This window comes from Roseburia sp. AF15-21 (genome assembly GCF_003479505.1).
GTDB classification, from domain to species: Bacteria; Bacillota; Clostridia; order Lachnospirales; family Lachnospiraceae; genus Roseburia_C; species Roseburia_C amylophila.
The window spans coordinates 173,014-230,684 of record NZ_QUHG01000003.1; the positions used below are offsets into that span (position 1 = coordinate 173,014).

Annotated in this window: 45 protein-coding genes (2 of these 45 only partly in view); all 45 read left to right on the forward strand. The window is 36.6% G+C overall.

Translation table 11 applies throughout. The annotated features are described in order from the left end of the window. On the forward strand, positions 1–985 hold the 3' portion of the coding sequence (locus tag DWW33_RS06065; protein ID WP_022244511.1) for a hypothetical protein. Its footprint begins 17 nt before the window's first position; the window shows 985 of its 1,002 coding nt (coding positions 18–1,002); its start codon lies off the left edge, out of view; it ends in the stop codon at positions 983–985. A 21-nt stretch (positions 986–1,006) separates the two neighbouring features. Further along, a complete protein-coding gene (gene cdaA, locus DWW33_RS06070; RefSeq protein ID WP_330419808.1) occupies positions 1,007–1,918 on the forward strand; it encodes a diadenylate cyclase CdaA in 912 nt (303 codons plus the stop codon). Next, a complete protein-coding gene (locus DWW33_RS06075) occupies positions 1,884–3,266 on the forward strand; it encodes a CdaR family protein (RefSeq protein WP_118639072.1) in 1,383 nt (460 codons plus the stop codon). The genes cdaA and DWW33_RS06075 overlap by 35 nt, the downstream gene beginning before the upstream one ends. Positions 3,267–3,269: 3 nt before the next feature. Beyond that, positions 3,270–4,619: a phosphoglucosamine mutase gene (gene glmM / locus DWW33_RS06080; RefSeq protein ID WP_118639073.1), complete on the forward strand. Its 1,350-nt coding sequence runs from the start codon at positions 3,270–3,272 to the stop codon at positions 4,617–4,619. Positions 4,620–4,636: 17 nt separating this feature from the next. Continuing rightward, a complete protein-coding gene (locus DWW33_RS06085; RefSeq protein WP_022244507.1) occupies positions 4,637–4,900 on the forward strand; it encodes an HPr family phosphocarrier protein in 264 nt (87 codons plus the stop codon). Positions 4,901–4,903: 3 nt separating this feature from the next. Continuing rightward, entirely contained in the window at positions 4,904–5,779 is an 876-nt protein-coding gene (gene rfbD / locus DWW33_RS06090) for a dTDP-4-dehydrorhamnose reductase (protein WP_118639074.1), read from the forward strand. A gap of 11 nt (positions 5,780–5,790) precedes the next feature. Further along, positions 5,791–6,621: a glycosyltransferase family 2 protein gene (locus DWW33_RS06095; protein WP_118639075.1), complete on the forward strand. Its 831-nt coding sequence runs from the start codon at positions 5,791–5,793 to the stop codon at positions 6,619–6,621. Positions 6,622–6,637: 16 nt separating this feature from the next. Continuing rightward, the gene (locus DWW33_RS06100; RefSeq protein WP_118639076.1) at positions 6,638–7,579 is read left to right on the forward strand and encodes a glycosyltransferase family 2 protein; all 942 of its coding nucleotides are present in this window, start codon (positions 6,638–6,640) and stop codon (positions 7,577–7,579) included. 105 nt (positions 7,580–7,684) lie between these two features. Then, complete coding sequence (rfbB, locus tag DWW33_RS06105) at positions 7,685–8,770, forward strand: dTDP-glucose 4,6-dehydratase (RefSeq protein WP_022244503.1); 1,086 nt, start codon at positions 7,685–7,687, stop codon at positions 8,768–8,770. A 208-nt stretch (positions 8,771–8,978) separates the two neighbouring features. After that, complete coding sequence (gene rfbA, locus DWW33_RS06110) at positions 8,979–9,857, forward strand: glucose-1-phosphate thymidylyltransferase RfbA (RefSeq protein ID WP_118639077.1); 879 nt, start codon at positions 8,979–8,981, stop codon at positions 9,855–9,857. 42 nt (positions 9,858–9,899) lie between these two features. After that, on the forward strand, positions 9,900–10,490 hold the full coding sequence (gene rfbC, locus DWW33_RS06115) for a dTDP-4-dehydrorhamnose 3,5-epimerase (RefSeq protein ID WP_118639078.1): 591 nt from the start codon (positions 9,900–9,902) through the stop codon (positions 10,488–10,490). Positions 10,491–10,523: 33 nt separating this feature from the next. Further along, complete coding sequence (locus DWW33_RS06120) at positions 10,524–11,936, forward strand: ABC transporter permease (protein WP_243006045.1); 1,413 nt, start codon at positions 10,524–10,526, stop codon at positions 11,934–11,936. Between the two features lie 13 nt (positions 11,937–11,949). Beyond that, positions 11,950–13,260 (forward strand): ABC transporter ATP-binding protein, encoded by a 1,311-nt coding sequence (locus tag DWW33_RS06125; protein WP_117842159.1) that lies wholly within the window; start codon positions 11,950–11,952, stop codon positions 13,258–13,260. 24 nt (positions 13,261–13,284) lie between these two features. Beyond that, positions 13,285–14,208 carry a class I SAM-dependent methyltransferase gene (locus DWW33_RS06130; RefSeq protein WP_118639079.1) on the forward strand — a complete coding sequence of 308 codons (924 nt, stop codon included), beginning with the start codon at positions 13,285–13,287 and terminating at the stop codon, positions 14,206–14,208. A 1-nt stretch (position 14,209) separates the two neighbouring features. Continuing rightward, positions 14,210–15,628: a hypothetical protein gene (locus tag DWW33_RS06135; RefSeq protein ID WP_118088193.1), complete on the forward strand. Its 1,419-nt coding sequence runs from the start codon at positions 14,210–14,212 to the stop codon at positions 15,626–15,628. 19 nt (positions 15,629–15,647) lie between these two features. After that, positions 15,648–20,090, forward strand: a complete 4,443-nt coding sequence (locus tag DWW33_RS06140; RefSeq protein ID WP_118639080.1) for a glycosyltransferase — start codon at positions 15,648–15,650, stop codon at positions 20,088–20,090. A 7-nt stretch (positions 20,091–20,097) separates the two neighbouring features. Continuing rightward, positions 20,098–21,663: a glucosaminidase domain-containing protein gene (locus tag DWW33_RS16215; protein WP_117842163.1), complete on the forward strand. Its 1,566-nt coding sequence runs from the start codon at positions 20,098–20,100 to the stop codon at positions 21,661–21,663. 7 nt (positions 21,664–21,670) lie between these two features. Further along, positions 21,671–22,756, forward strand: coding sequence for a DUF6077 domain-containing protein (locus DWW33_RS06150; protein ID WP_117842164.1), 1,086 nt, complete (start codon positions 21,671–21,673; stop codon positions 22,754–22,756). Positions 22,757–22,767: 11 nt separating this feature from the next. Continuing rightward, positions 22,768–23,640 carry a hypothetical protein gene (locus DWW33_RS06155; protein WP_117842165.1) on the forward strand — a complete coding sequence of 291 codons (873 nt, stop codon included), beginning with the start codon at positions 22,768–22,770 and terminating at the stop codon, positions 23,638–23,640. Positions 23,641–23,664: 24 nt separating this feature from the next. Beyond that, complete coding sequence (locus DWW33_RS06160) at positions 23,665–25,038, forward strand: sugar transferase (protein WP_117842166.1); 1,374 nt, start codon at positions 23,665–23,667, stop codon at positions 25,036–25,038. A gap of 43 nt (positions 25,039–25,081) precedes the next feature. After that, positions 25,082–26,326, forward strand: a complete 1,245-nt coding sequence (locus DWW33_RS06165; RefSeq protein ID WP_117842167.1) for a glycosyltransferase — start codon at positions 25,082–25,084, stop codon at positions 26,324–26,326. A gap of 26 nt (positions 26,327–26,352) precedes the next feature. Continuing rightward, positions 26,353–27,669 (forward strand): nucleotide sugar dehydrogenase, encoded by a 1,317-nt coding sequence (locus tag DWW33_RS06170; RefSeq protein WP_117842168.1) that lies wholly within the window; start codon positions 26,353–26,355, stop codon positions 27,667–27,669. Then, on the forward strand, positions 27,670–28,395 hold the full coding sequence (locus tag DWW33_RS06175; protein ID WP_117842169.1) for a hypothetical protein: 726 nt from the start codon (positions 27,670–27,672) through the stop codon (positions 28,393–28,395). A gap of 13 nt (positions 28,396–28,408) precedes the next feature. Beyond that, the gene (locus DWW33_RS06180) at positions 28,409–29,098 is read left to right on the forward strand and encodes a WbqC family protein (protein ID WP_022244485.1); all 690 of its coding nucleotides are present in this window, start codon (positions 28,409–28,411) and stop codon (positions 29,096–29,098) included. Next, a complete protein-coding gene (locus DWW33_RS06185; protein ID WP_117842170.1) occupies positions 29,095–30,168 on the forward strand; it encodes a Gfo/Idh/MocA family protein in 1,074 nt (357 codons plus the stop codon). Before DWW33_RS06180 ends, DWW33_RS06185 begins: the two co-directional genes overlap by 4 nt. A gap of 1 nt (position 30,169) precedes the next feature. Further along, the gene (locus DWW33_RS06190) at positions 30,170–30,670 is read left to right on the forward strand and encodes an acyltransferase (RefSeq protein ID WP_022244483.1); all 501 of its coding nucleotides are present in this window, start codon (positions 30,170–30,172) and stop codon (positions 30,668–30,670) included. Positions 30,671–30,772: 102 nt separating this feature from the next. Then, a complete protein-coding gene (locus DWW33_RS06195; protein WP_117842171.1) occupies positions 30,773–32,029 on the forward strand; it encodes a hypothetical protein in 1,257 nt (418 codons plus the stop codon). A 9-nt stretch (positions 32,030–32,038) separates the two neighbouring features. Next, positions 32,039–33,691, forward strand: a complete 1,653-nt coding sequence (locus DWW33_RS06200) for a hypothetical protein (RefSeq protein ID WP_117842172.1) — start codon at positions 32,039–32,041, stop codon at positions 33,689–33,691. Positions 33,692–33,709: 18 nt separating this feature from the next. Next, a complete protein-coding gene (locus DWW33_RS06205) occupies positions 33,710–35,128 on the forward strand; it encodes an oligosaccharide flippase family protein (RefSeq protein WP_117842173.1) in 1,419 nt (472 codons plus the stop codon). 50 nt (positions 35,129–35,178) lie between these two features. After that, positions 35,179–36,312 carry a DegT/DnrJ/EryC1/StrS family aminotransferase gene (locus DWW33_RS06210; RefSeq protein WP_117842174.1) on the forward strand — a complete coding sequence of 378 codons (1,134 nt, stop codon included), beginning with the start codon at positions 35,179–35,181 and terminating at the stop codon, positions 36,310–36,312. Between the two features lie 59 nt (positions 36,313–36,371). Beyond that, positions 36,372–37,754 carry a hypothetical protein gene (locus tag DWW33_RS06215; RefSeq protein ID WP_118639081.1) on the forward strand — a complete coding sequence of 461 codons (1,383 nt, stop codon included), beginning with the start codon at positions 36,372–36,374 and terminating at the stop codon, positions 37,752–37,754. A 37-nt stretch (positions 37,755–37,791) separates the two neighbouring features. Next, positions 37,792–39,426, forward strand: coding sequence for a cytidylyltransferase domain-containing protein (locus DWW33_RS06220; RefSeq protein ID WP_118639082.1), 1,635 nt, complete (start codon positions 37,792–37,794; stop codon positions 39,424–39,426). A gap of 3 nt (positions 39,427–39,429) precedes the next feature. Then, positions 39,430–40,503, forward strand: a complete 1,074-nt coding sequence (locus tag DWW33_RS06225) for an N-acetylneuraminate synthase family protein (protein ID WP_118639083.1) — start codon at positions 39,430–39,432, stop codon at positions 40,501–40,503. A 27-nt stretch (positions 40,504–40,530) separates the two neighbouring features. After that, positions 40,531–42,285 carry a DUF6044 family protein gene (locus DWW33_RS06230; RefSeq protein ID WP_117840444.1) on the forward strand — a complete coding sequence of 585 codons (1,755 nt, stop codon included), beginning with the start codon at positions 40,531–40,533 and terminating at the stop codon, positions 42,283–42,285. A 23-nt stretch (positions 42,286–42,308) separates the two neighbouring features. Next, entirely contained in the window at positions 42,309–43,439 is a 1,131-nt protein-coding gene (locus DWW33_RS06235; protein WP_117840446.1) for an FAD-dependent oxidoreductase, read from the forward strand. Further along, positions 43,439–44,386: a glycosyltransferase gene (locus DWW33_RS06240; protein ID WP_117840448.1), complete on the forward strand. Its 948-nt coding sequence runs from the start codon at positions 43,439–43,441 to the stop codon at positions 44,384–44,386. Before DWW33_RS06235 ends, DWW33_RS06240 begins: the two co-directional genes overlap by 1 nt. Next, the gene (locus DWW33_RS06245; RefSeq protein ID WP_117840450.1) at positions 44,387–45,109 is read left to right on the forward strand and encodes a glycosyltransferase; all 723 of its coding nucleotides are present in this window, start codon (positions 44,387–44,389) and stop codon (positions 45,107–45,109) included. Beyond that, positions 45,102–46,040, forward strand: coding sequence for a sugar nucleotide-binding protein (locus DWW33_RS06250; protein ID WP_118639084.1), 939 nt, complete (start codon positions 45,102–45,104; stop codon positions 46,038–46,040). Before DWW33_RS06245 ends, DWW33_RS06250 begins: the two co-directional genes overlap by 8 nt. A gap of 185 nt (positions 46,041–46,225) precedes the next feature. Beyond that, positions 46,226–46,747, forward strand: coding sequence for a hypothetical protein (locus DWW33_RS06255; protein WP_147404704.1), 522 nt, complete (start codon positions 46,226–46,228; stop codon positions 46,745–46,747). A 193-nt stretch (positions 46,748–46,940) separates the two neighbouring features. Beyond that, positions 46,941–48,074, forward strand: a complete 1,134-nt coding sequence (locus tag DWW33_RS06260) for an AAA family ATPase (protein WP_243088557.1) — start codon at positions 46,941–46,943, stop codon at positions 48,072–48,074. Beyond that, positions 48,064–48,843, forward strand: coding sequence for a hypothetical protein (locus tag DWW33_RS06265; protein WP_118639086.1), 780 nt, complete (start codon positions 48,064–48,066; stop codon positions 48,841–48,843). The genes DWW33_RS06260 and DWW33_RS06265 overlap by 11 nt, the downstream gene beginning before the upstream one ends. 72 nt (positions 48,844–48,915) lie before the next feature. Continuing rightward, positions 48,916–51,168, forward strand: coding sequence for a transglutaminase domain-containing protein (locus DWW33_RS06270; protein WP_118639087.1), 2,253 nt, complete (start codon positions 48,916–48,918; stop codon positions 51,166–51,168). 185 nt (positions 51,169–51,353) lie between these two features. After that, positions 51,354–53,219: a hypothetical protein gene (locus DWW33_RS06275; RefSeq protein WP_118639088.1), complete on the forward strand. Its 1,866-nt coding sequence runs from the start codon at positions 51,354–51,356 to the stop codon at positions 53,217–53,219. 72 nt (positions 53,220–53,291) lie between these two features. After that, the gene (locus tag DWW33_RS06280; protein WP_118639089.1) at positions 53,292–56,501 is read left to right on the forward strand and encodes an N-acetylmuramoyl-L-alanine amidase family protein; all 3,210 of its coding nucleotides are present in this window, start codon (positions 53,292–53,294) and stop codon (positions 56,499–56,501) included. 104 nt (positions 56,502–56,605) lie between these two features. Beyond that, positions 56,606–57,671, forward strand: the start of a protein-coding gene (locus tag DWW33_RS06285) for a glycosyltransferase family 2 protein (RefSeq protein WP_243088560.1). The gene runs 1,373 nt beyond the window's last position; 1,066 of the gene's 2,439 nt are visible here — the first part of the coding sequence; the start codon lies at positions 56,606–56,608; its stop codon lies off the right edge, out of view.

The window sequence follows — 57,671 nt, forward strand, 5'->3', positions numbered from 1 at the left end:
ACTGAAGGAGCGGTTAATCCGCTTTTTTGGAAAAAATGAAATATATGTGGTGCCGGTACTTAAGTTTATTCTGGCAACAGTGGTATTTCTGCTGATCAATCAAAATATTGGCTATATGACCAGACTGGCCGGACTTCCGGTAACACTGGTACTGGCACTGTTATGTGCGGTTCTTCCGGTCAATGCTATCCTGTTGTTTGCGTTCATTCTGATTGCTGCACATTTATTTGCACTGTCTATGGATGTATGCGTGGTAGGACTGATTCTTATGCTGGTTATCGCACTGCTGTATTTACGGTTTTCACCAAAAGATGGTTATTATGCAGTGCTGACACCGATAACATTTGCATTACATACCCCATATATCATGCCGATTTCGGCAGGACTGTTACGTACACCGGCATCTGCCGCATCTATTGTGAGCGGAACTGTGATGTTTTATTTTCTGAAGGGAATAAAGGAAAATGAGGCAGTATTAAGTGCAGTGGAAGAGGACAGCAATGCGGCTTCTAAGATGGTGGTAGCAATCAACCAGCTGCTGGGAAATAAGGAAATGTATCTGGTACTGGCAACTTTTATTGTGATTTTACTGGTGGTTTATGTAGTGCGCCGCCTGTCCATAGATTATGCATGGACAGTGGCGTCACTGGCTGGTATTCTGATTGGACTTACTGTGCTGATCAGCGGTTTTGTAATGCTTGGAATCAAGGGACAAATCGTCTGGATTATTGTAGGAGGCGTAATTTCTACGGTGATTGCATTGATACAGCAGTTCCTGTTCTTTAACCTGGATTATAGCAGGACAGAACGGGTACAGTTTGAGGATGATGAATATTACTATTATGTAAAAGCGGTACCGAAGATTTATGTTACAACCAAGGAGAAAAAGGTAAAACGTATCGCAGCCAAGGATGAGGAAAAAGAACGTATTTCCCGCAAAGCATTGGCAGAGGAAATGGATATAGATGAAGATTTGCTGAAATAAGACAGAGAGGAAGTGGAACAGGTGCAGTCATTTTTGACAGTGTTGGAAAATTTTAAAGAAAATTATCTGGCGTGGGTAAGCGTTTTGAACATTACGATATCAAAGACTGATATTGTAGAAATGCTTATTATTGCGTTCCTGTTTTATCACGTCCTGAAATGGATTAAGGATACACGGGCATGGATGCTGTTAAAAGGAATTCTTGTGATTTTAGCGTTTGTACTTGTGGCAGCAATCTTCCAGATGAATACAATTCTCTGGATAGCAGAGAAGACGATTAATGTAGCAATTATTGCAATCGTTGTTATCTTCCAGCCGGAGCTCCGGAAAGCACTGGAAGAATTGGGACGAAAGAAGTTTATTTCATCCCTCTTTTCTTTTGATTTTGGGAAAAACGGAGTGGAACGTTTCAATGACCATACGATTGGAGAACTGGTAAAGGCAAGCTATGAGATGGGTAAGGTGAAGACCGGAGCCCTGATTGTAGTGGAAAATGAAATTATGCTGACAGAATACGAAAGAACCGGTATTGCGCTGGATTCCCTGGTATCAAGCCAGCTTCTGATTAATATATTTGAAAAGAATACTCCGTTACATGACGGAGCTATTATTGTACGTGGGGACAGGGTTGTCTCTGCAACCTGTTATCTGCCACTGTCTGACAGCCTGGAACTGAGCAAGGATCTGGGAACCAGACATCGTGCAGCAGTTGGAATTAGTGAAGTGAGTGATTCTCTTACAATTGTGGTATCAGAGGAAACCGGAAAGGTTTCTATTGCGATGGGTGGACAGCTGTACCGTAATGTGGATGCGGAGTTTCTGCGCAGCAAACTGAAATTTCTCCAGAGCAGCAATATCGAACCAAAGCGCTTCCAATTACTGAAGAGGAGGTTACGCAATGTTAAAAAAGCTGACAAAACTGGTGACGAATAATTTTGGACTGAAGGTTGCAGCATTATTCTTCTCTGTTGTGCTGTGGCTTGTTGTTGTCAACATTGATGATCCGACACAGGCGAAGAACTTTACCACGTCTATTACGATAACCAATTCGGATTATATGACACAGCAGGGCAAATACTTTGAAGCAAAGGACAGTAATCTGCAGGTAACCTTTAAGGTTTCTACTGTGCGTTCTGTTATGAAGAACTTGAGTAATACTGACTTCCGGGCAGTAGCAGATATGGAAAATGTTGAGCAGGTAGACGGTGTATACCGGGTACCGATTGAAATAACTGCAACACGATATGCGTCTGCGGTGAACTTCCAGGGCAAAACACAGTATATGGAAGTAAATGTAGAAGATCTGATGCTGTCACAGTTTTCTATTAAGGGAAAAACAGTAGGAGATGCAGCTGAGAATTATGCGGTGGGAGATGTGCGGGTATCTCCGAACATCTTAAAAGTAACCGGACCGGAATCGGTGGTGAATCAGATTGATCATGTAGAAGCAACCATTGATGTAACAGGTGCATCCGCAGACTTGACGGATAGTGTAGTCCCGGTTGTATATAATGCAAACGGTGAGGCGGTAGATACCTCAAAGCTGAATTTTAATATTGATAAAGTGACAATTTCGGCTACGATACTTAATATCCGTAACCTTTCAGTAGAAATTGAACCGAGTGGAACGGTTGCAGATGGATTTGTATGCACCGGAGTGACGATTAATCCGAATAAGATAGCGATAAAGGGAACACCGGAAGCACTGAACGCAGCCGGAAGTATTGTGATTCCGTCAGACCAGCTGGATATCAGCGATGCAACTGGCAATGTAGTGAAGACAATTAATATTTCTTCTTATCTGCCGGATGATGTAGAGGTGGTCGATGCTGACAATCTGAATGTTGAAGTAACCGCAGTGGTGGAGCAGATTGTGTCAGAATCTTATAGCGTACCGGTTGAAAACATTGCAATTCAGAATCTGAAAGAGGGTTATGAAGCAGTCTTTGCAGAGCGTACAGTTACAATAACCTTAAAGGGACTGCGGAATGATCTGGATAAACTTATGGCAGACAGCATTAAGGGAAATGTAAATGCAGCAGGACTGGCAGAAGGTAATCATACCGTAACAGTTACCCTGGAGCTGGATGACAGCTTATATTCCGTAAATGGAACACAGACTGCAGTGATAACCATAACAAAGAAATCAGAAGACACATCAGATACTACAAATACTGGAAATGACAATGGAACCCATACGGGTTCGAATGGTGGTACAGAAACGGGAACGGGCAGTACCAATGGAAATAATACGAATAATGGAAATTCGGAGGAAGATTAGAAAATGAGCAGAATGTTTGGAACAGATGGTGTAAGAGGTGTTGCAGGAGCGGAGCTTACCATTGAACTGGCAACAAAGCTTGGACAGGCAGGTGCCTATGTGCTGACGAAAGAGCAGGAACATCAGCCGACATTAATTGTAGGATGTGATACAAGAATTTCAGGTGGAATGCTTGCCAATGCACTGATGGCAGGAATCTGTTCTGTAGGAGCCAATGCAATCTATGCAGGGGTAATGCCGACACCGGCGATTGCCTATCTGACAAGAAAACATAAAGTAGATGCAGGCGTTGTGATTTCCGCATCCCATAATCCGATGGAATTTAACGGAATCAAATTCTTTAATGGAGACGGATATAAGCTTTCTGATGCGTTGGAGGATGAAATCGAAGAGCTGATTCGCAATAATATGAAAGATGTTGTACTGCCGATTGGATCCGGTGTGGGAAGAATCGACTATCGTTTTGATTTGCGTGATGAATATGTGAAATTCATGAAGAAATGTGTGCCGGTTGATTTGACCGGTATGAAGATTGTGATAGACTGTGCAGAGGGTGCATCCTACTATACATCGGTTAAGACATTAAAAGACCTGGGTGCAGATCTGGTTGCTATCCATACGAAGCCGGATGGAACCAATATCAATGCTAACTGCGGTTCCACCCATATGGAAGAACTTCAGGCAAGGGTTGTTTATGAAAAAGCAGACGTTGGCCTTGCATTTGATGGCGATGCTGACCGTATGCTTGCGGTAGATGAAAAAGGTAACATGGTGGATGGCGACCAGCTTATGGCAATCTGTGGATGCCATATGAAGAAAAAAGGAACTTTAAAGAAAAATACCATTGTAGTAACCGTTATGACCAATCTTGGCTTCAGTCTGATGGGAGAGCGGGAAGGCATCCATGTAGAGAAAACCAAGGTCGGAGACAGATATGTCCTTGAAAATATGCTGGAGAATGGCTATAATATCGGGGGTGAGCAGTCCGGACATATTATATTTTTAGATGATAATACAACCGGTGACGGACTTCTTTCCGGACTTCATTTATTACAGGTAATGAAGGAAACCGGCAGGAAATTATCTGAGCTGGCAGAGGTGATGGAAGTATTGCCGCAGGCGCTTGTGAATGCCAAAGTGCCGAATCACAAGAAAGAAAAATTCATGGAATATACTGAGATTGCAGAGGCAATCAAGGCATTGGAAGAGAAATTCAATGGGGAAGGAAGGGTACTGATTCGTCCATCCGGAACCGAGCCGCTGGTAAGAGTTATGATTGAGGGAAAGAACCAGAGCGAGATTGAAGAAGAAGCGCAGAAGCTGGCTGAATTAATTACCAACACAATGCTGTAATCAGGAGGGGAATAGAAATGGTAAGTCAGAAAGTTAAAATAAAGAATCCGACAGGATTACATTTGCGTCCGGCAGGAATTCTCTGCAAGGAAGCAATGCAGTATAAATCGTTAGTAACATTTCATTATCGTGGAAATACTGCTAATGCCAAAAGTGTTTTAAGCGTACTGGGTGCATGCATCAAATTTGGAGATGAAATCGAATTCGTCTGCGAAGGTGATGATGAGGACGAAGCATTAAAGGCAATGGTGGAAGCCGTAGAAAGTGGATTAGGAGAATAAAAGATGAAAAAAATACTGGTAACTGGATGCAATGGACAGTTAGGAAGAGCTATTCGTAAGGAATATGCAGCAAGTGATGTGGAATTTATCAATACAGATGTAGTAGAGGGAGAAGGAGTTGTTTCTCTTGATATTACTGATGTAGATGCCGTACTGAAGCTGGTACGCGCAGAGAAACCGGATGTTATCATTAACTGTGCCGCACATACAAATGTTGATAAGTGCGAAGAACAGTGGGATCTTGCATACAAGATTAATGCAATCGGCCCAAGAAACTTAAGTATTGCAGCAACCGAAGTAGATGCAAAAATGATTCATGTATCTACGGATTATGTTTTTGAAGGAAATGGGACAAGACCATACACAGAATTTGATGCACCAAATCCGGTAAGTGCTTATGGAAAGACCAAGTTAGAGGGTGAAAACTTTGTAAAGGAATTTGCAAAGAAACATTTTATCTTAAGAACAGCATGGCTCTATGGTGATGGAAAGAACTTTGTCAAGACAATGCTGGCATTGGCAGAGAACCATGATGAATTAAATGTAGTCTGTGACCAGGTGGGAACACCTACCAGTGCTGTGGAATTAGCAAAAATGATTCATTATCTGGAAGGCACAGAGAATTATGGAACCTTCCATGCAACCTGTGAAGGAGATACCAACTGGGCAGATTTTGCAGAAGCAATCTTTAAGAGAGCAGGAAAGAATGTAAAAGTAAATCATGTAACCAGTAAGCAGTACAAAGAGATGAATCCGGCATCCGCTAACAGACCGGCATACTCTATCTTGGAGGATTATATGATTAAGCTTACCAGTGACTTTGTAATGGCAGACTGGCAGGATGCACTGGATGTCTATATGAAAGAACTGTTGGGATAATAGGTGAAAAAATGGAACCATTAGTAAGCGTATGTATTCCGGCATATAATAATGTGGAATACATTAAAGATACGATTGATTCAATTCTAAATCAGACATATCAGAATATAGAGCTTGTAATTGTGGATGATAATTCAAAAGATAATACTTATGAACTGATTCAGGAAATTGGGGATGAGAGGATTAAGCTTTATCATAATGATAAGAATCTTGGAATGTCAGGAAACTGGAACCGCTGTCTTTCCTTATGCACCGGTAAATATGCAAAGCTTGTCTGTGCAGATGATATTTTATCGCCGGATGCATTGAAGCGGGAAGTAGATGCTTTAGAGGCAAATCCTACAGCAGTGATTGCGGAAAGTGATACCAAGCTGATTGATTTAAATGGAAAAGGAAAAGGCTTTTATAAACGCTATAAGAAGAGCGGACTGGTAGATGGAAAAGAAATCTGCCGGAAGGGCTTCTTTTCACAGGATTATTTCGGAGCACCACAGGCAAATACTTTCCGGAGAGATGTGGCAGAGAAGATCGGAGGATTTGATACAGATTATACCTATATCTTAGACTATGATTTCTTTGTTTCCATGGCGTGTGAAGGCGATGTTTATATCATACACGAACCACTGAATTTCTTCCGGGTACGAAAAGGTTCAAATACCGGAGAAGTTATGGGGGGCAACAAGGAAAAAACAAAAGTATATGTAGAGGAACATCTGCATTTACTGGAAAAAAACAAAGAACGCTTGAAACTGACACCGAAAGATATCAGACGCAGTGTAATGATCCGGAAGTTCCGTTGCTTTGCGGCATCTGTATATCTGAAAATGTTTGTGCATAAATAAGCGAAAGGGGACTAAAATGGATAAAATTGCAGTATTGATTCCCTGCTATAACGAGAGTAAAACAATCGTAAAGGTAGTAGAGGATTTTAAACGGGTAATTCCGGAAGCTGTTATTTATGTATATGATAATAATTCCAATGATGGAACGGACGAGCTCGCAAGAAGTGCCGGTGCGGTCGTACGTTATGAATATCAGCAGGGAAAAGGAAATGTTATTCGAAGAATGTTCCGTGAAATTGATGCGGAATGTTATATCATGACAGATGGAGATGATACCTATCCGGCAGAATCAGCACCGGAGATGATAAAACAGGTATTAGAACATGGAGCGGACATGGTAGTAGGAGACAGACTTTCTTCTACTTATTTCCAGGAAAATACCAGACCATTCCACAATTTTGGTAATTCCCTGGTGCGTAAATCTATCAATCTTTTCTTCCACACGGATATTAAAGATATTATGACAGGTTATCGTGCGTTCAGTTATCAGTTTGTAAAATCATTCCCGGTATTATCCAAGGGATTTGAAATTGAAACAGAAATGAGCATTCATGCAGCAGATAAGAATATGCAGGTAGACAATGTGATTATTGAGTACCGTGACAGACCGGAGGGAAGTGTATCCAAGCTGAATACCTATTCGGATGGATTTAAGGTACTGCGTACCATTGCAAGACTGTACCGGACTTATAAGCCAATGTCATTCTTTGGCATTATTGCATTTATACTGGCTGCTCTTGGAGTTGGTTTCCTGATACCTGTATTGGTAGTATATGCAAAGACCGGAATGGTGCCGAACTTTCCAACTTTATTTGCTTGCTGTTTTACGATATTGGCAGCAACCCAGGCATTCTTCTCGGGACTTATTCTGCAGACCATTGGACAGAAGAACCGGCAGGATTTTGAAATGGAACTGCAGGCAATCGAAGAGAGAAAGAAAAGACTGGATAAAGAATAGAACTGTTAAATTATGTACAAAAATGTGCACAAACTTCTAAAAAGTTGACAAATAAATGAGGACTGTGCCATAATAAAACGATTTTTAAATCAGGAGGAGAATAAGATGAGAACTTATTTAGTAACTGGAGGAGCCGGATTTATTGGTTCAAACTACATTCACTACATGTTTCGTAAATACGACAATGAGATTCGTATTATCAATGTAGACGCATTAACTTATGCAGGAAACTTGGAAAATTTAAAAGACATCGAGAACAGAGACAACTATACATTTGTAAAAGCAGATATTACAGACAAAGAAGCAATCCGCAAAGTGTTTGCAGAAAATGACATTGACCGCGTGGTACATTTCGCGGCAGAGAGTCATGTTGACCGTAGTATCAAAAACCCTGAAGTATTCGTTCATACCAACGTAATGGGTACTGCAGTTATGTTAAACTGTGCAAAAGAAGCATGGGAACTTCCGGATGGAAGCTTCAAGGAAGGTAAGAAATTCCTTCACGTATCCACAGACGAAGTATATGGTTCCCTTCCAGATGATGGAAAGAGCTTCTTCTATGAGACAACACCATATCAGCCACACAGCCCATACTCTGCAAGTAAGGCATCTTCTGATATGTTAGTAAAATCTTATATTGATACTTATCATTTCCCGGCAAATATTACCAATACATCCAATAACTACGGACCTTACCAGTTCCCGGAGAAACTGATTCCGTTAATCATCAACAATGCTTTACACGGAAAGAAACTTCCGGTATATGGTGATGGAATGAACATCCGTGACTGGTTATATGTAGATGACCATGCAAAGGGAATCGATATGGTTCAGGAGCAGGGACGTCTTGGACAGACTTATAACATCGGTGGACACAATGAGAAGCGTAATATCGAAATCATCAACATCATTATTGAAACTTTACAGGAGATTCTTCCGGATGATGATCCAAGAAAAGCAAATGTAAGCAAAGATTTAATCACTTACGTAGAAGACCGTAAAGGACATGACAGACGTTATGCAATCGCTCCGGACAAAATCAAAGCTGAGATTGGCTGGGAGCCGGAGACCATGTTCAAAGATGGTATCAAGAAGACAATTGCATGGTATCTTGAGCATGAAGACTGGATGAACAATGTAACCAGTGGTGACTACCAGAAATATTATGCAGATATGTATAAAGATAAATAAATAGAAGTATAGAAAGAGAAGCGGATAGGAAAATACAAGACCTGTCCGCTTTTTTTGTGCGTTTTCGCCAGTATTTCCACGGGTACTACAGAAATTATTAAGGAAAATATAGATGAAAAATACGATGTAATATGTTATAATTAAATGATTTATTAGGTGAAAGAATGCGTTGGAGAACGTAAACAATATGATTAAGGAGGATTTTTCCATGAAAGGTATTATTTTAGCCGGAGGTTCCGGAACAAGACTTTATCCATTAACCAAGGCAGTATCCAAACAGATTATGCCGGTATATGACAAACCAATGATTTATTATCCATTATCTACACTGATGCTGGCAGGAATCCGTGAGGTACTGGTTATCTCTACACCAAGAGACCTTCCGGTATTTGAGGAGTTATTAGGAGATGGAAGCCAGCTGGGAATGTCTTTCTCTTATGCAGTGCAGGAACAGCCAAGAGGACTTGCAGATGCATTTATCATCGGTGAGAAATTCATTGGCAATGATGCAGTGGCATTGGTATTAGGCGATAATATTTTCTATGGACAGAGTTTCTCTAAAGTGCTTCGCAGTGCAGCAGAGCGTACAGAGAGCCAGCCGGGAGCAACCATTTTCGGATATTATGTAAAAGATCCAAGAGAATACGGTGTAGTAGAATTTGATGAGAATGGTAAAGCATTGTCAATCGAAGAAAAACCGGCTCAGCCAAAATCCAATTATGCAGTTCCGGGACTTTATTTCTATGACAATGATGTAGTAGAGATTGCCAAGAATGTAAAACCATCTGCAAGAGGAGAAATTGAAATTACAAGTGTTAATAATGAATATCTGAACCGTGGAACCCTTCAGGTTGAGACCTTAGGAAGAGGATTTGCATGGTTAGATACCGGAAATCATGACATGCTTCTTGATGCAGCAGATTTCGTAGCAGCATTCCAGAAACGTCAGGGATTATATATTTCCTGTATCGAAGAAATTGCATACAAGAGAGGATTCATCGATAAAGCACAGTTAGAGAAGCTGGCGCAGCCATTACTTAAGACTGCATATGGTCAGTATCTGATGGACGTTGCTAACGGATTATAAAATAGAGTTGGGTATTATTGTAGAAAAGCGAGGAAGAGAAAAATGGGAAAAATTAAAGTAACAAATGACTGTAATGGAATCAAAGGATTAAAAGTAATTGAACCTGCAGTATTCGGAGATGCAAGAGGATACTTTATGGAGACCTATAACTATAATGATTTCAAGGAAGCAGGAATCGACTGTGAATTCGTACAGGACAACCAGTCTGCATCCAAGAAAGGTGTACTTCGTGGACTTCATTTCCAGTTAAACTATCCACAGGACAAGCTGGTGCGTGTAGTAAACGGTGAAGTATTTGACGTCGCAGTTGACTTAAGAGAAGGTTCTGAAACCTTTGGAAAATGGTTTGGAGTTACTTTGTCTGCTGAGAACAAGAAACAGTTCTTCATTCCAAAGGATTTTGCACACGGATTTATCGTATTAAGTGATTATGCAGAATTCTGCTATAAAGTTACTGATTTCTATCATCCAAACGATGAGGGCGGACTTCTGTGGAATGACCCTGACATCGGAGTAGAATGGCCAATGCCGGAAGGAATGACAGAGGCAGATTTGATTTTATCCGACAAAGATAAAGTATGGCATGGCATCAAGGCATATGCAGAGAATAAGAATAACTGCAGGAAAGACTGATAGACAGTTGAAGTAACATAAGGAGTAAATGATATGTCTAAGAAGAGACTCGCAGCCAGCCTGCTGGTGGTACTGTTTGGTATATTGGCGAACATCCTGGTTTTCAGATATGAACCGGCTTTAAGTGAGAAGAAGGTTACGGTAAAGGTAACACTTACATCCGATGAAGAAAATTATATGGAGATGTTCTATCTGACAGACGGACAGAAAATGCCGGATGATTTCAAGGCAGAACAAAGCAGCGGAGTGAATTATAAAAAAGCTGGAACAGAGAAAACGTTAGAATATGCCGTACCGGCAGATATTTCATATCTTCGCTTTGATTTGGGAAGCGGAGCATCCGAGACAACTATTTCCGGCATAACCATTGAAAGTAATGGACAAACTGCGGTAATAGATCAGAATGTTTTTTCAGAAACAGTGCGTCTGCAGGAAGTAAAACAGAATAATGTTTCAGACGGTATTAACCTGACAGCAGAAAAAGAGGATCCTTACCTGGTATGGAATACAGAGAACTGGGGAATTGCGAAGCTGGTAAAGGACAGCCTCTGGCTCCGGTATCTTCTGGTTAAAATCCTTGCGTGTGTTGTATTGGATATCATTCTTATTGTTGCATTAAAAGCAGGTAAAAAGCTGATTGTTCTTCCGAAAGAGGTGTATCAGAACAGAAAGCTGCTCTGGAATTTGTCAAAGAATGATTTTAAAACTAAATTTGCAGGTTCCTATCTTGGTATTATCTGGGCATTTATACAGCCAATTGTAACGGTAGTGGTATACTGGTTCGTATTTGAAAAAGGATTAAAGGCTGGCGGAATCAACACCAGAGCAGGAATTGATGTTCCGTTTGTACTCTGGCTGGTTGCAGGTCTGGTGCCTTGGTTCTTCTTCCAGGATGCATTAAATGGTGGAACCAACGCACTGATTGAATACAGCTATCTGGTTAAGAAGGTTGTATTTAAGATAAGTATTCTTCCAATTGTGAAAGTAGTATCTGCTCTGTTTGTACATGTATTCTTCGTAGTATTTACGCTGGTGCTGTATAGTGCATATCACTATTATCCGGATTTATATACATTGCAGATTGTGTACTATACCTTTGCCATGTTTATTATGGTATTGGGAATCGTGTATGCAACCTGTGCGATTGTAATCTTTTTTCGTGATTTAACACAGGTGATTAACATTGTTCTGCAGGTTGGGATGTGGATGACACCGATTATGTGGAACATTGATACCATGGAATTATCTCCAGTGCTGATTACCATATTCAAACTGAATCCGATGTACTATATTGTGGCAGGATACCGGGATGCGTTGATTAATAAGGCGTGGTTCTGGGAAAATGCACCACTGACTTTATACTTCTGGCTTCTGACAGCAGTATTATTCGGTATCGGAACCATGATATTTAAGCGGTTGAAGATTCATTTTGCAGATGTATTATAGGAAGGCATAGGATATGAGCGAAGTAGCAATTAGAGTAGATGATGTAAGTAAATTATATAAGCTTTACGATAAACCTTCAGACAGACTGAAGGAATCGTTAGGCCTGACACGAAAGAAATTATATAAGGAACATTATGCACTGCATAATGTTTCTTTTGATGTAAAAAGAGGAGAAACCGTTGGCATAATCGGAACCAACGGTTCCGGAAAATCTACGATTCTTAAGATTATTACTGGAGTCTTGAATCCATCCGGTGGTCATGTAGAGATTGATGGAAGAATTTCTGCACTGTTGGAGCTGGGTGCAGGCTTCAATATGGAATATACCGGAATTGAGAATATCTACCTTAATGGAACCATGATTGGTTTTTCCAGGGAAGAGATTGATGCAAAGATGCAGGATATTCTTGATTTTGCAGATATCGGTGACTTTGTGCATCAGCCGGTCAAGACATATTCTAGTGGTATGTTTGTGCGGCTGGCATTTGCGGTAGCGATTAATATTGACCCGGAAATCCTGATTGTCGATGAGGCGTTGTCGGTAGGAGACGTATTCTTTCAGGCAAAATGCTACAAGAAATTTGAAGATTTTAAGAAAATGGGAAAAACCATCCTTTTTGTCAGCCATGATCTGGGCAGCATCAGCAAATACTGTGACCGTGTTGTACTTTTAAACAGAGGAAAGAAGCTGGCAGAGGGTACACCAAAAGAAATGGTAAGCATGTATAAGCGAATCATGGTCAATCAGGATAAGGCGGAGGAAATCGCAGCACACCAGATGGACATGAGCTCCTTGGAAGAAGATGATGAAAAGGAAATCAAAGAGGCTGTCTGCGAAGGACAGTGGAAGAATCATTACAATCTGAATCCGGATGTGGATGAATATGGCAATGGTGCCGCTGAAATTGAAGACTTTGCTATAATAGATGAGAATGGTAATTATACCAATGCAATTGTAAAAGGAACACGATTCCGGCTGAAATCCAAAGTAAAATTTAAACAGGATGTTCATGATCCGATATTTACCTATACCTTTAAAAATATACAGGGTGTGGCAATAACCGGAACCAATACTATGTATGAGAAGAAGGATGTTCCATTGGCAAAAGAAGGGGAGACTTATGTTGCAACCTTTGAGCAGGATATGTTTCTGCAGGGAGGGGAATACTTATTGTCCATGAGCTGTACCGGATATCGTGACGGTGAGTTCCAGGTATACCACAGATTATATGATGTATGCAATGTGACGGTGGTTTCAGATAAAAATACCGTAGGTTTTTATGATATGAATTCTGTTACGACAGTGGAGAAGATAGATGAGTAAAAAGATAAAGGAAAGACGGCGGAAATGACAGAAAATTGTGGGAAAGTTCAAATTGACAGAAGCAGATATCAGGCAGAGCCTGTGTTTGGAGAACCGATTCCGGATAAAATGATGTTAGAGGACATAAAGCGTTATAGAAAAGACGGCCTGCAGGAAGTGATAAAAGAACGTAAGAGTTATAATTATTTATTCTATTTGTCGGAACTCCGCAAGAATATCATAGAATGGTATCCATTTTTCAGACAGGCAGAAGTGCTTGCAGTGGGTGCGGATGCAGGAATACTTACAGATGCACTGGCACAAAAGGCAGCGCACGTTACCTGCGTGGAAACATCGGAAACGAGAGCCGAAATGAATGCAGCATGGAACGCTGAAAAAGATAATGTCAGAATAATCTTGGGAAATTATCCGGAAGTAGAAGATAAACTCGGCAGCTATGATTACATTACGCTGATTGGAGAATGGAAATATGCCAGGTCCTATTATGAGAAATCAGAAGACGCATATAGAACCTTTCTTCTGGAACTGTTAAAACATTTGAAAACCGGTGGAGAACTGCTTCTTGCTACAGAAAATAAAATGGGAATGAAGTATTGGGCAGGCTGCCAGGAGGATTATTATGGCGGATATTACCGGGGAATTGAAGATTATCCGGGGGAAGATAATGTCCGCACATTTTCAAAAAAAGAACTGGAAGAGGAACTGAGGGGAATAGAGGGGATTTCCTGGAAATTCTATTATCCATATCCGGATTATAAATTTCCAATGGCGATTTATTCTGATGAATATCTTCCAAAAACAGATGAACTTACGATGAATATCCGTAATTTTGACCGGGACCGCTATGTTATGTTTGATGAAGAAAAGGCATTCGGAACGGTAATAAAAGAAGGGCTATTTTCAGAATTTTCCAATTCGTTTATGGTATCTATCAAAAAGGAGCAGTAGCATGAAAACAGTAGTATTCGCAAAATATTCAAATGATCGTGCAGATGAATTTGCAATATGTACGGAAATACTGAAAGATGAAAATGGAAAGAAGAGCATCCGCAAACGTCCGGTGGAAAAAGAGGGAATCCATCATGTGCAGGGCGTTTATGAAAACTATCTGAAGCTTAAGAGGCAGTATCAGAATGTTTTCGGTGTTGCAGCCTGTCAGATGGAAGCACAGGCGGCAGCGTTTGAGTTTGTGAAGGGAACTGCGTTATCTGCAATATTAGAAAACTACATTGAACAGGGTGAAAAAGACAGAATAGAAGAACTGGTACGGGATTATTGCAACCGGATAACATCAATAGAACCAAAAGCAATCTTTCATGTAACAGAGGAATTTAGAAAAGTTTTCGGAGATGCAACATTTGAAAAAGAGCAGAGTTCTGCTGCGGAAATAACAGATATCGATTTGATATTTGAAAATATTATGATAGATGCCGAAAGCTGGAAAGTAATTGATTATGAGTGGAGCTTTGCATTTCTTATTCCAGAGAAATTTGTAATATACAGAAGTATTCTTTACTGGTTTTTAAAACAGAATGTCAGCCAGTTGTTTACCTGGCAGGAGTTAATGGAATTAGTTTCGATTACGGAAGAAGAGGAAGAAAAATTCCGGAAGATGGAAGCAAATTTCCAAAAGTATGTCATTGGTGGAAAGATTCCAGTCCGGGATATGACAGAGTATCTAGGAACAAAAGCAATTCCATTTAGCGCGGTGTTACATCCGGAAACAGAAGCAAAGGACAGGATGCAGGTTTATTATAACAGTGGAAAAGGATTTTCAGAACAGAATTCCTATTTTATTCCGCATACGGATGAAGGGGAGATGGAAGAAATACGTATTCCTGTCAGCGAAAATGAGAAAGAAGTGCGCTTTGACCCAAGTATGGGAAAATGCGTTGTCTATATAGAATCCATACAGGATTCCAACGGAAAGAAAACTGCAATCAAGTGGTGTAACGGACGGTGGCTTTCTAAGCAGAGTATTTTCTTTGAAGAGGAAGATCCACAGATTCTCGTTGAAATAGAAAAAGGAATTTCCTATCTTGAAATAAAATGTATGGTGGCAGCCACAACGGCTCTTATCACAGAACTTTCCGATGTGACCAAGTTCTATGATTATGGGAAAGTGAAAAAGACTGCAGAAGAGCGGAAAAATGAAATCGAAGAGCTGAATGAGCAGATTGCACAATATGAAGAGAAACAGAAACAGGGCATAATCCGGCTGGAAGAACAGGGCAGGCAGATAGATGAAATGCGTAAACTGATTATGATAAGGGAAGATGAACTGATGTATCATAAGAATGGACTTTGGTACAGATTCAAAAATAAATTACGCAATTGGAAAAACAGGATATTACATAGAAATCGGTAATAGCTAATGGAGAACAACTATGAGTAATAGAGAAAGCTTTGAAGAATTAAAGAAAAAAATAGAACAGGCAGATGTGGTATCGTTTGATGTGTTTGATACGCTGATTTTACGAATTGTAAATACACCGGAAACCATATTTAAGCTGGTTGGAGATGTCTGCGGCATTAAGGATTATGAGCATATCCGTCAGGAAATGCAGCGGCAGGCAAGTATGGAAGCAGAAGAAAAATGGAACCAGCCTCATGCGGTTATGGATCAGATTTATGATTATATAAAGACACATTCCGGGCTTGAGATGGATTGGGAGAAAGTAAAGCAGACAGAGCTTGAAATGGAATATGATTCACTGGTTGCAAATCCGGAAATGAAAGAAATTTATGAGTTTGCCAAAGCAGCGGGCAAGCGTGTGATAGCAACAAGTGATATGTATTTAAAGAAGGATTTCTTAGGAAAAGTATTGAAAAAATGCGGATATGAAATGGATAAAATCTATGATTCTGCAGATGAGATGCATACAAAATTCCGCGGAGATTTGTACGAGCAGGTGCAGAAGGAAGAAGGAGTTCCTGCATGGAAAATCATACATATCGGTGACAACTGGGAATCTGATGTGGTAAATGCCCAGAAAGCGGGATTCCAGACCTATCATTATCCACAGGAAAAAGCAGATAATAAAAACATGCTTCCGTTCAGCATCGACGAAGGAGTAAAGAACTGTATTCACAAGGAGCATTATGAATTCTGGGAAAATTTAGGTGCAGAAGTGGGCGGACCGCTTTATCTTGGTTTATTTACCTGGCTAAAGAGCTGTCTGAAAAGGGAAAAATATGAGAAGATATTTTTCCTTGCAAGAGACGGCTATAATCTCTATCAGTTGTTTGGCAAATATACCGATGAGAAGACAGAATATCTGATGACTTCCCGCAGAGCCTTGTTATTGGCTGGAATCAGTAAATTAGACGAAGAAACCATGCAGATTCTTCCACCATTTACATTAGGACAGACCATAAAAGAAGTGTTAGAATATCTTGGAGTGCTTGAAATCTGTCAGGACAGCATAAAGGAAGCTGGCTTTGAAAGTGTAGATGAAATTATTCATACACGGGAAGAAATGGAACAGGTAAAGAAGCTGTATACATTAAATGAGACAGCCTTCTTGAAAAAATGTGAAGAAGAGAGACAGGAAGCATACCAGTATTTTAAGGAAAAAGGTTTCTTTGACGTAGACAGTATTGTATTTGACTGTGGCTGGAACGGTTCCTCACAGTATCTTCTGGATCGTTTCTTAGAATGTGTCGATTATCAGAAAAAAAATAAATTCTTCTATACCGGAATTTTAAATACAGAGAAGAGTAAACGCCAGTTAAACGGAAGAAAATTTGAGACCTATCTGTTTAACTATGATGAAAATTATAATCTGCAGAATAAAATGAAGGATTCCATTGTTATTATGGAATTGTTCTTTGGTGCGCCGATGAACTCTGTTTATAAATATAAAGACGGAGGGGCAGTATTAGAGGATATACCGGAAGAAACTGCATATAAAGAGGCAATCAGCCAGGGTATTATTACTTTTGTGGAGCGCTCTATTGACTTTGTGGAGAAGTATAAGATTCAGGTGAAACCGGAACATGCTGTGACTGCTATTTTACGTTTGATTCATGAGCCGACAGAAAAGGAAGCAGTTACAATAGGAAATATCGCCAATGTGGATGGATTTGCCAACCAGAAAGCAATTATAAAATATATCGCAAAACTGGATGAAGCTTCATATAAAGAAAATCCACAGATTGAAATATACTGGGCGGAGGGCTTGTTCAAGAGACCGGACATCGATGAAAAGTTAAAAAAGCAGATTGCACAGGACCGTCATCTGTATTATAAGGATGCGGAAACAGATGATGCAGAACAGGCAAAAGAAAGTCTTTATGAAAAAGATTTAAAGAAGTATGGAAAAGTTACGGCTGATTTCCTGGAAGAAGAAAGAAAGCACAAAAATAAAGATCCATACCAGCGCTTTATCAAAGAAAATGAGACCAATATCGTTACAGGAAGAATCTTTGAGCAAAATCCGCTCATTTCATTTGTAGTGCCGGTATATAATGTGCCGGATGACATGCTGACAGCCTGTATCGATTCCATTATCGGACAGACTTATAAGAACTGGGAATTATGGCTGGTGGATGATTTCTCATCATGGGAGTCCGTGCGTGAAGTGCTGCACAGCTATGAAACCACACCGGGAGTTCATGTCATCTATCGTACAGAAAATGGAAATATTTCCAAAGCAACAAATGATGGAATTGCAAAAGCAAGTGGTGAATACATCGCATTTATGGACTGTGATGATGTAATAGAATTAAATACGTTAGAAGAAATGGTGGCATTAATCAACGAAAATCCGGAGCTGGATTTCATTTACAGTGATGAGGACAAGCTGACAGAGGACGGAACCAGAAGACATTCTCCGTTCTTCAAGCCGGACTGGTCACCGGATACCTTCTTTTCGATTATGTATACCAACCATCTTGCAATATACCGTACCGCATTGGTGCGCAAGACTGGTGGACTGCGTACGGAATATAATGGAGCACAGGATTATGATTTTACCCTGCGCTTTACAGAACTGACGGATTATAAGCGGATTGGCCATGTGAAGAAAGTATTATATCACTGGCGTGAACGGGCAGAATCCATTGCAGCAAAAATGGAGGCAAAGCCATATGCACTGGAAGCGATGAAGCGCCTGAAAGAAGAAACGCTGGAAAGACGCGGATTAAAGGGAACCGTGGAATTCGTCAGTGACATGTATCAGTACAGAGTCTGCTATGAAGCAGAGGGTAATCCGAAGGTCAGTATTGTCATTCCATCCAAGGATAATTTCAAAATATTAAAGCAGTGTATTGATTCCATAAAGCAGTGCACCATTTATGAAAACTATGAAATTATTGTAGTGGACAATGGCAGTAACGAAGAGAATAAAGCACAGATAGAGAGCTACTTGGAGGAACAGAAGGCAGCTTATATTTATGAGCTGATGAATTTTAACTTCTCGAAGATGTGCAATCTGGGAGTGAAAGCATCGGATGGAGAATATATTCTGCTTTTAAATGATGATATTAAAGTGTATCGTGCAGAGTGGCTGTCTCTTCTGGTGGGACAGGCATCCCTTGATTATGCCGGAGCAGTCGGCGCGAAATTGTTATATCCGGAGACCGACATTATCCAGCATATTGGAATTGCAAATCTTAAGATAGGGCCGTCTCACAGTGAGATAGGATTTTCAGATTCCAATATCTATTATTTTGGCAGAAACCGTGTGAATTATAACTGGCTTGCAGTAACAGCAGCATGTCTAATGGTGAAGAAGAGCAAATATGAAGAAGTAGGCGGTCTGGATGAAGAACTGACTGTTGCTTACAATGATGTAGATTTCTGCTTTAAATTGTACGAAAAGGGCTATTACAACAGCGTGCGGAATGATGTTCCAATGTATCATTATGAATCTATCAGCCGTGGCTCTGATGATGTGGATGAGAAAAAACAGCAGAGATTGCTGAAAGAGAGAGAACACTTATATGCGAAGCATCCGAATCTGAAAGGAAAAGACCCGTTCTACAATGATAATTTAACCCAGAACAAAGTGGATTTCAGCATCAATGTAGAAGAGGAAGAACAGGAATATGCCATCTGTGAGTGGATGAAGCATTATCCGAAAAAAGTAAAAAGTGATTTCAAAGTCTGCATTGATAAAATAACAGATGATAAAGATTTTGCCATTGAAGGCTGGTGTCAGGGAGAAGACGCAGAGAGAGATAATGCGTCAGAACGTTATCTGCTGCTTCGCTCCGAGCAGGGAAAAATCTATCAGTGTAAGATGGAAAAAGTATTCCGTGAGGATGTGGCACAGTCGTTGGGAAGCACCAATTATCTGGCAGGCTTCCGCTGCCGGGTAGACCGAAACCAGATTGCGATGAATCTTCATGCGTATACCATTGGTATTATGCAGAAATATCAAAAAGAAGTCTTTATAAGATGGCTGGATGTCATGAGCGGCAGACAGGAATTAAAAGGAACTGTGGTACGTGATATTGCATTGGAAGAACGTACAGGATGGAAACCAAAACAGATACTGCACAGAATCGATGGCGTAAAGCGTACCGAAGAGCTTTTTGGTATCAAAGGCTGGGCAGTATTAGAACATGCAGATAATATTAATTGTGAGACGCAGATTCTGGTTGTAGAAGGTGACAGGGCAAGAGTATGTTCCACACAGGCAAAGGAACGCTATGATGTAGCGTTATCTATGCCGCATTACAAAAATATTTATCTGTGTGGATTTGCAGCAGAGATTCCAAATGTAGGAAAGGATGCAGTCATTTTCATTGTTAAGAAGAATCTGCACAATGGAAAAGTATATTATCAGCAGTTAAGTGAATCAGAGTTACAAGAGGAAGCATAGAAAAACAATGAAGAGAAAGTTACAGAAAGTATTTCAAAATTTGTGGACAGCAGTACTGCTATGTGCCATGGTGCTGCCGGTAAATACCGTGCAGGCGGCGGAAAAAGAGCCGCAGAGCGTAGTATCGACGATAAATACATATTATGACGGTGGATACAGTATTATGGGACCAACGACGGTAACTATTGGCCAGATGATTAATTATTATCAGGCAAATCAGGCATATCCGGCATTTTATGCCAATTCAGATGCACCGAACATCTATGTATTCTGCATGATGTATATGGAAGAATGTAATGCAGAAGGCGTAAGGGCAGAGGTAGCATTTGCCCAGGCTATGAAAGAGACCGGATTCCTCCGGTATAGAGGAGATGTTCATATTGAACAGTTTAACTTTGCAGGTCTGGGTGCAACTGGTGGAGGCAATCCGGGAAACAGCTTTCCAACCGTCCGGATGGGAATCCGGGCACAGGTGCAGCATTTGAAAGCATATGCAACATCCGCTTCATTGAATCAGGAAGTAGTAGACCCGAGATACAGCCTTGTAAATAAAGGCAGTGCACCATATGTGGAGTGGCTTGGCAAACATGAGAATCCAACGGGAATCGGCTGGGCAACTGCATGGGGCTACGGAAACAGTATTGTCAATGATTACATAGCGAGAATGCGGAATTATTCTACCTATTCCACCTGGTATCAGGGAGTGAACTATGAAGCGGTATATAATCCGGATTATTATATGTTACATAACCCGGATGTGGCAGCAGCCTGTGGTGGCAGCTCGGACAGCCTGCTTTCCCATTTCCTAAACTATGGAATGAAGGAAGGGCGTCAGGGAATCGTATATTTTGATGTAAATTCTTATAAACGACGTTATAAAGACCTTCGAATGGCATTTGGAAATGATTTAAAATTGTATTATCTTCATTATGTTTATTCCGGACAGAATGAGCACAGAATTGCATCCGGAGCGGTTAACAACTTTGATGCAATAACGGTTTATAACGGAGTGGACTATGCATCAGTCTATGATTATAATTATTATGTAAATAAATATCCGGATATCCGGGCAGCATTTGGAGATGATGATATGGCAGTTCTTGCTCACTTTGTAAATTATGGAATGAGCGAAGGGCGGCGTGGAAATGAGGCATTTGATATAAATTCTTATCGGAATGCGTATTCTGACCTCCGAGCAGCTTTTGGAACGGATTTAAGACAGTACTATCTGCATTATATCTATGCCGGTCAGGCAGAGAAACGTGTGACATCAGGAGTAACTGAACTACAGAATCCACTGACAGTATATAATGGGGTAGATTACTCTTACGTATACGATTATAATTATTATACCAATTTGTATCCGGATATCCGTGTAGCCTTTGGCAATGATGACAGAGCAGTGCTTGCACATTTTATAAATTATGGAATGACAGAAGGAAGAAGAGGAAATGCAACCTTTGATGTAGCTGCTTATCGTAATAAGTATGCGGATTTGCAGCAGGCATTCGGAAATGACTGGAAGGGGTATTATGAACATTATGTGCAGTATGGATTAGCGGAAGGAAGATAAAAGTAAGATGATTTATATACAAGGATGGCTTGAAGTTATTGTTGCTTTTGGTATTCTAATTATCTATTTGATGAATTATTTTTTGTTTGGATTTGCATTTGCAACAATATGTAAAAAAGAGAAAAAAAATTTTGGCTTTTGTATGGTCTCAGGCTTTTTTATTTATTCTTTAGTTTTTGGAATTTTTGTTTTGCCATTAAAAACAAATGTGATTTCATTAAATATAATTTCTGAAATATGGAGTATAGTATGGCTGCTTACAATTTTACTAATTATAATATGCTGTTGGAAAGAATTGAAGAAACATTTGAAATTTTGGAAACAGCAATTTGTAGAAAATAAAATTGTAATAATTATTTTTAGCGGAATTACAGTAATACAACTCATTTTTGAAGAGCTATATGGGCGATATACAAATGGAAGCGGGGCAGCATGGTTTAATGCTTATGTATCTGCAGCGGTGTTTGATAATTACCTTGGAATTACTCATCCTGTGTCTGGTGAAAAAATGAAATATTTTTATGAAGCATATTTTTTACAGACATATAATGACCATTCTGCGGTAATATCTAAGCTGACAAAGTTATCTCCTTTAATTGAAACTAGAACTGTTATGTCAACAGTGGTAATCATAATAGGTAACTTGTTAATTTATGAATTGGCTAAAAGTTTATTTAAGGAAAGTAAGAAACAATATCGTATAGTTTTTTTCATACTTTATATAGCGGTTATGGGGATATTTGTTCCTTGTGTGTATTTACCTTCTTATTATTATTATTTTAGAGCATTTGAAGGAAAAAATATATTTGGAATGTTGCTTATACCATTTGTTGTGGTATGTTTATTAAAATTGTATGATAAACCGAATAATGGATATGTACAAAAATCACTTGTTTTAGGTTTACTTGGTTCGTATACATTTTGTATGTCGACAATGTATATTTTACCATTTATTTTTTTGAGTTATATACCTATGGTATTTTATAATAAGAAAATGTTTAAAAATTTATGTGTAGGACTAATTCCGTGTATTGCTGTAATGGGATATTATATGTTAATTAGACAAGGTGTTATTACATTGACGATACGATAAGAGGAGAGAGAATGCATTTTAATTATGATGATTATCCAGGAACACAGTTTTTTTTGAAATGGTGTGCAGTTATTAATAGTACAATGACAAATATGGAACGTGGACTTCTGATAGGATACATTTTATTGATTATATATTACCTTATCAAGGGAAATAAGAAGGAACGAACATTTTTTTCGCTACAACCATTAGCATTAATGGTGATAATATTGAATCCGTGGGCGATGGTGGTATGGCTTAGAATATTTGGTGATTCATTGAGAAGCAGAATATTTCGTTTCTTTTGGCTACTTCCAATACTTATGACGTATTCGTATTTTTTGACTTGTTTGTATGAAAAAACTAAAAAGAAGTTTGCTAAAATAATAATTGCGTTGATTAGTATTATCGGGATTAGCCAGATTGGAATTGGAACGAGATATACATTTACTGGGGTGTATGAAAACCATGGTTGTCAAATGGTAGAAAATCGATATAAAATACAAAATGATACAATTATGGCAGCAGAAATAGTGGAGAAGGATAAAAAAGATAAAGAACAGGCTGTTAATGTTGTTTATGATGGAAATATGTCAATGGAGATTAGAACTTATGATGCATCGATATTATCAGCAACAGGTACTATCTTCTCTTATCAAATTTTAGATAAGGAGACATGGGATATGCTTGTAGATGATGAAAATTGGCAAGCAATTGTAGCAGCACTTGTGAGCGGAGCTATAATGGATGAAAATTGGGTAGATAAGCATATTTTAGAGAGGGCATTTAAAAGCTTAGATGTAAATTATGCAATAGTTCAAAAGGATAATTATTACTTAAGAATATGGCAGGAAGAAGCAGTACAAATAGGAAAAACTGAAAATTATATTGTATTTAAATTATAAATTAGAAGTGTGGGAAGTGTACATATGAGAAAAATAAAAATAGAGTTTTGGAAAAAAATTTATGTGAGAAGTGTAAATTTGTTAATGCTTATTTTAATTAATGGAGCATTCTATTTGACATGGTTGCAGAAATGGAATATGTTGATGAATCGCTATTTTGAAAATAAAGGAAATATACTTATTTCATTGATATATTTAACTCTGAGCACGTTTTTCTTGAAAACTTGGGGGGGATTTGAGGTTGGTTATGCAAAAACGGTTAATTTAGCATTAGGACAAGTTTTTGGAATGATTTGCACTAATTTTGTAATATATATTCAGATTGTATTGATGGTTGGCGATGTTCAATTGGCTAAAAAAATAGCAATAGAAATGATAACATTATTGGTGGGAAACATAGTTATATTACTATTGTGCGATATTATATTTGTAAAATTATATAGAAAAATATTTCCACCATTAAGAATATTGCAGATTAATGGAGAATATAAAAATTTCTTGAATCAAAAAATGAGTGCAAGACGTGATAAATATAAAATTTGCGAGGAGATATCTGTATTTAAACCGGAAAATGAGATTTTTGATAAATTGAACCATTATGATGCAATTTTGTTAAATGATATACCTAGTGAATACAAAAATAAAATATTAAAATATTGTTTTGAACACTCTATCCGTGTTTATTTTACTCCAAAGATTTCGGATATTATTGTAAAAGGAACGGAAGAAATTAATTTATTTGATTCGCCGTTGTTTTTATGTAAAAACATAGGATTAACAATAGGGCAGAGGGTGTTTAAAAGGATTTTTGATATTCTACTTTCACTTGTGGGACTGATAATTACATCACCGTTTATGCTTATTGCTGCAATATGTATAAAGGTTTATGATGGAGGTCCAGTATTTTTTAAACAGGAACGTTGTACATATGGTGGAAAAGTATTTTGGATTTATAAATTTCGCTCTATGATTGTTGATGCAGAAAAGGATGGAAAATCGAAACCAGCAACAGATGATGATGATCGAATAACTCCAGTGGGAAGATTTATTCGAAAGACAAGGATAGATGAATTGCCTCAGCTTTTAAATATATTTAAGGGAGACATGAGCATTGTGGGTCCGAGACCAGAAAGAATTGAACATATTGAAAAATATGGAAAGGAAATACCAGAATTTACGTATCGTTTAAAGGTAAAAGGAGGACTGACAGGATATGCACAGGTTTATGGAAAATATAATACAACAGCTTTAGATAAGCTCAAAATGGATTTGCTTTATATTGTTAATTATTCTATTTTGGTAGATTTTCAAATATTATTTGAAACGGTAAAAATTATATTTCAGAAAGAAAGTACAGAAGGTTTTACAGAGGAGCAAAAGCAGAAAATAGAAAAATAAAAATAATGCACATTAAATATGCAGAAAAAGAGGAGGCTATAGAGTGAAAGAAAGACCAATATTAATTCATGAAGTGCGTGATATGTGGCCAGAAACTTTGGTGGTAGGATATGGGATGAAAAGATATAATCCATTTGTATGGCTATTGCAAAGGGCAGAAAATAGTGCGTATCGTAGGTCCGATTATGTTGTTTCAACCTTAGAATATGCCAAGGAACATATGCTTAAGCATGGTTTAAAGGAAAGTAAATATAGATATTTAACAAATGGAGTTACACTTCAAGATTGGGAGAATCCTTTAGAATTGCCGAAAATGCATAAGGATGCTCTTCAAAAAATTAAAAAGCAAGGAAAATTCCTAATTGGATATTTTGGAGGAATGACTCCGCTTGATACATTAGATTTTTATCTTGATGCAATAAAAAAAGTGAATTGTGACTCAATACAGTTTGTTTTAGTCGGAGATGGACGAGAAAGAGAGCGACTGGAACAAAGAATAAGGAGTGAAAAAATTACAAATTGTCTCATATTGCCAAGAATAGAAAAAAAGTCCATACCTAATTTGTTAAAGTGGTTTGATTGTATATATATGGGGACGGAGTATACAGAATTAAACAAGTATGGAATTAGTCTTACGAAAATGACAGATGCCATGATATCAGGAGTTCCTATTATATTTCGAACTAATATAGATAATTTAGTAAGTCAGAATAATGCAGGGATTATTGTAGATACAAAAAATCCACAGAAATTAGCAGACAAATTTATAGAAATATATGAAATGGATGCAGATGAGCGAAGAAAAATGGGGTTAAATGGTCATAATGCGGTTGTAAATAATTATACATATGAAAAAATAGCAGAAAACTATACAAAATTATTCCCGGCAAAGGAGAATTTACATATTTTAATGATACAACATTATGCAGGTTCAAATAATATGGGAATGGTTTTTCGACCTTATTATCTTGCACGAGAGTGGGTAAAACGAGGATACAAGGTTGATATAATTGCGGCAAGTTATTCTCATCTTCGTGTTAAAAATCCGGAGATAGAAAAATCATTTAAAAAACAAGAAATAGATGGAATTGTATATCATTGGGTAAAAACAAGAACATATGAAGGAAATGGGATTAAAAGAGCGTTTTCTATTTTTGATTTTGTAGGTCAGACATTAGTACATGCTTCAGAAATAGCGAAAACATTGCAACCGGATGTAATTATTGCAGGCTCTACTTATATGTTAGATACTTATATAGGACAAAAAATTAGAAGAAAAAGAAAATAAATGATTATACGGAAAAGGAGATAAAAATGAATAAGAAATTAGTATTAGAAAAAATTGAAAAAAAAGAAATTGTAGTAGGAGTTGTCGGATTAGGATATGTAGGACTCCCATTAGCCGTTGAAAAGGCAAAGGCTGGATTTAAAACAATTGGTTTTGATGTGCAGAAATCTAAAGTTGAAATGGTGAATGCAGGACATAATTATATTGGTGATATTGTTGACAGTGATTTAAAAAAATTGGTAGAAGAAAAAAAATTACAAGCAACATCAGATTTTTCTTTTGTTAAAGACGTAGATTTTATAGCTATTTGTGTTCCAACACCATTGGATAAGCATCAACAGCCAGATATTAGTTGCGTGAAAAATTCAACGGAGGAGATTGCCAAGTATCTAAAAAAAGACACTATGGTGGTATTGGAATCAACAACATATCCGGGAACAACAGAAGAATTAATTAGACCAATTTTAGAGAAGGGATCTGGATTAAAATGTGGAGAAGATTTTTACTTAGGATTTTCACCAGAGCGTGTTGATCCAGGTAATCTGATTTATAAGACAAAGAATACCCCTAAAGTAGTTGGCGCAATTGGAAAAGATGCAACAGAAGTAATTGCAGCAATGTATCGCGCGGTACTAGAAGGTGACGTTTATGAAGTGTCTTCTCCTGCCATAGCAGAAATGGAAAAAATACTAGAAAATACTTATCGTAATGTAAATATTGGACTTGTAAATGAATTAACGATGTTATGTCAAAAAATGGGTATTAGCATGTGGGAAGTGATAGAGGCAGCAAAGACAAAGCCATATGGTTTTCAAGCATTTTATCCTGGACCAGGATTAGGTGGACATTGTATACCCCTTGATCCATATTATTTATCATGGAAGGCTAGAGAGTATGGATTTCATACATCTATGATTGAAAGTTCTATGATGATTAATGACAAAATGCCAGAATATTGCGTAGAAAGAGCTGAAAAGATTTTAAATAAATTTAAAAAGTCAATGAATGGAGCAAAGGTTTTAGTATTAGGGGTGGCATACAAACAAGATATTGATGATTATCGTGAAAGTCCAGCACTCCGTGTGATTGAAATCTTAAAAAGGGAGCATGCAGAGGTGAGTTATTTTGATCCATGGATTCCAGAATATAAGTATGAAGGAAAGGAGGTTAGAGGAATTGAAAAGATAGATCCGGAAATTATTTCTAGCTATGATCTTGTTATTGTGACGGCAGCTCATACAAATATTGATTACGAGATGATTCAGAAAAATGCAAAAGCTATTTTTGATACCAAGAATGCCATGAAAAATATTTTAAAAAGAGATAATATAGAGGTATTATAAATGAATTTTACATATGAAGATTATGAAAAAATGATAGAATTATTATGGAAAAAAGGGTATTCATTTTGCAATTATAAAGAAACTTATACAGAAAAAAAAGTTTGTGTATTACGGCATGATGTGGACACAGATATTGGGGCGGCTTTGAAATTTGCTCAAATAGAAAAAAAGTTGGGTGTAAAATCGACTTACTTTATATTGAGCAGAAGTGATTTTTATAATCCATATTCAAAGCAAAATACCGATAGAATTCATAAGATACATGAATTTGGACACGATATAGGTTTGCATTTTGATGAAAAAATATGCAAAGTACAAAATGAATTAGAATGTATTTCACGAATTTCCGAAGAGGCTATATGTATGGAAAAAATGTTAAATCTGCCAATCAGTAGTGTGTCTATGCATCGCCCATCAAAACAGACTTTGGAAGCAAACTATAGAATTCCTGGGATAATAAATAGTTATTCAAAAATGTTTTTTGAAGAGTTTAAATATGTGTCAGATTCGAGGAGAAACTGGCGGGAAGATATAGAACAGATTATTGAATCGGAACAATATTCATACTTGCATATTTTAACACACCCGATTTGGTATAGAGAAAATGAATTGGAAACAAGGGAAATATTATTGGATTTTATTCGTAATGGAAATAAGGAAAGATATGTAACATTATCAGGTGAATTTACAAAACTAGAGGAGTTTGTGTCAGAAAAAGATATATAGGGAGAAAGAAAAAATGATTGTTGGAATACATCAACCGAATTTTATACCATGGATTGGGTATTTTTACAAAATATATCGTAGTGATATATTTGTTTTACTAAATGATGTTCAGTTTGTGAAGAATAGTTATGCAGATCGTAATTCAATAAAGACTTCAAATGGATGCTGCTATTTAAAGCTTCCGTTAGAAATACCATCACATACAACAAATTATAATGAAATTCGGATAAAACATGAATTAAATTGGAAAGATAAACAGCTCAAGACGATTGAAATGAATTATAAAAAAGCTCCCTTTTTTAAAGAGGTGTTTTCAGATGTCGAAATGTGGTTTTCAAGTGAAGAAAAAATGCTTGATAAATTTAATTCGAAAATAATTATGGATATATCTAAAAAGCTGAATTTTTCGACAGAATTTGTTTATTCTGGGGATTTTCATATATTAGATAAGAGTACGGATCGATTAATTGATATTATAAAATTATGTGGTGGAGATGCGTACTTTTCTGGAATGGGAGGCGCAAAATATCAAGAGGAAGAACGGTATAAAGAGGAGAAGATAAAGTTAATTTATACGGATTTTACTTATCCAGAATATCCACAATTGTGGAAAGGATTTGAAAAAAATTTGACGGTATTAGATATATTATTTAATTGTGGCTATGAAAAAAGTGCAGAGATTATAAAAGGAGCAGGAAAATGAGATATGCGTTAATTGGATGTGGAAGAATATCAACAAATCATGTTAAAGCAGTTTTGAATAATCGGTTAGAGTTCGTTGCTGCATGTGATATTGTTCAGGAGCAAATAACAGAATTGTTAAAAAAACACGGTTTAGAGAATATAAGTGAAATAAAGCACTATACCGATTATAAAAAAATGATAGATGAGAATGAGCTGGATTTAGTTAGTATTGCTACGGATAGTGGTAAGCATGCAGAGATAGCATTGTATTGTATCGAACATGGTATAAATATTATCATAGAAAAACCAATGGCAATGAGTATGAAAGATGCAAATGAAATAATAAGACGTTCTGAGATGAAAAAAGTAAAGGTAGCAGTATGCCATCAGAATAGATTTAATATAGCAGTTCAGGAAATGAGAAAAGCGTTGGAAGCAGGAAGATTTGGAAAATTATCGCATGGTTCAATTAACGTTCGGTGGAATCGGAACAAAGAATATTATAAGCAAGCATCTTGGCGTGGAACATGGGCTAAAGATGGGGGGTGCTTAATGAATCAGTGTATACATGGAATAGATCTTTTGCGCTGGACTTTTGGAGACGAAGTAGACGAGGTATATGGGGTGACAAAGAGACAATTTCACGATTATTTGGAAGTGGAGGATATTGGAATAGCAGTAGTTAAATTTAAAAATGGTGCTGTTGCAACGATAGAGGGAACAACTAATGTATATCCACAAAATTTGGAAGAAACTCTATATGTTTTTGGTGAAAAAGGTACGGTAAAGATTGGGGGTAAGTCGACTAATAATATTGATGTGTGGAATTTTAAGGATGAATCAGAGTTAGATAGAAAAAACAAGAGTTTGGAAGAGGCAACAAGTAATGTTTATGGAAATGGACATACTAGTCTTTTTGCAGATATGATAGATGCAATAAATAATGATAGAAAGCCATATATTGATGCATATGCTGGAAGAAATGCATTAGAACTAGTATTAGCAATTTATAAGAGTCAAAAAACGGGAGATGTGGTGAAACTTCCGCTGGAAGATTTTTCAAGTATGGATATGATGGGAGAATTTTAAAATGGCAGATTTTTTTGTACATGAGAGTAGTTATATTGACAATTCTGTAGAGATTGGAGAAAATACAAAAATATGGCATTTTTGCCATATTCAGTCGGGAGCTAAGATTGGAAAAAACTGTTCTTTGGGACAAAATGTAAATATATCTAATAATGTAATAATTGGGAATGATGTCAAAATACAAAATAATGTATCAGTATATGAGGGTGTAGAAATTGAAGATGGTGTATTCTGTGGACCTTCTTGTGTATTTACAAATGATTTAACACCAAGAGCAAGATATCCCAAAGGTCATGAAAATTATAAACATACATTGATTAAGGAGGGGGCATCTATTGGTGCTAATGCTACAATTATCTGTGGGAATACTGTGGGAAGATATGCTATGATAGCAGCAGGCGCAGTGGTGACAAAAGATATACCAGACTATGCATTGGCAGTAGGCGTTCCGGCACAGGTGGTTGGAACTGTAGACAAGCAGGGAAATATAGTTTATGTATGATTTTTAAAATAATATAGAGGTTTATGAATAGATGCATAATATAAACTAAATTTATGTTATGTTTTGAAGAAAGTATTGCTGGATGTACAAAGGAGAGGAAATATGCAGTTGAATAAAATTGAGAAGATTAATTTGGAAGTCAAATTGGATATTCCAAACATACTGTTGATGATGTTTAGTATATGTGTTTTATTGAGTAATTTGACCCCAATTCCTGGATTGTTCGGCAATGCATTGATTGCAGGTTGTGGATGCCTGCTTTTTATATATACGATATTGTATAAAAAGGATGATAAAAGAATATGGTGGGCAGTTTTACTTGCTGTAATGCTATCTTTTTGCTTAATCCTATCATCAATGTATAATCATAATGCGAGTATAAAAGAAGTTTTATGGATATGGAGTTATATGGGGGCGGCTTTAGCATTAGTGTCATTTAAAATTGATAGTAGATGGATTTCAGTAATGTTTTATGTTTTAGCTGGTTACTTCTTCCTATGTATTATTATGCGTAGGAGTGTACATTATATTCTTTATTCTACAAGTAGAAATGGAATTTCATTACTCATGATTTTTATGACATTACTTTTGTATGTTTGTAGAAAGAGTAATCAAATGAAAATTGTGTATTTGCCTGCAACTTTTAACTTGATTATATCAGTTTGGGCTTTGGGGAGAGCAGGAATTTTTACTGCAGTGTTTTTCTGGTGTGGCATTGTTATATATGGGCTGGTAGTGGAAAAAGGGAAAAATTGTAAAGAACTTTTGGAAAATATCGGACTTCTAGTAATTGCTATGTTTTTGTTAGTGGGGGTATTTCCGACTAATGAAAGTTTGTATTTGGAGAAAAAGAATACAATTGAAATGGATAGTGCTTCTATTAATAAAAAAATAGAACAAAATATACCTGAAAATAAAAATGGCATGGTCCAACCCAAAAATGAAACATTTATTTCTCGATTTTCAGAATATGGACTAAAATCTGTTAGAATTAATATTTGGTCAGAATATCTGGAAAAAACTTTAGATTCTGGAAAAAATCTCTTTTTAGGTGTGGATTGCTCAACGGGAAAATATTTGGGTACTTATAAACAACCACATAATTCATATCTTGAATTACATGCTAAGTTTGGAATAATAGGTTTTATAATAGTAATGACATTATTGATAAAAACATTTTTTTTACTTTACAGAGAAAGAGAATGGTTATGGCTAATAATATTTATAACTTGTGCAATTAGAGCAATGTTGGACTGGGTAGCGTTTCCTGGAAGCATTGATGTAATATTTTGGTTTTTAATCTTAAAAAATATTTTGATGAAAAGAGAAAGTAAAAAACTGCATTTGAAGAAAGTATGAGGTATTAAAATGTCAGCATATTTTATATCAACAAATTTAATAAAGGTAAAAGAAGCAGCAAAAGAGCTGAGTGAATTGTATGGAAAAACAGCAGATATATATAATTGTGGAAAAATCAATATTGCAATTTCTGCTGCATATAAAAACGATTATATATTGCATAGTTTTGGAGAAAATAGGATATTTATAATTGGAACAATTTTTAACAAAGATGGATTTGGACAGGAGATTTTTACACGATTTACTTGTTATGAAAAGTTTATAACAGAACTAAAAAATACTGAGCAGAAATTTTTTGGACATTATGTTGTAATATGTATGGATGTAGAGAATCAGAGCGTTGAGGTTATCCCGGATAGAATGGGATTGATTAATACATATTATGCAAACGGAGACAAAGATGATTATTATATTTCTAATGATGTACTTCTAGTTAGTAAATATAGTGAAAATACTTTGCTATACAGGCAGGCGGTTTATGAATTTGTTTTGTTAGAAGCAAATGTGGGAGTGGAGACGATATTTGAAAATGTATTTCGCATAAAGCTAGGTAATGAACTTTTACTTACAAATGATATGATGCAAGAGAAAGAAGTATATAAATACTTTATTGAACAAATGGATAGGAAAACCTATTTAAAAAGAATTACAGAATATTTTTCATTTTTTAATAACTATAAAAAACGCATTGCATCAGATATATCAGCAGGATATGACACAAGATTGATTTTATCAATTGCAAATGAAATAGTAGACAAAATAAAAGGCTTCTCGGCAAAAAATGATTGCGATGGAGGAGTTGATGAAGAAATATCTAAAATCATTACGGACAGATTACATATTGATTGTTATTTTATGGAGTCTTATGATAATGTAGTAATAAATGAAAGAGACAAAAAGTTAGTTTTACATGGCTCATCAGCACTTAGAGATTCAAACAATTCAGGCAAGTGGGGTCATTTGTTTAGAGAACGTTATAAACATGCTGATTTGATATTGGGGGGATACGGTGGGGAGATTATGAGAGCAAAGTATAATCGTTATTCTGATATAAAAGATTTTATTGAACAGTACTATAAGGGGAATGAGGCTGAAAAGATATGCAAATTTGTTGGTTTTAAGGAGCATATACAACAGGAATTAGATGAATGTGTAATACCAGAGAATCTTACATCTGAAATGATTCAGAATTGGTATTACGCTGCTGTCCAAATGAGAATTTGGGGTTCTGGATATATTCAGATGTCAAATTTATATGGAGATGTAGTACATCCTTTTATGGATTGGTATTTAATGAATCCAATATTTGGTTTTGGTTTGGATGAAGTGAAGGACGCAAAATTACAACAGTATGTTATAGATTCGTTTGCACCAGAGTTAAAAGATGTGCCTATTAATTGCCATATGGGGGGAAAAGTGTCATTTAAGGAAAAATTAAAGCGGTTTATTCATTATCATAAAACAATAAGGAATGTAGCAACATTGACTTATTGCAGATTAAGAAATTACCGACAAAATAGTAGAAAAAATTTTAAACTTGATATATTGCCTCCATGTAATGAAAGTATAGATTGGGAGAGCCAACAACATAAGTTGGGAAAGGCAATTGCATCAAGAACGCAATCCATTGTTAGAGCGTATCAGTGCGTAAGAGATGAGTAATAGGACGGAGTAAATGGTATGACGTTGTTAAAGCAGAAAAACGCAGGTGCTTCTACAGCTAAAATTGCGTTGTGGTACATTATAAGTAATGTTTTTGGAAAAGGCCTGGCAGTAATTTCAACTCCAATCTTTACTAGAATTATGTCTAAAACTGAATATGGATTATTTAGTAATATTACTTCATGGGAGAGTGTATTAACAGTATTGGTAACATTGGACTTGATTTCATCTATTGCAAGAGCAAAGTATGATTTTGATGAAAAGATGGAAGAGTATCTTTCTTCTATTTTGGCGTTAAGTAATGTTGTTACACTGTTCACTTATTTTGCAGTAGAGTTAAAACCTGCGTTTTTTGTAAAGCTATTTGGTATGGATATATTTTATATCAGAGTTTTGTTTGTGTATCTTCTCTTTATGCCAGCGTTCAATTTTTTACAAATTAAACATCGTATTTATCAGAAATATAAATTCTGTGTTGTAGCATCAATGGGATCCGCTATAGTTCGAACTGGAGTTTCCATAGTGCTTGTGATGCTAATGGATAATAAGTTGATGGGAAGAACTATTGGGTATTTTCTACCGGTTTCATTATTAAATTTTGCATTTTGGATTTATATTATGTATAAAGGACGTAAAATTTCTTGGAATTGCATTAAATACGCTTGCAAGATATCTATTCCTCTTATTCCACATGATTTAGCCGGAATATTACTTGGAAGTGTAGATAAAATTATGATTACTAATTATTGTGGAAGTGAAGAAAATGCATTATATTCTGTTGCTTATACTATTAGTATGTTAGCGTATGTGGTACAGACATCTATGAATCAAGCGTGGACACCGTGGTTATTTGATAAATTTCATGAAAAAGATGAAAAAGAAATTCGAAAAAATAGTAATATATATATGGGGGTGTACGCAGTAATTATTTTAGGCGTTTTTCTGGTAGCACCTGAAGTGATATATGTACTGGGGGGAAAAGCGTATTATAGTGCAAAATATGCAATGCCACCAATTATATTAGGGTGTGCATACCAATTTTTTTATACATTTTATGTTAATATTGAGATATTTAAAAAGAGGACATTTACAATTTCGATAGGAACGGTAGCGGCAGCACTTTTAAATATTTTTTTGAATTGGCTTTTAATTCCAAAATTTGGATATCTGGCAGCAGCCTATACAACGATGATTGGTTATCTAGCGTTGTTAGGATTCCATTACTGGATAGTGAGAAGAACAGCAAAGGAATTTGATGGTGTCTACAATAAGAAATTTTTGGCACTTACTATAGTGGGACTTACCTTTGCGGGAATGGGAATGTTGGGATTATACAGAGTGTTGACTTTGCGTATTATATTTTTGGTGATATATGTAGTAGTATTAAGTGGTTTGATATTAAAAAATAGAAAGGTATTGTGGAAACTACTTCATTAAAGAATGAGTAAGAAATTTAAAGTATATAAAAAGAGGGCAGAGGTGTTATTATGCAATTTAGAGATTTAAGAAGACAGTATGAATATTTGAAAGATGAAATTGATAAAGAAATTTTGGATGTAATAAATTCAGCTTCGTTTATTTCAGGAAAGCAGGTTGAAAAATTAGAAAAGCAACTTGCAGAATTTGTTGGTGTGAATCATTGTATAACATGTGGAAATGGAACTGATGCGTTGAATTTAGCTCTAATGGCGTGGAATATAGGAGCAGGAGATGCGGTATTTGTACCAGATTTTACTTTTTTTGCATCAGGAGAAACTGTTGCATATAATGGAGCAATGCCTATTTTTGTTGATGTATGCGAGGATACCTATAATATAAATGTGGATAGTCTGCGGAAAGCAATAGAAAAGGTGATAGAGGAGGGACGTTTGGTTCCTAAAGTGATTGTGGCAGTGGATTTGTTTGGGCAACCAGCTGATCATATAGAATTAAGAAACATAGCTAATCAATATGGAATGAAAATATTAGAAGATGGAGCACAAGGATTTGGAGGAAGAATAGATAAACAGATGGCATGTAGTTTTGGAGATATTGCCACAACATCTTTTTTTCCAGCAAAACCGTTGGGATGTTATGGAGATGGTGGTGCGATTTTTACAGATAATGATGAATGGGCGCAAGTAATACGTTCATTAAGTGTACATGGAAAAGGAAATGGAAAATATGATAATATAAGAATTGGTGTAAATTCAAGATTAGATACTATTCAAGCTGCAATATTATTAACTAAGTTAGAGGCTTTCAAAAAATATGAGATGGACAAAGTTAATTTTGCTGCAGACTATTATTCAAAACAACTTGAGGACGTAGTAATTATTCCTAAAATAAGAAGTAATTATTATTCTAGTTGGGCACAATATACAATTCAATTACCAAATAAAAAAATCAGAGATGGGTTACAAGCAGTTTTAAAGCAGAATGAAATTCCATCGATGGTGTATTATTTAAAACCTATGCATAAACAGGAGGCTTTTAAGGGGGGAAAAATGCTTGCAGTAGATTGCCCTAGTACAGAGAGACTTTGTGAGACTGTATTGTCATTGCCAATTCATCCGTATATTACAATGGAGGAACAGAATAAAGTGATAATGCATATTAAAAAGTATCTTGAAACAGTGTAAGACGAAAAAGTGATTTTAGATTAATAGTATTTGCATTAGTGAAGAAAAGGCAGAATAAAATGAATGTGATAGAGATGTTTGAGGATGCAGAAAAGGAGTTTTGGACATTAAAAATTAAAGGAATAAATTATTGGCATATTGTACGTATGTCTGTTTTTGAATTGGTACAGGGAAAGGGAGAACATATAGGGCAAGCACATCCGGATCATAATTTGAAAATGTCATTTAAAGAAAAAGTAGGAGTGGGATTCCTGTTTTTAGTGAACTCTTTGTTTAGACATCCACTAGTAAGATTTAAAAAAAAGAAAAACTATTTTATTGTTTGTGTTCCGAGAAAGACTTTGTATAAAGGTAGATATATATGTACAACAATGGAACCTGTATTAGAAAGTTTAAAAGGAGAATATAATTATTTAGAAAGACCAAGTGATTTTAGACATAAAAAAGACATAGGGAGAAGATGTCTTGCCTATTCTGATTATATGGAAATTAAGCGTTTGATAAATTTGAAAAAAAAGACATATTTTTTAAATGAAGAAGAAAAAAACATAGTAAAAAGGCAGGTGGGTATTCTAAATAAGAAGTTGGGGACAACTTTAACTGAGGCAGAGGTTATAGATTGTGTTAATAGAAGTCTAACGGGCTATTTTACATATTATAATGAATATAAAAAAATATTGAGAAAGTATAGACCGAAATATATAGTGGAGACAACACATTATGAAACAGCAAAACTATCATTAAATGTAGCAGCACATGAAATGGGAATTAAAGTGTTTGAATTGCAACATGGGGTTATGAATATACAGTACAATATTCCCCAAAAAGATGATTTTATTCCTGATGAAGTGCTTACATTTGGAGAATATTGGAACCAGACAACGTGTTATCCGGGGAAAATGGTGGCGATAGGAAATCCCCATCTTGAGGAATGTGTTACTACAATGAAAACAATAAAGTATTTCCCAACTATTTTAATTCTTTCTCAAGGGCCAGTAGGAGAAGCATTGGTTAAATTAGCAATAGAATTAAAAAATTTAGTTAGAAAAAAAGGAATTCCTGCAAGAATTATTTATAAATTACATCCAAATGAATATATAAGTTGGAAAAAAATATATCCAGAATTAGTTGGTTCAGAAATAGAAGTGGTTGATAATAATGAAAAAGATCTGTATTACTATTTCTCAATATCCACGCATCAAATAGGGGTATTTAGCACAGCTATTTATGAAGGAATGGCATTTGGTGTGAAAACAATTATATATAAGGCATATCGGTATGAAACAATGAAAGACATTATTGAAGCTGGTTATGCTAAACTTGCTGATGATGGAAATTCTGTGCTAAATGAAATCATGAACAAGGAAGAACAAAAAGTCCCAACGGAGATGATATGGAAGTCTAATGCATTGAGTAACTTGAAGAAAGAACTGTTGGGGTAATATATCAAAATATTAGATTGGAAAGAGAGGAAGGACAATGGTCTTGGCAGTAATACCGGCTCGTGGCGGCTCAAAAGGAATACCACGGAAAAATGTCCGTTTGATGAATGGAAAACCACTTATTTATTATGCAATTCATAATGCAAAGAATTGTCCAAGCATTGATGATGTTGTAGTTTCATCTGATGATGAAGAGATTTTGAAAATAGCTTCTTCTTATGGTGTAGAGACCATGACCAGAGATAGTGAACTGGCAAAGGATGCCGTGACATTAGACCCGGTTATCTATGATGCAGTCTGCACTATGGAAAAGAAGAAAGGGATTCAGTATGATGTGGTAATTACCTTACAGGTAACATCACCGTTACTTTCTTCTGATACCTTGGACAAGGCGTTGGAAAGCTTTTTGGCTTCTTCCGATGATACTTATATCAGTGTGGTAAATAAGCCACATTTATCCTGGACGAAGAAGGATGGCTGCTATGTGCCGAATTATGAGAAACGTCTGAACCGTCAGCAGTTACCGCCGAACTATCTTGAGACAGGTGCATTTCTGATTACAAGAAGAGAATGTATGGAGGTAAACAGCCGTATTGGAAAGAAGGTTTCTGTCTATGAGATGCCGGAGCGTGAGGCGGTGGATATTGATGCAGCTTCCGACTGGGTATTGTGTGAGCATGAACTGAAAAAGAAACGGATTATTCTTCGGGCAGATGGATACAAAGAGCTTGGAATGGGACACATTTATCATTGTCTGACACTGGCATATAATCTGACCGGACAGGAGCTTCTCTTTGTAACAAAAGAGCAGCATGAGCCGGGACTGAAAAAACTGCAGGAAGCAAATATGCCGGTACATACCATTAAGAGTGATGAAGAATTCTTGGAATTCGTGCAGGAATGGAAGCCGGATGTAGTAGTAAATGACTGCCTGAATACCAAAGCAGATTATATCAAAGAATTAAAGAAATATGTAAAACGTGTCGTAACGATAGAAGACCTTGGTGAGGGAGCCGATTATGCGGATGCAGTGATTAATGCTCTGTATGAAGATCATACCAGAGGAGATAATTATTACTGGGGATCCAATTATGTATGTCTTCGGGATGAATTTTTCTGTGCCACACCATCTGTATTTCATGAACAGGTGCAGAATATAGTGGTTATCTTCGGTGGAACAGACCCTTCGAACTTTACGAAGAGAATCTATGAGATGGCAAAACGGATTCATAAGGATTATCCGGAGATTAAATTCCATTTTGCACTGGGTGTAGGATATGACCAGAAAGCAAATCAGATTGAAACAGACGAGGCAGCAGGCATCTATGTAGAACAGAATTTAAAACACATCAGCGACCTGTTTGGTAAGGCAGACCTGGCATTTACTTCTCAGGGCAGAACCGTCTATGAGCTTGCAACCATGGGCGTACCTGCAGTGGTTATGGCTCAGAATGAGCGTGAGATGAAGCACACCTTTGCACAGATGAACAATGGTTTCTTAAATCTTGGACTTGGAATCAATGTGGCAGATGAAACCATTGAGACAACCTTCCGCTGGCTGGTTGAGACACCGCAGATTCGAAAGGAAATGCAAAGCCTGATGATGCGTCATGATTTGAAGTCCGGTATTAAGCGGGTAATTGGATTGATTTTAGAGGATGAGGAGATATAATTTATGAGCAAAATTATCGAACGTGCTCTGGCACATAAAGTAGTACTGATTGCAGAAATTGGTGTAAATTATTATGACATTGCAAAGAAAATGAACATTTCCAATATGGAAGCTGCAAAGTTAATGATCAAAGAAGCAAAGGATGCTGGAATTCATGCGGTAAAATTCCAGACCTATAAAGCTGATACGCTGGCAGCAAAGGATTCTCCATCTTACTGGGATACCACGGAAGAGACAACAACATCCCAGCATGAGTTATTTCAGAAATTTGACCAGTTTGGTGAAAAAGAATATCAGGAGCTGAAGGATTACAGTGACGAAATTGGCATTGAATTTTTATCTACTGCATTTGACATCGAATCTGCAGATTATCTCGATAAGATGATGGATGTCTATAAAGTATCTTCATCCGATATGAACAACCTTCCGTTTGTGGAATATCAGGCAAAGAAAAATAAACCAATGCTCATTTCTGTAGGCGCAGCCAATGAGGATGAGATTGACCGCATGATAGCAACCGTCCGTAAGGTAAATAACCAGCCGCTTTGCATCCTGCATTGCGTACTGGAATATCCGACTCCATATGAGCATGCCAACTTAAATAAGATAGCAAGCCTGAAAGAAAAGTATAAGGATTTGATTATCGGATATTCAGACCATACGAAACCGGATGCCTGCGCAGATGTTATCAAAACAGCATACAATCTGGGCGCAGTAGTAATAGAGAAGCATTTTACACTGGACAAGACCTTAAAGGGAAATGATCATTATCATGCTATGGATCCGGAGGATGCAAGAAAGATTCTCTTCGGAATTGAATTTATTGATACCATTCGTGGCAAAGGCGATTTATGCTGCTTAGAGACAGAACAGACTGCCAGAAAGAATGCAAGACGTTCTCTGGTAACGACCTGCGAGATTGCCAAAGGAACCGTAATTACAAGAGAAATGCTGACCTTCAAGAGACCGGGAACCGGAATTTCTCCGGAGCGGATGGAAGAAATTATCGGACGCACGCTGAAGGTAGATGTGGCAGAAGATACGATTTTACAATGGAGTATGCTGGTAAACGACTAGAATTAGAAAGGGATAAATGGAGACGATATGAAAGTGGAAATAAATAGTAAAAAAAATGCCACAGCAGATATTGTTATTTATATGATTATGGCTATTGTAATCGCTGTAATCCTTATACCAATGATAATATTAAGAGAAAATTATTATTTTACAGTACATGATTATCTGGATTCTTGGCCATCTTTATTTAAAGTACTACGCAGAGGGGGTATTTTCTTTAATCCGGATGGACAAATGCCTATTTTAAATGGAATGTCGGCTTCTTATCTGTATTTTGATTTTGGAATATATCGTATATTAAATTTTTTCTTTGGCTTTATCTGGGGAGAAATCATTAATAAGGCACTGGCAATAGGAATTGGAATAGTAGCAATGTATCAGCTATTAGATTACATATTTCCCCAAAATCTGTCAAAGAATCAGAAAAAAATTCTAGCACTTGCATATGCAATAACACCAGTTTATCCATTGTGGAGTATTTCATTTGCAGTATTGCCGTTATTATTTAGAATATTTATTTTTTATTATAATAATCCACAAAAGTCAGTATCAAAAAAAATCATATTATTTTTGATGTTTGGCTTTTTTGTTTATTTTCCTTGTATTGGAATATTTGTAGTAATGTTATGGGGAGTCGGGATAATAGGAAATATTATTTTTTCTCGCAAGATAAATATAAATTTAATAATAAGCCTTTTCCTAATGGGGATTAGTTCTATTATATTTAACATAAATATTGTAATATATATGCTAAAAGGGATTGGTCTTAATAAATCGTTGCTTCAAAAAAATGTAGATAGAACTTTTACAGAAAGCTTAAAGTGGTTAGTATTGCGTATGAAGGCTGGAGGAGTAAGTGGACAATACCATGCAAATCCAGTAGTTAAAACAATAATAGTTCCGGTATGCGTAATAGGTGGATGTATCCTTTTTATATTATACTTTAGACATAAATATTGTGAAAAAAAAAGAATGTTACTAATTTGGAGAAATTCAATAATTGGTATTGCAATTTGTTCTTTTATTTATAGTTGTGATGAAAATGGATATATTGAGATAATAATAAAGAAGATTTTACCTATGTTAAAAGGTTTCAACTTTGGAAGAATATTATATTTTAATAATATATTATGGTATATTGCGTTTGCAGCTGTACTGGGGGCATTCTTTTCAGAAGGCAATAAAAGAATAGCGGCATATATAATAGTGCTGTTACAAGTTATTAATATACTACTGCAACGTGGATATTACCAGAACACTGCAGATAATACATTGTATTATAGTGAAGTGAAGCAGGATAGTCAGAGAGTAACTTATAAAGATTTTTTCGATGTGGATTATTTTGAAAAGTTAAAAGAAGAGATGAAATATAAAGATGAAGGGGTAATAAGTATAGGATATGAACCGGCGGTTGCAATGTATAATGGTTTTAATACACTTGATGGGTATATTTGTACTAATCCCTTGGATTATCATAATGAGTTTAGAAAAATAATTGCACCAGCATTAGAGGAAAGCGATGAATTAGCAAAAAAATATGATGGCTGGGGAGGAAGGATTTATGCATATATAGATGGGTATTCAGTTGAACCAGATAAAGAAAAAAATATAGAAGAAAAAGAATTGTTGATAAATACGGAAGCATTTGAAGAATTGGGTGGAAAGTATATTCTTTCCCGTTGCAAAATTTCAAATGCAGAAGAACTTAACTTAAAATTATATTTGGACATGGATTCAGAAGATAGTATTTATCATGTTTTTGTGTATACGATTGAAAAATAATAAAAGAACAGTAGGAAAAAACGATGAAACAGTATGATAGAATTATAATTGGTGCAGGAATCTATGGGTTGTATGCAGCTTTATATTGTGCACAAAAAGGAATGACGGTAGCAATACTTGAATATGACGATGAAGCTTTCGGTAGGGCAACTTATGTAAATCAAGCAAGAGTTCACATGGGATATCATTATCCACGTTCTCTTGCAACTGCTACAAAGTCAGCCGGGTATTTTAAACGGTTTGTGGATGATTTTGAATTTTGCATCAATAAGAAATTTGAACAGATTTATGCAACTTCAGCACAATATTCATGGACAAATGCAGAGGCTTTTCAAAAATTTTGTGATAATGCAGATATTAAATGTGAAGAAATTCCAGTTTCTAAGTATTTCAATAAAAATATGTGTGATGGAGCATTCCTTACAGAAGAATATACTTATGATGCAATGCAGCTAAAAAAGTTTTTTTTGGATGAATTGAAAAAATATTCGGCGTTAGTACAGATATATTACAATATAAATATTGTTTCAATAAGCAGGGAAAATGATTTTTATGTTATAAGAACTGAAACTGAAATATATCAGTCGGACTATGTGTTGAATGCAACATATGCATCAGTTAATCAAATTTTAAACTTATTAGAAGCACCACCTTTTAATATTAAGTATGAATTATGTGAAATTATATTGTGTAAAGTAAGCGAAAATTTGGAACATACAGGATTGACGGTTATGGATGGTCCATTCTTTTCAGTTATGCCTTATGGAAATACGGGGTATCATTCATTGACTTCAGTTACATTTACACCACATTATACTTCTAGGGAGGTATTACCATCATTTGATTGTCAAAGAAAGCCAGATTCAATGTGCGATGGAAATAATCAATTGGGAAACTGTAATTTATGTTCGGCAAGACCTCAAAGTGCATGGAATTACATGCATCAGTTGGCAAGGAAATATGTAAAGGATGCCTATAAAATTTATTATGAAAAATCTTTATTTTCAATGAAACCAATATTGAAATATTCAGAAGTAGATGATTCTAGACCAACGGTAATTCAGTATTTTTCACATAAACCAACATTCGTTAGTGTGTTGTCTGGAAAAATTAATACAGTTTATGATTTAGATGATATTTTGGAGGAAAAATAATGGAGCAGAATGTAAAAGAAAAAAATTTTGTCTCTGCAGTTATATATATAAGAAGTGGGGAGGAGGATACAGATAAAAACATTGAAAACTTGTTAAAGGTTATGAAAGAGCATTTTGAACATTATGAAATTATTTTTGTAAATGATGCATTTTCTGATGGGTGTGTTGATAAAATTAAAAAAATATTTGCAAAAGAAGAAAATAATGGGATTGCAGTAAGAATCATCAATATGAGCTATTATTATGGAAGAGAAATTGCTATGAGTGCAGGCGTAGACATGGCTATTGGTGATTATGTATTTGAATTTGACCGAATATCATCGATAGGTGATGATATAATTATGAAAGCTTATTATAAATGCATTCAGGGAACTGATGTCGTAAGCGTTACACCTAAGAAAGTAGCAGGCTTTATTACAAAACTGTATTACAAAATATATAATAGCTCAAGTAATATAAAAGAAAATTTTTTGAAAAGAGAACTTTTTTGCGTAGTATCACGACGTACAATTAATAGAGTAAAAGCAATGGCAAAAAATATTCCTTATAGAAAAGCAATGTATGCACAATGTGGGTTGCCAATAGAAACAATTACATATGAAGAGGAAGAGGAAAGACGTGAAAAATATACTAGACGTGAAAAAGAAGTAAGATATAGGCTGGCAAGTGATTCACTTATTTTGTTTACAAATGTTGTATCTAAAATTACTACTATGTTATGTGTGTTGTTTCTCTTGTTTTCATTAGGTGTGGGGATATATGTTTGTGTGATTTATTTTGGAAAAGTCAAACCGGTAGAAGGATGGAGTCCGATAATGGGCTTTTTGTCAGCAACTTTTTGTGGAATATTTTTTGTACTATCTATTATCATAAAATATTTAACTATGATATTACAGATGGTATTTTTGAAAGAACAATATATGGTAGAAAGTGTGGAAAAGATATAAATGATAAATGTTGTGTTTCCAGTATTAAATGAAGAATTAAGATTAGAAAAAGGAATTCAGACGGTAGTTCCATTTTTAAGCGAACATTGGATGGGAAACTTTCAGATTACAATTGTTGATAATGGTTCGACCGATAAGACAGAGCAATTATGTCAACAATTGTGCAAAAAATATAATGAAATAAAGTACTTGAGAATTGAAGAAAAGGGAGTTGGGGTAGCATTCAGATATGCAGTAGAACAGAATGAATGTGAGATTATAGGGTATACGGATATTGATTTATCTACAGAATTGGAAGCTTTTGTTCAAATGAAAAAAGCATTTGAAGAGGATCAAAATCTGGAAATAGTAAATGCATCCCGTTTTAATAAAAAATCTAATTTAGTTGGAAGAACAAAACTTAGAAATTTTATTTCTTATAGCTTAATTTTTATTTTAAAGAAGATGTTTGGAATGAAAGCATCGGATGCAATATGTGGTTTCAAATTTTTCAGAAAAGAATGTATAGAGGAGTTAATGAAAAAATCGAGTGATGAAAAAGGCTGGTTCTTATTAATAGAAATACTTTTGAGAGCAGAAAGAGATAATCGGAAGATACTGGAATTACCAATTACTTGGATATATGATGAAAATACAAAAGTTAAAATCATAAAAACGGTTAAAAGTTATATGAAACAGATGATTAAGTTAAAACGAGCATTCAGGAGAGAAGCAAATGAGTAAAAAAACAGCATTGGTTGGGTATACAGGATTTGTAGGAAGCAATTTGTGCAGGAGCGCATCATTTGATTTTTTAGCAAATTCAAAAAATGTTCAACAACTGTATGGAGTAAAGCCAGATGTATTAATTTATGCGGGGGTAACAGGCACAAAATGGTATGCTAATACGCATAAAGAGTATGATGAAGCAATTATTAGGGCAGCAGAAGAAAATATAGTAAAAATTGCGCCTAAAAAATTAGTATTGATTTCTACTGTGGATGTATATAGTTCCATTGATGATGTGACAGAAGAAACTCCAATAGAGGTTGCAAAATTACATACTTATGGTAAAAACAGATATATGCTTGAAAAGTGGACCGAAGAAAATATAGAAGACTATCACATTGTGCGCTTACCTGCAATATATGGAGAAAATTTAAAGAAAAATTTTATTTATGATTTGATTCATTTGGTGCCATATACATTGACAAAAGATAGAATGGACGCAATAATAACTAATTATTCAGATATATCATCTTATTATAGGCTTAATGTAGATAAAAACTTTGAGTTAATTCCATTGGAAAAGGGAGAGTATAGAAAATTAAGAGACATATTTGCAGAAATTCCGATGAATGCCTTAAGTTTTACTAATAGTGAGAGCAGCTATCAGTTTCTGAATTTAGCAACTGTTTGGAAATATATAGAAACGGTAATAAAAGAACAGATTAGAACTATTAATTTGGTTACAGAACCAATAGCTGCAGAGGAAGTATTTGAATATATTTATCATAATAAGTTTAGAAACGATACTGTAAATAGAATAAACTATAATTTAAAATCTATTTATGCAGATAGTATAGTAGGACACGGAAAACAGTATTATGGGGATAAAGATGCAGTATTATACGATTTGGGAAAATTTGTAAGACAGGAAATAGAAAAATTATAAAAAATTAGAATATAAATTTGTTATTAGTTATGGAAAATTATTTTGGAACATAGTGTATTATTCAGCTGGATGAAATGTTAGGATAAGCGGAAAGGAAATGTGATGGACAAAAGAAGCACGGAACTTGATATCGCAAAGGGAATCGGAATTATTATGGTAGTGTGGGCGCATGCATCAGCAGAACATTGATTTGTGCGATGTATTATATCTGTGGTTATCTCTATCAGAAGTATATCAGAGAACGGCTGTCCATGGTAGTGAAGAGTATGATTGCAATACTGTGGTTTACCGGATTCCTTGCAGAGGCATCCGTATTTGCCGGAAGCCTTGGCAGTAACCGGTATGACAACAAAATTTTATTTGCAATTGGTGGATTTGGTGGAATTGCATTCTGCCTGTGGGCATCAAAGTTTCTTGCAAGCCATCTTGGCGAAGGCAGAATTGTAAAACATGTGATATATTTAGGACAGAATTCTATTGACCTTGTGATATGGCAGTTTCTGGCATTTCGGATTGCTATTGTATTGCAGATTATATTCTTAAAAGCAAAATTATCTGCAATTACTGCATTTCCGACTTATGATACAGAAGGAATCTGGTGGCTTGTTTATGTAATCGCCGGAATCTATGGTTCCCTGCTGTGGAAATTTATTTTGGAGCATAATCCGTTATCTGGTTGGATGAAACGGCGCTATATTATCCGATAACTATAAAACAAAAGAGAAGAATGTTTTTGTAGAAAACAACGAATTACTGTATGCAGAAACTTAGAACAATAAGGCTGGCAAGAAGGGGAGAATAGAAAATTCTGAAATGCATAAACTACAACATAGTAACAATTTGACAGTTGCCGTATTTTTTTTACGGCAGCTATTGAAAAGGACTGAGAAGTAAGTTATTATGGATGTAATGAGAGAAAGCGAGGAATCTATGTTATTAGAATTTCACGTAAAGAATTTTAAAAATTTTAAAGATGAATTGATTTTAGATTTAAGCAGAACAAACAATTATGAATTCAGTGAAGAGGCTGTCCAGGATGGTGTTGTTAAGACCGCTTTGATTTACGGTGAGAATGCCAGCGGAAAGACAAATCTTGGTTATGCCATTTTTGACTTGATTCTTCATTTGACAGATAAGGAAAAAGCAAGTGAAGATTATTCTCCATATGCGAATTTAGAGCATCGAGGATATGTGGAATTTTATTACAAATTTCGGTTTGGTGAGCATATTCTTGAGTACAGTTACAGAAAAAGCCCAACAATGCTTCTTGTGAAAGAAGATGTAGAGATAGATGGAAAGAGAGTCATCTTTTTTGATTATAGAGCAAATAAGGGAGAAGTTCTGCTGAAAGGTGCAGAGAATCTTAATACAGATTTGGCAGAGAAAAACATTTCCTTTGTGAAATATATTGCCCGCAATACGGTTTTAGATGATAATGATGAGAATAATACGTTTGAAACTTTTGTTGATTTTGTTGAGCATATGCTGATGTTCAGTTCTTTGGCAAAGAATAGTTACCAGGGATTTACAGTAGGAAGTGAAAATATTGGAGAAGGAATTATTGAGAGAGGCTATGTGAAAGAATTTCAGGAATTCCTAGCATCAGTGGGAATTAAATATGAATTGGTGGCAAAAGAGATTGATGGAAGCAAGCGGTTATTCTGTCGGTTTGGAAAAAGGGATGTAAGCTTCTTTCGGATTGCATCAAGAGGAACCAGTTCACTGGCATTGTTCTACTATTGGCTGATTCAGATGAAAGAAGCATCCTTTGTATTTATTGATGAGTTTGATGCATTTTATCATGATACATTAGCAGAGCAGGTAGTGCGGGAGTTGTTGGCAATGGAACATACTCAGGCATTATTTACAACACATAATACTGCAATTATGACGAATGATTTGTTAAGACCGGACTGCTATATGCAGATTGTCGATGGACAGATTCGTTCTTTTGCAGATTCAACGGAGAAGGAGTTACGCAAGGCACATAATCTGAGAAAGATGTACCAGGCGGGGGCGTTTGATGGAAAATAATTGTATTGCAGTTATCTATGAGGGGAATAAGACAGAACGGATATTGATTGAGAATTTGAAGAAGATTTTCTTTTTAAACAGAGCCAATATTGTTTTTGTTGGATTTCCTGCAGGTCAGAATATTTATATGCTGTGGAAACAAATCCAGAAAGATGAGTACGAAACAGATTTAATAGAGCTGATTCGTGAATATAATAAGGATGCAGCAGAAAAACTAAAGGGATATAGCCGGGATAATTTCTCGGAGATATATCTCTTTTTCGACTATGATGGACATAATTGTAATTTGAGTGCAACAGATCCGGATGGAACTGCTGTACTGGGGGAGATGTTAGAGACCTTTGATAACGAGACAGAATTAGGAAAGTTGTATATCAATTATCCGATGGTAGAAGCAATACGGGATAATAAAAAAGAAGACTGCTGTTACAGAAGGTGCAGCGTATCTTTGGAAGAAGCAGGAAAATATAAGAATATAGTTTCTGATATGAAAGAGTTTCAGGATTTTCGGAAGTATACATATGAAGACTGGCAGTATCTGTGCCAGCAGGCAATAAAGAAAGCAAACTGTATTGTTCAGGGAAAATATGAAACTGCATCTTATAAGGAATTGTTTCAATATTTGTCACAGCAGGATATTTATCAGAGTCAGCAGAAAAATTTTGTAAGAAAAGGGGAAATAGCAATTTTAAGTTCGGTTCCGTTATTTTTGCTGGAATACTTTCCGGGAACCTTTTATGAAAAGATATTAGAGCAAGCATTGTGTTGAAAAAAGTCATCAAAACAAGTAACATGAGATTATATAAATGTGTAAACAAATAAAAAATTAAGGAGGGCACCAATGAAGAAAAAAGTAGGAAACAGATTAATTGCCTTGTTACTGGCATTATTTATGGCAGTAACCATGATGCCGGATATGGCGGTTGGGGCAGAAGAAACAGACAATGGGGTGGCTGATGAAGCACAGAAGTGTGGTTATGAACAGCCAAAGGCCATCAATGTCGGAGAACTTGATGAGGATGAAGCAGAAGATTTACCAATAGTCAGGGCACAGTATAATGCAGCAGATGCATCTTACTGGGCAGTATATGGCTCCGACTATTATTATAGTAAGATGTCTGGTGCAGAGAAGCAGTTCTATCAGGCACTTTATGATGTGAATATGTCATTCCTTACAGGAAATAAGAGCGCCGGCTATAAGACCTTTGATTCTACGAGACATTATCATTCGGGCTTTGTTTCAATCGGCAGTCTGGATTTGGATACTGCACTGGAAGTAGCAAAAATTCTCCAGATGTCCAATCCGCAGTTCTATTTTGTAAATGATGAGATGCTTTATGGGGTGAATTCAGATGGTAAATATCAACTGGCATTAGGCGTTTACAATACCTGTTCAAATGGAAGTGCAAGAGCGGATAAGACGAATGGAATTAAAAACAAGCTGGATTCATGGGTAGCATCGATTAAGAGCAAAGCGACAATTCTTGATATGGAGCAGGAAGCACATGACATTATTATGCGGAATTGCTGGTACTCTGAGGAGGGAAACTATCATCAGAGCAGTGCCGGAGTTTTATTAGAAGGTAAAGCAGTATGTGCCGGTTATGCGGAAACCTTTGAAATGCTTTGCAATGCAGTTGGTATTCAGACGGTATGTGTTACCAGCAGCAGTCATGAGTGGAACAAAGTAAAATTGTATGGCAGATGGTATGCAGTGGATTGTACCTGGGATGACGATAAAGATGATAAAACGGGAACCGTCTATGGTTATATGTATTTTAATGTGTCAGATAATTACAGTGATGAATATGGCAAGTGGTCGCATACAGCAGAAAGCTGGTGGAGCAGCTATAGTGTTCCGGTCTGTGAGAATGACAAAGTAATTACAGATAGAGACTATAACTATCAGGGAGTGGATTATTCGTCAGTATTTGATGTGGATTATTATTTGAAAACCTACCCGGATATTAAAGCAGCTTTCGGTGCGGATGAGAATCAGGCATTTATGCATTTTATTAACAGCGGAATGGCAGAAGGACGTCAGGGAAAATCAAGTTTTAATGTAATCTCTTATAAGAACAGATATAAGGATTTAAGGATGACATATGGCAATAATTTACGCTCTTATTATTTACATTACATATCAAATGGTAAAGCAGAAGGGCGTAAGGCGACAGGTGATGTGACGATTACGGATGGTGTCTCCGTATATAATGGAGTAGACTATTCCGCAGTATATAATTACAGCTATTATATTAAGAAGTATCCAGATATTGCAAAGGCGTTTCCAAATGATGATATCAGTACGCTGGCTCATTTTGTGACATGCGGCATGAATGAAAAACGTCAGGGAAATATGAACTTTGATGTGAATTCTTATTACAATCAATATGCTGATTTACGGAGCGCGTTTGGTACAAACTGGAGAGCTTATTATCTTCATTATATACAGAATGGCAAGGCAGAGGGTCGGAAAGGAACCGGAACTAAAACTATGCAGGGAACTACTGTATACAATGGAGTAGATTATTCTGCAGTTTATAATATGAGTGATTATCTGAACAAGAATACAGATGTGAAGAAAGCTGTTGGTGGGGATGACCTTGCTGCGATTGCTCATTTTGTGAATTATGGAATGAAAGAAGGCCGTCAGGCAAGCAGTAAATTTGATGTGAATTCTTATCGTATGCGCTATAAAGATTTGAGAAGTGCATTTGGCTATGATTTGGCAGGTTATTATTACCATTATATGAGTTCTGGTAAAGCAGAGGGTCGTCAGGCAACCGGAAAAGTAACAGATATTGACGGGGTTACAGTATATAATGGAGTGGATTATTCTGCAGTTTATAATTTTAATTATTATGTGAACGAAAATCCGGATATCAAGGCAGCATTTGGAAATGATGATCTGGCTGTATTGTCGCATTTCGTGAATTATGGAATGAAGGAAGGCCGCCGTGGTTGTGAAGCATTTAATGTGTTGATCTACCGTGAGAAAAATGGAGACTTAAAAGCCGCATTTGGCGATGATTTGAAACAGTATTATATCCATTATATGAACTATGGTAAAAAGGAAGGAAGAAAAGCTGCATAGATTGGAATGCAGATAAGAAAGGCTGTTGCATAGGCAGATGAAATTCGGCGGTGCAGCAGCTTTTTCCATTTTGTGACAAAATTCTTAAGATTTTCATAATGACAAGTAGTAATTCTTTAAAGTAGATTCATATCGTGTTACAATACAAACAGTTGTGCAAATAGAAAAATATGGAGAAAATACTTATGAGAAAAACATGGAGACGACAGCTTGCATTAGGGCTGGCAGTGGTGACAATATGGACGGGTGGAAATGCAGAACATTTCTATGCGGGGCAGAAAGATTGTGAGACTACGGCAATCAGTACAGAGAGGCTGGCAGATACAGAACAGAAAATCAATCTGGATAAAGTTAATTATCAGGTGAAGAAAAGTGCGTATGCACCTGTTTTTGATGCATCCTATTATGCAAAGAATAATAAGGATTTAAAAATAGCATTTGGAAATGATGAAAATGCACTTTTTCAACATTTCCTAAATTACGGAATGTCAGAAGGCCGTCAGGCAAGTGCGGAATTTAATGTGAAGTCTTATCGGAATGCTTATGCAGATTTACGACAGGCATTTGGAAATGATTTAAAGAGTTATTATCTGCATTATATGAATTATGGTAAGAGAGAAGGCAGAAAGGCAGCCGGTGTTACAATCTTGCAGAATCCGGTTACAGTATATAATGGCGTAAATTATTCATCTGTATATAATTACAATTACTATATCAGCAGGAATCCGGATGTCGCAAGGGCATTTCCAGATGATGACATCAGTACTCTGGCACATTTTGTGAATTATGGAATGACAGAGGGACGCCGGGGAGTACAGAATTTTGATGTAGCATCATACCGGAATGCGTATGCAGATTTGAGACAGGCATTTGGAAATGATTGGAAAAGCTATTATCTGCATTATATGAATTGTGGTAAGAGGGAAGGAAGAAAGGCAACCGGTGTCACTTCATTGCAGAATCCGGTTACAACATATAATGGGAAAGATTATGCAGCCGTATATAACTATGATTATTATATTTCAAAATACAGTGATTTAAAGAAAGCATTTGCAGGAGATGACAGCGCAGCAATCCGCCATTTCGTGGAATGCGGAATGGCAGAGGGCAGACAGGCAAGCACAGATTTTGTATTAGGCGTGTATAAGAGCAATTACAGTGATTTAAGAGCTGCATTTGGCAATGATAATAAGAGCTATTATCTTCATTACATAGATTGTGGTAAAAAGGAAGGCAGAAATGCAGTAACAAAGATTGGTACACCGACGAAGCCAGAACCAAATCCGGAGCCGGAAGAGCCGGCAACAACGGAGGATAAGATTAAAGCAAAGGTTGCAAAAATCAGTAACGATTATGGCGTGACAGTCCTGACTGGAGATTCGGCAGGCTTCTATTGGACGGATACTTATTGTTCCGGAGAGACAGACCCGGAGACAACGCTTACATGGATTACAATGGTGGATGAACAGATGGCAAGGTATCCGAAAGGTTTTTTTACAGACATGCAGGATATTACTACAGTAACCATAAAGCTGGTACATAATTTGGATGCCGGTGGAGGTTCTTTTGCAGGAGTGACAAGCAGGGAGTATGGAGATCAGATGTTTATTGCACTAAATACATCCCAGTCCTTTTTATTGTCTGATAGAACCTTTAATCATGAAATGATGCATCTGATTGAATATTATATAGAGGCAAAATCATGGAATGCTTCCACACAGCAGTATGAATCACCATTAAAAGCAACGGAAGCAATCAAACCGGATGCAGAAGTGAATAGTACAAATAGTGATTATACCACATCGGACTATAACAGAGGATGTGAAGAACAATATTATATTTCTGCTTATGCCAAGACCAATGGAAGGGAAGACCGGGCAGAAACATTCACAGATTATATGTTCCGTGCCTATAAGAAGGACTATATGATAAGGGCAGACTATCCTATCCCAAAGAAACAGCAGATTATTGCCGACTGTATCAGACAGTATTTCCCATCAGCAGCAAGCCAGCCGGCAGGCAGTCTTTCCTGGGAAAAGTGGTTGCCATAATCAGATAAAGTGTTAAAATAGATAGTTAGTAAAAAGAAACAAGTAGTAAAGCAGCAAAGGAGCAAAGACAAAATGAAAAAGAAATGGAGCAGAAAAGCAGCCCTTTTGCTGGCAGCAGTAACAATTCTTACCAGCCTGCCTACAGAATATTTGTATGCAGCACAAACGCAGGAAACACAGGATACTGTAACGCCAGAAGAGCAGAGCAATGAGGAAACAGTAGTAGACACAGCCCTTACCGGACAGGAGAGTGTTACAGACACTGAACAGGAAACGACAGAGACAGTAGAAGGAACAACCGCTACAGAAGAAACGACTGATGGAACAGAAACTGCCGGAAAGTCAGAAATAGAAACACAGAGTGCGGACGCACAAGATGCAGTGACAGCAGATGTATTGGCAGCAGAAGATTTACTGAATTATCTGGTATTAGATAATGCGTACATAGCAGTTGGCGGTACACAGAATGTAGTTGCCAATATTGGAAATGAAGATTTAGCTATTAGCGGTGGCAGATTACTGTATCATAGAGTATCTGATGGAGCAGCTTATGAGATGGCTGCTACAGAGACAGATGGAAACGGTCTCAGATTTTCAGAGACTTTTGCAGATGAGAGCCGTACCGGTGAATATGCACTGGATGCTATCATTTATGAGAAAGATGGTCAGGAATATCAGATTTGTTTATCTGATGCAGGAATGGATGTTAGGTTTGGTGTCAATACAGAAGTAGAGACCAATCCGGATGCAGAAGTAGTAGATGAAGCGACCACAGATGTAGATATGGATGTAGTAAGCTTTGATGAAAATGGCAATCAGACATCAGAAGATTCGATTGCAGATGCCATTACAACCCAGAAAGCAGAAACGGCAGAATCCGGAATAAGCACAGCACGTTATAATGGAAATGTGGTTGTTGTCTTAGACCCGGGGCACGATGGAACCCATGGCGGAAGTTCTGCAAATGGATTCGTGGAAGCACAGCTGAATCTGAAAATTGCACAGTATTGTAAAGCGGAACTGGAAGAATACTATGGTGTGACTGTATATATGACGAGAGATTCTGCCTCCTGCCCGAATGGTGGGGGAAATAATAAATCCTGCCTCCAGCGGAGAGCTGATATAGCAAGAGATATGGGAGCAAATCTTTTTGTCTCTCTACATAATAATTATTCCAGTGCATCCAGTGCATCCGGTGCAGAAATCTGGTATCCAAACCAGAATTATAACCCATGGACCAGTCAGGTAGGTGGCTCGGCTGCATCTAAGATTTTAGAGCAGTTGACCAGTCTTGGCTTACATAATAGAGGGACACAGATAAGAAATGCAAATGAGGATAAATATCCGGATGGTTCAGCAGCAGATTATTATGCAGTAATCAGACACTGTAAGGAATATGGTATCCCTGGAATTATTGTAGAGCATGCTTTTATGTCTAATTCTTCAGATGCTGCTAACTTCCTTTCCAATGATGAAGGATTAAAAAAACTTGGTGTGGCAGACGCAACCGGAATTGCACAGTATTATGGCTTAAAGAAGGAGACACCGGCAGATTATTCAGCCGTATTTGATGCTGCATATTATGCAGACCGCTATCCTGATTTAAAGGCAGCATATGGCGGTGATGAAAGTGCGCTATTGCAGCATTTTATACAGTATGGTATGGCAGAAGGACGCCAGGGAAGTTCCCAGTTTGATGTATATTCATATAAGAATCTGTACCCTGATCTGAGGGCAGCATTTGGAAATAATTTAAAGAGTTATTATATGCACTATATTAGTAGTGGAAAGGCAGAAGGAAGAAAAGCTACAGGTGTAAATACATTACAAAATCCGATAACGACGTACAATGGAATAGATTATTCAGCCGTATATGATTATAATTATTATCTGAAAAAGTATAGTGATTTGGCGAAGATATATACGAATGATGATATAGGCTTACTTGCTCATTTTGTGAATTGTGGAATGGGTGAAGGACGCCAGGCAAAAGATAGCTTTGATGTTTCCTCTTATCGAAATCAATACCAGGATTTGAGAATAGCATTTGGAAATAATTTAAAAAGCTATTATATGCACTATATTAGTAATGGTAAAGCAGAAGGAAGAAAGGCAACCGGAGTAAGTAAATTGCAGAATCCGGTTACGGTATATCAGGGAGTAGATTACTCTGCGGTATATAATTACAGCTACTATTTGAAAAAATACAAGGATTTGGCGAAAATATATACCAATGATGATGTAGGACTTTTGGCACATTTCGTAGTCAGTGGTATGACAGAAGGCCGTCAGGGTAAAGACAGCTTTGATGTAATCTCTTACCGGAATCAGTATCAGGATTTAAGACTGGCATTTGGCAAAGATTTAAGAAGCTATTATGTTCATTATATGAATAGTGGCAAAAAAGAAGGACGAATCGCAACCGGTGTAAAAACATTGCAGAATCCGGTAACAACCTACAATGGAACAAATTATTCAGCAGTATATGATTACAGCTATTACAACAGCAAATACAGTGATTTGAAATCTGCTTTCAAGGGAGATGACATTGACCTTTTAGCACATTTTGTAAATAATGGAATGTCAGAAGGACGTCAGGCAAGCAAGAAGTTTAACGTTCAGGTATATAAGAATAATTATACGGATTTGCAGCAGGCATTTGGCAATGATTTGAAACTGTATTATATGCATTATATTCAGAATGGTAAGGCAGAGGGCAGAATTGCAGAATCACAGATATATCATTCTGTAATAACAAAGTCAACTACAACTGTAAATCAGATGGTAAATTACTATAATGCAAAGGCTTCTTATCCAGCCTATTATGCAGCGACAGATGCACCGGATATAAGAACTTTCTGTCAGATTTATTATGATGAAGCAACGAAAGAGGGCGTTGACCCGGCTCTGGCATTTACACAGTCAATGAAGGAGACCGGTTTCTTAAAATTTACCGGACAGGTAAAAATTGAACAGTTTAATTTCGCAGGAATGGGTGTAACAGATGCAAGTACCAACGGGGATTCCTATCAGAATGTGAGAGAGGGAATCCGGGCACATGTGCAACATCTGAAAGCGTATGCAGTAAAGAATCCAGCTTTTGCAAATCCAGTTGTAGATAAACGTTACAGTTCCTGGTTTGCAGCAAACCGCTCTGGTACAGCTCCATACATCGAATGGCTTGGTATATCAGAAAATCCATCTGGATTTGGCTGGGCTACAGAAAAAGGATATGGTTATAGTATTTTAAATGATTATATGAATCAGTTATACAAGTATTAAAAGAATAGAAAAGGCATAGAAGCCGGGTGGTCATTATTTGACCATCCGGCTTATTTTTGGTACAATATAGAAAGCTATGATTTCTTTTAAGAACGGAGGCAGCTATGGCAGAACGTGACTTTGTTGCAGAATGTATCAGACTGCATGTACAGGATAAAAAACAATTGATAATTCGTGGATTTTTTCCGGAGGATAATCCGGAGAAAAGAACACTGAAAGTATATGTGAATCAGAAAGAAATGCCGATTTCCATTGTATGCACAGAGGGACCGGAGGTGCGGAGAAGATATCTTCACTATCGGATGAATGTGGGACAGGAAATTACCGCAAGCCTGCAGCTGCCGGAAGAAGCTGTGACTGACTTCAAGGTATGCAGCTGTCTTGGCACGGAAGAAACGGAAGTTTTTCATGCTAACAGAAAGCAGTTTGAAAAGCTGGTTCATCATCTGGACAGCAATCTTGAAATGGAACGTTTTGAGGAGAATCAGTTTATTCTGACCGGCTGGAGTGCTGCCGGAGAAGAGACGGCATGCAAGGTTATTGTAGATGGAACAGAAGTCTCTACAGAGGTTCACTGGAAATACCGGAAGGATGTAGTAGATGTAATCCCGGAGCTTTCTTCCGATGCAAAATGCGGCTTTGAGGTATATGTGCCGGATAAGGGTGGCAGCAAGCTGACTTTGGAATTAAGTGCCGATGGAAGAGAAAGCACTTATGTTGCAGCATTAGATAAAATAAGACACGGAGAAAACGGTCAGGATACCGCGAATATTTTTCAGAAGACTTTGCGCTACTGGAAGAATTATGGACTGAAAAATACTATAAAGAAGGTCTGCCAGAAGTTAAGTGGTCAGAGAGATTATGGAAATTACGAGGATTTTCTGAAAAAATATGGTGTGAAGGAAGAAGAACTGGCTCGACAGAGACAGGAAGTATTTGAAAATGGTCCAAGTTTCTCCATTGCAGTTCCGCTGTACCAGACAAAAGAAAAATATCTGCGGGAAATGATAGAATCGGTACAGGCACAGACTTATGCGAATTGGGAGCTTTGCCTTGCAGATGGAAGTGGCAGAGAGCACAGTCTTCAGCCTGTTGTCGGGGAATATATTGCAAAAGATAAGCGGATTAAATATTGCCTTTTAGACAGCAACGAGGGAATTGCCGGCAATA

Bases quoted from the DNA above. Each gene is read 5' to 3' on its own strand.
- DWW33_RS06160 (WP_117842166.1), top strand. From the start codon at position 23,665: ATGAGAAAAATAAAAATAGAGTTTTGGAAAAAAATTTATGTGAGAAGT.
- DWW33_RS06140 (WP_118639080.1), top strand. From the start codon at position 15,648: ATGAGTAATAGAGAAAGCTTTGAAGAATTAAAGAAAAAAATAGAACAG.
- DWW33_RS06210 (WP_117842174.1), top strand. From the start codon at position 35,179: ATGCAATTTAGAGATTTAAGAAGACAGTATGAATATTTGAAAGATGAA.
- DWW33_RS06270 (WP_118639087.1), top strand. From the start codon at position 48,916: ATGAAGAAAAAAGTAGGAAACAGATTAATTGCCTTGTTACTGGCATTA.
- DWW33_RS06240 (WP_117840448.1), top strand. From the start codon at position 43,439: ATGGAGCAGAATGTAAAAGAAAAAAATTTTGTCTCTGCAGTTATATAT.
- DWW33_RS06195 (WP_117842171.1), top strand. From the start codon at position 30,773: ATGCAGTTGAATAAAATTGAGAAGATTAATTTGGAAGTCAAATTGGAT.
- DWW33_RS06280 (WP_118639089.1), top strand. From the start codon at position 53,292: ATGAAAAAGAAATGGAGCAGAAAAGCAGCCCTTTTGCTGGCAGCAGTA.
- rfbB (WP_022244503.1), top strand. From the start codon at position 7,685: ATGAGAACTTATTTAGTAACTGGAGGAGCCGGATTTATTGGTTCAAAC.
- DWW33_RS06225 (WP_118639083.1), top strand. From the start codon at position 39,430: ATGAGCAAAATTATCGAACGTGCTCTGGCACATAAAGTAGTACTGATT.
- glmM (WP_118639073.1), top strand. From the start codon at position 3,270: ATGAGCAGAATGTTTGGAACAGATGGTGTAAGAGGTGTTGCAGGAGCG.
- DWW33_RS06200 (WP_117842172.1), top strand. From the start codon at position 32,039: ATGTCAGCATATTTTATATCAACAAATTTAATAAAGGTAAAAGAAGCA.
- DWW33_RS06185 (WP_117842170.1), top strand. From the start codon at position 29,095: ATGAGATATGCGTTAATTGGATGTGGAAGAATATCAACAAATCATGTT.
- DWW33_RS06135 (WP_118088193.1), top strand. From the start codon at position 14,210: ATGAAAACAGTAGTATTCGCAAAATATTCAAATGATCGTGCAGATGAA.
- DWW33_RS06095 (WP_118639075.1), top strand. From the start codon at position 5,791: ATGGAACCATTAGTAAGCGTATGTATTCCGGCATATAATAATGTGGAA.
- DWW33_RS06130 (WP_118639079.1), top strand. From the start codon at position 13,285: ATGACAGAAAATTGTGGGAAAGTTCAAATTGACAGAAGCAGATATCAG.
- DWW33_RS06245 (WP_117840450.1), top strand. From the start codon at position 44,387: ATGATAAATGTTGTGTTTCCAGTATTAAATGAAGAATTAAGATTAGAA.
- rfbA (WP_118639077.1), top strand. From the start codon at position 8,979: ATGAAAGGTATTATTTTAGCCGGAGGTTCCGGAACAAGACTTTATCCA.
- DWW33_RS06120 (WP_243006045.1), top strand. From the start codon at position 10,524: ATGTCTAAGAAGAGACTCGCAGCCAGCCTGCTGGTGGTACTGTTTGGT.
- DWW33_RS06175 (WP_117842169.1), top strand. From the start codon at position 27,670: ATGAATTTTACATATGAAGATTATGAAAAAATGATAGAATTATTATGG.
- rfbD (WP_118639074.1), top strand. From the start codon at position 4,904: ATGAAAAAAATACTGGTAACTGGATGCAATGGACAGTTAGGAAGAGCT.
- DWW33_RS06275 (WP_118639088.1), top strand. From the start codon at position 51,354: ATGAGAAAAACATGGAGACGACAGCTTGCATTAGGGCTGGCAGTGGTG.
- DWW33_RS06180 (WP_022244485.1), top strand. From the start codon at position 28,409: ATGATTGTTGGAATACATCAACCGAATTTTATACCATGGATTGGGTAT.
- DWW33_RS06265 (WP_118639086.1), top strand. From the start codon at position 48,064: ATGGAAAATAATTGTATTGCAGTTATCTATGAGGGGAATAAGACAGAA.
- DWW33_RS06205 (WP_117842173.1), top strand. From the start codon at position 33,710: ATGACGTTGTTAAAGCAGAAAAACGCAGGTGCTTCTACAGCTAAAATT.
- DWW33_RS06170 (WP_117842168.1), top strand. From the start codon at position 26,353: ATGAATAAGAAATTAGTATTAGAAAAAATTGAAAAAAAAGAAATTGTA.
- DWW33_RS16215 (WP_117842163.1), top strand. From the start codon at position 20,098: ATGAAGAGAAAGTTACAGAAAGTATTTCAAAATTTGTGGACAGCAGTA.
- DWW33_RS06190 (WP_022244483.1), top strand. From the start codon at position 30,170: ATGGCAGATTTTTTTGTACATGAGAGTAGTTATATTGACAATTCTGTA.
- DWW33_RS06125 (WP_117842159.1), top strand. From the start codon at position 11,950: ATGAGCGAAGTAGCAATTAGAGTAGATGATGTAAGTAAATTATATAAG.
- DWW33_RS06155 (WP_117842165.1), top strand. From the start codon at position 22,768: ATGCATTTTAATTATGATGATTATCCAGGAACACAGTTTTTTTTGAAA.
- DWW33_RS06220 (WP_118639082.1), top strand. From the start codon at position 37,792: ATGGTCTTGGCAGTAATACCGGCTCGTGGCGGCTCAAAAGGAATACCA.
- DWW33_RS06085 (WP_022244507.1), top strand. From the start codon at position 4,637: ATGGTAAGTCAGAAAGTTAAAATAAAGAATCCGACAGGATTACATTTG.
- DWW33_RS06260 (WP_243088557.1), top strand. From the start codon at position 46,941: ATGGATGTAATGAGAGAAAGCGAGGAATCTATGTTATTAGAATTTCAC.
- DWW33_RS06215 (WP_118639081.1), top strand. From the start codon at position 36,372: ATGAATGTGATAGAGATGTTTGAGGATGCAGAAAAGGAGTTTTGGACA.
- DWW33_RS06100 (WP_118639076.1), top strand. From the start codon at position 6,638: ATGGATAAAATTGCAGTATTGATTCCCTGCTATAACGAGAGTAAAACA.
- rfbC (WP_118639078.1), top strand. From the start codon at position 9,900: ATGGGAAAAATTAAAGTAACAAATGACTGTAATGGAATCAAAGGATTA.
- DWW33_RS06235 (WP_117840446.1), top strand. From the start codon at position 42,309: ATGAAACAGTATGATAGAATTATAATTGGTGCAGGAATCTATGGGTTG.
- DWW33_RS06250 (WP_118639084.1), top strand. From the start codon at position 45,102: ATGAGTAAAAAAACAGCATTGGTTGGGTATACAGGATTTGTAGGAAGC.
- DWW33_RS06150 (WP_117842164.1), top strand. From the start codon at position 21,671: ATGATTTATATACAAGGATGGCTTGAAGTTATTGTTGCTTTTGGTATT.
- DWW33_RS06230 (WP_117840444.1), top strand. From the start codon at position 40,531: ATGAAAGTGGAAATAAATAGTAAAAAAAATGCCACAGCAGATATTGTT.
- DWW33_RS06075 (WP_118639072.1), top strand. From the start codon at position 1,884: ATGTTAAAAAAGCTGACAAAACTGGTGACGAATAATTTTGGACTGAAG.